Here is a 57371-nt window from a genome sequence, read left to right on the forward strand (position 1 = left end):
GTTGCCCGCGCCCGTACGCATCGACCGCGTCATCAGCCGCAGGATCGGCGAAGCCCGCGAGCGCTCGCCTGGCGAGCACGGTATGCCGAACGGGCCTCAAGGCCCGGAAAGGGCGCGGCGCCGAACAGGGCGCCGCGCGTCGAACAGGAAGCTAGAGAGGGTGCCGGCTCAGTAGCCGAGGCCCTTCTTGGACTCCATCACGGCCTTCGGATTGTCGGCCTGGGTGTAGAGCTTGGATTCGGTCTGGATCCACTTCGGCGGCTCCTTGCCGTCCTTCTTGTAGGCTTCCAGCGCGTCGAAGGCGGGGCCGGCCATGTTGGGCGTCAGTTCCACCGTGGCATTGGCCTCGCCATTGGCCATGGCCTGGAAGATATCCGGCACGGCGTCGATCGAGACGACCATGATGTCCTTGCCGGGCTTCAGGCCGGCTTCCTTGATGGCCTGGATCGCGCCGACGGCCATGTCGTCATTGTGGGCGTAGACCGCGCAGATGTCCTTGCCGCCGTTCTCGGCCTTGATGAAGCTTTCCATGACTTCCTTACCCTTGGTGCGGGTGAAGTCACCGGTCTGCGAGCGGGCGAGCGTGATGTTGCTCTTGCCGGCGATGGCCTCCTCGAAGCCCTTCTTGCGGGAGATGGCGGGGGAGGAGCCGGTCGTGCCCTGGAGTTCCACGACCTTGCAGGGCTTGGCGCCGACTTCCTTCACGAGGTAGTCGCCGGCCACCTTGCCTTCATGCACCTGATCGGAGGTAACGGCGGTGAGGTAGAGGGAGGGGTCCTTGGTGTCGATGTTGCGATCGAGCAGGACGACCGGAATCTTGGCATCCTTGGCCTCTTCCAGCACCTCATCCCAGCCCGTCGCGACAACCGGGGCGAGAAGGATCGCGTCCACGCCCTGCGCCACGAAGGAGCGGATGGCCTTGATCTGGTTTTCCTGCTTCTGCTGCGCGTCGGCGAATTTCAGGTCGATGCCGCGCTTCTGGGCTTCCTGCTTGGTCACGGCGGTCTCGGCCGCGCGCCAGCCCGACTCCGAGCCGACCTGCGAGAAGCCGACCACCATGTCCTTGGCGAGCACCGGGCTCGCCAGCACGGTTGCCATGGCAAAAGCGGCGGCAAGGCTACGTCTGATCGTCATGTCGAATTCCTCCCATAGGGCGGCCGTGCCGCCAAAACCGAACCGGGCTCCCATCCGGCCGAATGCAACGGACCCCCGCGGCCCGCGCCTTCGTCCCGCAACCTGACGGCTGCGAATAACTCATACAAAAGCATCATCAAGCTTTCGTCAATCCGATTCTTGAAACCGCGCGTTGTGCGCTGCAGCAGGGCCGGTACGGCGGGTCGAGATAGGCCGATGGGATGCGCGCCCTAGCTCCATCGCCAGCGACGGGAGGCGGAATGCTCAATCTTTGGTACAAGAACGCGGTGATCTACTGCGTCGATGTCGAGACGTTTCAGGATTCGGACGGCGATGGGATCGGCGACTTCAAGGGGCTGACCGGCCGGCTCGATCATATCGAAGCGCTCGGCGCGACCTGCATCTGGCTTCTGCCCTTCTATCCCAGCCCCAATCGCGACAATGGCTACGACGTCGCGGATTATTACAATGTCGATCCGCGCTACGGCACGCTGGGCGACTTCGTCGAGTTCACCCACGCGGCCCACGAGCGGGGCCTGCGCGTTTTGGTCGACCTCGTGGTCAATCATTCCTCGATCGACCATCCGTGGTTTCAGGCCAGCCGGGCGGGCGATCCGAAATATCGCGACTGGTATGTCTGGCGGAAGGACAAACCCGAGGATGCCGAGAAGGGCGTGATCTTTCCCGGTGTCCAGAAGACTACCTGGACGCGCGACACTAAACGGAAGGAATATTACTTCCACCGCTTCTACGAACATCAGGCCGATCTCAACATCGCCAGCCCGGAGGTGCGCGAGGAGATCGAGCGCATCATGGGCTTCTGGCTGGCGCTCGGCGTCTCGGGCTTCCGGATGGACGCCGTGCCCTTCATGCTGGAGGACCTGTCATCGGCTCACTCGGGCTGGGAGCCGCATCGCTACCTGTCGCAGCTTCAGACCTTCCTGTCCTGGCGGCGGGCGGAGGCGATCCTTCTGGCCGAAGCCAATATCCCGATGGACGAAGCCGGCGATTATTTCGGAACGGGGGACCGGCTGCATGTGATCTTCAACTTCCCGCTGAACCAGCAGATGTTTCTCGCCTTCGCGCGCGGGGAAGCGGGGCCGGTCTCGGACTTCCTCAAGGCGCTGCCAGAGATTCCCGCCATCGCGCAATGGGCGACCTTCCTGCGCAATCACGACGAGATCGATCTCGGCCGGCTGGAGACGCAGGAGAAGGAAGAGGTCTTCGCCGCCTTCGGGCCGGACGAGGACATGCAGCTTTACGACCGGGGCCTGCGCCGCCGGCTCGCCCCGATGCTCGGCGGCGACGAGCGCCGGCTCGCCATGGCCTTCTCTGTCATGCTGGCCCTGCCGGGGACGCCCGTCATCTGGTATGGCGACGAGATCGGCATGGGCGAGGATTTGAGCCTGCCCGAGCGCCATTCCGTGCGCACGCCCATGCAATGGAGCGCGGCCGAGAACGGCGCCTTCTCGTCGGCCAGGGCGAAGGATTGCGTGCGGCCGGTCGTGGCAAAAGGGCCCTTCGCCTTCCCTCATGTGAATGTCGCCCGGCAGAAGCTCGACCCGCTCTCGCTTCTGTCGCAGGTGCGCCGCCTGATCCGCGCCCGGCGCGAAGCGCGCGAGATCGGCTGGGCTCGGCCAGAGGTGCTGAAGGCCGGCGACGGTTCGGTGCTCGCGCTCGTGTCGCGCTGGCGCGGCGGCGGGGTTCTGACGCTGCACAATCTTGCCGACCGGCCGGCGCTGGCGCATCTTCCTGAAGGCCTGCCCTTTGCGGCGATGAGCCCGCTCCTGCGCCAGGGCGTGCATATCGACGCCAAGGAGCGGACGCTGCGTCTCGATGCCTATGGTTTCGAGTGGTTCCGCTTCGAGGATGGTTCGGGGACCCGGGACGAGGACGAGGGGTGATGGCCTGGAACCGGGGACAGAACCCTGCGGCGGAGGACCTGCCGGGTTCTGTCCTCGGTTCTCAGGCCCCGCCGGCCACTTCCACCTCTTCCAGCACCTCGTCTTCCTGCGCCTCCAGTTCGGGCGCTTCGGAAGGCTCCAGGCCGAAGCGGGCGGCGACGTCGGGCGCGTAGCGAAGGAGGTCCGGGCGCAGGCGCAGAAGGGCCAAGTCCTTGGCCTTGGCCTCCAGCATGATGTCGAAGTCGAGCCCGTCCAGCGTGCGCATCAGCGTCGCGAATTCGAACGGATTGACGAAATCGGCGTGTCCCGTGAACACAGGCGCAACATGGACAGTGGTCTTCTTCTTCGTCTTCTTGTCGACGCGCACCTGCTCGCGAAGCTCGGTGCGCGGGCAGGAGAAATGCATCTTCGGCTGCTGTCCCTCGGGCCAGGATGCCAGAATGCGCTCCACCGTCTGGCGCAGATCGGCGCGCTCGGGGTTGAGGCACCAGAAATGCTGGTAGTCGAAGATCAGCCGCACGCCCGTGTGCTCGTGAATCCAGAGAACGTCCCCGGCCGAGAAGCGCAGGTCGTCATGCTCCAGCACCAGCCGCCGCTGCACGGGCTCGGGCAGCGTCTTCCAGGTTTCGACCCAGCGCTGGCGCGAGGCGGGAATGTCGCCATAGGTGCCGCCGACATGAATCACGAGAACGGCCTCGGGCGGCAGGCCCATCAGATCCAGCATCTCGGCCTGGGACACGAGATCGGCGATGCTCTTCTTCACCAGCGCCGGATCGGGGCTGTTGAGGACGATATATTGCGAAGGGTGGAAGGACAGGCGAATGCCGAGGTCCATCGCCTTCCTGCCGATTGCCTCCAACTCGCTGCGGCTTTCCGAAACCATGGCGTGGAACTGCGGCATATCCGGATGCGTCGCATAGGGCGCGAGATCCGACGACATGCGGTACATGCGGATATCGTGCTTCACCAGATGGTCGAGGATCGCGTCGATATAGGTGAGCGAGACCTTCAGATGCGGATTGCTGGCGGCGCGGCGGGCGTCGTTGCTCTTCAGATCGTCGCGCGCCATCACCTTGACGGGAAAGCCGAGCTTGGAAATTCGCGTCTGCATCAGGCGGCCTTCTCAGGGGAAATCTGTGCCTCAAGCCCGAAGCCGAGCGAGGCGATGAACTGGTTCCAGTCGGGAATGGTGAGCGCTCCGCCGGACGCCAAGCGGTGGCCATTGCCATATTGCTCGGTCGCGCCGGGCGGCCGGTGCTCGGCCAGAAAGGCGAGCAGATCGCGATCCGCCGCCGTGCGCGCGGCGAAGTGGACATAGCCGTCGCGATAGCCGGCATTCGCCGCAATCACGATTCGATCCTTGATCCGCCCGCGCCAGGCTTGCGCGACCAGCGGGTGGATTTGCGTCGGCGAAGAAAACAGGACCAGCGCGACCTCGCCTACCACTTTCGGCCCGATCTTGCGCGCTTCGTTTAACTCGCGCTTCACCTCGTCCTTGGCCGCCAGAAGCTGCGCCGTCTCCTCATGCTCGCCCGAGAGAACCGCTTTCGGTCCCTCGGCTTTCAGGAGAAGGTCGAGCGCCGGGCTTGCATCGCCCGAGGCCGTGCGGCGCGGCGCGTTGACCAGCGAGGCGGCCTTGCGCAGCGCGGTGATGCCGAGCCTGCGCGCCTCGTCCATTTCGGGAAAGCCGTCATTTTCCGCCAAATCGCCGATCAGTCCGATCGCCGCCAGCCAGAGAAGCCCGTCCGCCAGACCCGCTGCCCGCGCGCAGCGATAAGCCAGAAGCGAGGAGGTCGGGATCGGGCTGTCGTGGATGCCGCTGACGATCAGCGCGCCCTCCGGCAGCCCGGTCGGCACGTGATGGTCGATCAGGATCGTGGGCAGGTCGGGCCGGGGCAGGGCGGGCGCGACGCCGAGATCGGCGATGATCATCCCCTCGACCTCGCTCCCAGCTATCTCCTGCGCGAACTCGCGGGAGTAGGCGTTCTCACCCTTGCCGATGATCCGAACCTCCGGCTCGCGCCCGCTGCGCCGCAGGGTGTGAAGCAGGATCGCCCCCGCGCTGAGCCCGTCCGCGTCGTTGTGGCAGACGACGAGCGGCTTGCGCCCGAGGGCGCTCAGCCCAGCGGAGAAGGCTTCCGGCGACTGAAGGCCGGTCGGGAAGGCGGCGGGCAGGGGCAAGGGAGGGTCCGGGGCAGGAAAAGGGCGGTCAGCGCGGCTCGGGCGCTTCGTCCTGTGGGGGAATCTTGGCGAGCGCCTCGTTCAACTCGTCCTGCTGCGACTGCTGCGCGGCCTGATCGGCGTCCCGGTCCTGAACGTCCGGCTGGTCCTGCTGGTTGTCGAAACGGTCCTTGGGAATATGGCTCATGGCGCTGTCCTTTCTGTTGAAAGGGCAACGCGGCAAGGCTCCATCGGTTCGATCGTCGCGCCTGTGTCGGGACGGCGCAGGCGCGCACCAGAGCCTCGCGCGGCGGATAACGGGCGCTCAGGTACGTCTCCCCGCGGACGCGTTCGCCAACAACAAAGGCGTTGGGAGGATCGGCGTCAGTTCGCGCCCGCGCCGAGCCCGAGGAGAGCCGCGCCGACGAGCCCGGCCTCCGGGCCGAGTTCGGCGGGCTTCACGATCGGCGCGTCGCTGCGGCGCAGAATGCTCGCGCGAAGGCGTGCGTCGAGCGCGGCGAGGAGATCGACAGCGTTGGACAGGCCGCCGCCGACCGGCACGACGCCGGCCCCCGTCGTGTTCAGAACGAGCGCCAGCGGCCCGGCCAGCGTGTCGAGCCACGTGTCGACGGTGAGGCTCGCCTCTGCCTCGCCCGCGCGCCAGGCGTCCACGATGGCGCGGCTGTCGCGCGCGGCGTGTTCGGGGTGAAGGGCGAGATCGATGCGCTCCAGCCCGCGCGCGCTGCCGCTGGCATCGACACAGCCGGTCTGGCCGCAGCCGCAGGCAAAAGCAGGCACGATGCGCCCCGCGACCATCCGGTCCTTCAGGACAGGCCCGTGGCCCCATTCGCCCGATACGCCGCCCGCGCCCTCCAGAATATGGCCGTTCCAGATGAGCCCGCCGCCGACGCCGGTGCCGAGGATGACGCCGAACACGGTGCGATGGCCCCGCCCGGCCCCGCGCAGCGCCTCGGCCAGCGCGAAACAGTCGGCATCATTGGCCGCTTCCACGGGGCGGCCGAGCGCCTGCGTCAACTCTCGCTTCAGCGAGCGGCCCGTGATGCAGGAAATATTGGCCGCGAGCGATGCGCCCGTGTCCGGGTCGATCGTGCCGGCCACCGACAGGGCCAGGGTCAGCGCGCGGTCGGGGTCGGCGGCGTCGGCGAGGCTGCGCAGGGTTTCCACGAAATCGGGCCAGGAACCCGAGGGATTGGGCAGCGACGCGCGCGCCAGCGGCAGCCCGCTCGCATCCGCGCCGGCGAGCTTGATGAAGCTGCCGCCGATATCGGCGGCCAGAACATGGGCGCCCCCGGTCCGGGCAAGGTCGCGAAGCGGCAGAAGCGGGTCGGTCATCTCGGCTCAGGTCCAGAGGGGCGGGCGATCCATCGAGACGGCCGAACGAAGGGAAAGGCGAGGTTAGCCCATCTTCGGTTCACCCTCGGCCGCGCGCGAACAGGTCGAAGCGCTCTTACGGCCTGCGGTGCGGCTTGACCAGCATGGGGCGCGTCAGGTGAGCTGACTCAGAAAGATCACGTCCGCGATCGGCCGGCGCACCATGCCCCAATGGCCGAAGCTGACCCGCTCGATCGGCTTGCGCTCGATCTGGATGACATCGCAATGGCGCGGGTCCCGGGCGATGGTCTCGAACAGACGCTCGACGTTCTCGACCGGCCCTTCCAGCACCTGCATGATGCGACGGTTCTCGAAGGCGATGCAGCCGGTGATCCCGAGCGACAGATTGCGCTCCCGGAACCTTCCGAGGTCATGCACGAGATCGGCCAGCGACTGACCTTCGGCAAGAGTGCTGATGTAGCTGAGATGCAGAAGGGCCATCGTGGACTGTAGCTGTTCCGGCCTGAGCCTCGAATGCCGGGGCAACAGTGTGTCTCTGGGCTGAGATCGATCCGCCTCTTCGTTGAGGCGAACCGATCCTTCGTTGCACTATTATGGAGAGCGCTCGCTCCTCGACCAGTCCATAACATGGCGGTCGATTAGCTGGCTACGGATCGTGCTACGCGAGCGTCCGATATCAGCGCCGAGCGCCGGACAGATAGTCCTCCATCGCCTGCCGCGTGCCCTTCTCCCAGATCGCACGCAAGTGTCGCGAGAAAATCTCGGCATAGGCTTCGCTATCGGCCACATCGCCGAAGATGCCGCGCTGTTGGAGGAACCGGCGCGGCTCGTCCTTGGCGGCGCGGGCGGCCTCGCGCAGCGCGTCCCAGTTCGGGTCGTTGGGCTCGATCTGCGTTCCATCCTCCAACTCGCCATAGCAATAGCGGCACCAGAGCGCCTGAAGCATCGCGAGGCCCGACACTTCGCGCCCCTCGGCCAGGAACTCGCGCAGGGCGGGAATGACGAATTTCGGCTGACGGTTCGAGCCGTCGAGGCAGAGACGCCGGATCGTGTCGGCGATGGCGGGATTGGCGAAGCGCTCGGTGACCTTGGCGAGATAGCTTTCGCGGCTGACGCCCTCGATTTCCGGCGAGGCGGGCAGGAGGTAGGTCCGCTCGACATCGTCGAAGAAGCGCAGGACGAGATCGTCGCGCATGGCCTCGTGCGCATAGGTGAGGCCGAGCAGCGCCGATGGGTAGGCGATCGTCGCGTGGCCGGCATTCAGGATGCGCAGCTTCATCAGCTCATAGGGCGTGACGTCCTCCACGAAGGTGACGCCGACATGCTCCAGAGCCGGGCGACCGGCCGAGAAACGATCCTCGATCACCCATTGAATGAAGGGCTCGCAGAAAACGGGACGCTTGTCCTCGACGCCTTTTTCTCGGGCGAGCGTGTCGATCTGCGTCTGGTTGGTGGCTGGCGTGATGCGGTCCACCATCGAGTTCGGGAAGGCGATCTCGCGCCGCACGAAATCGGCGAGCTCTCCGTCCACGCGCTCGGCGAGACCCGTCACGATGCCGCGCGTCAGATCGCCATTGTGGGGGAGATTGTCGCAGGAGAGGACCGTGAAAGGCGGCGCGCCGGCTTCGCGCCGGATGCGGATGGCCGACAGGATCAAACCGAACACGGTGCGCGCGGCGGAGAGATCACCCGTATCGGCCACGAGATCGGGGTGCTGGAGGTCGGGCCTGTCGCCCGCGATGTAATAGCCACCTTCCGTCACCGTCAGCGTGACGATGCGGATTTCGGGCGCTGTCAGCGTGGTGAGGATCGCCTCGCGGTCACCCGGCTCCACCAGTTGGACGATCGAGCCGACCGCACGCGGGCGGAACAACCCGTCATCGACCTCGGTAACGGTGAAAAGCCCGTCCTGTGCGCGCATATCGGCAAAAGCCGGCTTGTCTTCCGTGCGGACGCTGAGGCCGACCACGGCGAAATCCTGGTCCCGCCCCGTCGCGAAGAGATCGTCGAGATAGACGCATTGATGGGCGCGATGGAAATTGCCGACGCCGAAATGGGCGATGCCGGGCGAGAGTTTCGCGCGGTCATAGCCGGGCACGGCGATACGCTGGCCGATCTCCGGCAGGTTCTGGTTGGTCAGGCTGGTCATGTGTCTGGGCCTCCTCCCCAGGGGCGAAGCACCGCGAAAGGCGCTCTCACCCTTGTCGGAGGCGGGGTCTAGCGCATCTGCGGCGCGCACGCACGGGTTTTGATCGTGGGATCAGGGCAGGTTCGACGCCTGAAGCGCGTCGCGCACGCGCAGGATCGAGCGACGCAGACGCTCCAGCTCGGCATCCGTCTCGCCGGTGGCGGCGCGAATTTCCGGGGGAACGCTGCGCGCTTCCTCCGCCAGGGCGCGGCCCCTCGGGGTGAGGGCGATGTCCACCACGCGTTCGTCGCGCGTCGAGCGGGTGCGCGTCACGAAGCCGCTCGCCTCCAGACGCTTGAGAAGCGGCGTCAGGGTGGAGGAATCGAGAAGCAACCGCTCCCCCAGGCTACCCACCGTCTGCGGCTCGTCTTGCCAGAGCACCATCATGACGAGATATTGCGGATATGTGATGCCGAGCGCGTCCAGCCGTGGCTTATAAAGCCGGTTGAAGGCATGGGCGGTGGAGTAGACGGCGAAGCAAAGCTGTTCGTCGAGCTGAAGATAGGTGTCCACGGTCATGAGGCCGCTCCCGTCGCAATCGGTCGGCCGCCTTGACGCGGGCCAGCTGCAGGCATCGCATTCGTCATCCTTGGGATGTTTCGCACGATTCCTGGATTCATGTCTAACATATGTCGCTGCGGTGAAAAGAAGCTGAGTTTGGGGGACATGTTTTGGCGCGGATCGCGCGCTTATGGCGAGGCGCAGGCCGGAAGGCTGGCCCCGCGCCCGCACCCTTCGGCCGCCCGAATGCGCACGCGATAGCCCGAAGCGTCGTTCTCGTGCTGGATGTCGGCGCCCAGGCTGCTGGCCATGGCGCGCACGAGCTTGGTGCCCGTGCCCGTACCCTTGGGCGGCGCGCCGGGGGTGAAGCCCTGTCCCTCGTCCTCGACGCGCAGGACGAAGCCGGGCCCGTCCGCGCGCAGATCGACCCGAATTTCACCCGCAACGCCCGGCGGATAAGCATATTTGAAACTGTTGCTCACCAGCTCCGCCACGAGCACGCCCATGGACACCGCCTTATCGGTCGCGAGGCGGATCGGCTCGGCCGACAGGCGCAGGCGATGCGGCGCGAGCGGCGTCGACCATGTGGCCTCCACCTCGGCGAGAAGCGTCGCCAGATAGTCGGACATTTCCACGAGGTCGAGATCGTCGGAATTGTAGAGGCGGCGATGAACCTGCGCGATGGCCGTGATGCGCTGCTGCGTGTCGCGTAGCGCCGAGCGCGCTTCCTCGCTGGTGGCCGCCGAGGCCTGAAGCCGCACGAAAGCCGAGACGATCTGCAACGAGTTGGCGACGCGGTGGTTCGCCTCTTTCAGAAGTGCTTCCACCCGCTCGTAGGAGGCGCGCAACTTGGCCTCGGCTTCGGCCTTTTCCGCTTCGAGCCGGCGACGGTCGAGAACCTGCGCGAAGGTGGATTGGAGAAGGTCGAAGAAGTCGTCGCCGATCGTCTTGACGATGTAGTCGGCCGCCCCCGCCTTGAGGGCGGCGACCGCCACGCGCCCTTCCTCGGAGCCGGTGACATAGACGACGGGAGGCGGATGGGGCAGTCGGGCCATGGCGGCCAGCGTTTCCAGCCCGTCCATGCCCGGCATGTAATGATCCACGGCGACGAGATCGAACGCGCCCTCGCGGAGCCGTTCTAGGCCTTCCGTCCCGCCCGAGGCCGTTTCGATCGTATGGCCACGCCGTTCCATGGCGCGCCGGACCAGACGGCACAGGCCCTCGTCGTCGTCGATATAAAGAACCCGTGCCATGCTGGTCAGATGCTTTCGCTGGTCGCTTCCGGGATCTGGATCACGGACAGGAAAAGGCCGAGCTGCCGGATGGCCTGGGCGAAGCTTTCGTAATTCACGGGCTTGGTGATGTAGACATTGGCGCCCAGATCGTAGCAGCGCTGAATCTCGACCTTATCGTCCGTCGTGGTCAGCACCACCACCGGCGTGCGGCGCAGCGGGCCGGCGGCATTCTCCTTCATGCGCACCAGAATGTCGGTGCCGCTCATGTCGGGCAGGTTGAGGTCCAGAAGCACGAGCGCGGGATGGCCTCCCGAAGGCCCGTCGGCATCTCCCAGCAGGAAGTTCAGGGCGCTGGTTCCATCGGTGAAATGGCGAATCGGATTGTGGACGCCCGCCCGGCGGATGTTCTTTTCGATGAGGCGCGCATGGCCTTCATCGTCCTCGACCATGACGATCGTAACGCTACGCGGCGAGTTCAAGACGCTCTAGCTCCTTCGTCCGAAAGGTCGGCCCGCATGGAAAGGCAAAATGTCGCACCGGCGTCAAGAGTTGATTCGCAAGATATTATGCCTCCCAAACGATAAACCATCGCGCGCACATGAGCCAGCCCGATGCCTTCACCCGGCTGATCCTGCGCGCCGGAGCGGCGAAACAGGTCGAACACCCGGTCATGGTCCTTCGGGTCGATCCCGCGCCCATTGTCGGCCACCTCGAACAGGGCGCGCTCGCCTTCGCGCCGGCCGCGAATCTCGATCACCGGCGGGCGCCCGGGCTTGCGATATTTGATGGCGTTCTCGATGAGATTGGAGAAAATCTGCTCCAGACCCACCCGGTCGCTCACGAGGCTGGGCAGGGGGGACACGCGCACTTCGCCGCCCACATCCTGCAACTTGTGCTGGGAACTGCCCACGATTCCGGCGACCAGGGCGTTCATGTCGATCGGCTCGGGCGCGAGGTTGCGCCGCCCTTCGCGCGACAGGCGCAGGATGGCGTTGATAAGGCGGTCCATCTTCTCGGTGGACGCACGGATGAAGCGGATCGACTCCGGCAGGTCCTCGCGCACGGCGAGCTTGGCGTCCTCCGATACGGGGAAGCCTTCGGTCTCCGCCCGCTCCACGAGCTCGCTCAGGGGGCGGATCGTGGCCTCCATCTCGCTCGTGAAGCCCATCACGTTTACGAGAGGTGAGCGCAAATCGTGGCTGACGATATAGGCGAAGCGCTGGATTTCGTCGTTGGCACGCTGAAGATCGACCGTGCGCGCCTGCACGGCTCCTTCCAGATCGTCGTTCAGCCGGGCCAACTCGCCGCTGGTGCGATGGAGCGCGCGAAGGGTGCTGCGCGTCACCCAGATCGTGCCCGCTGCCACCAGCATGAGAAGAACGGCCGCGAGAGCGATGACGCCATAGGCGATGCGCTGGCTGGCCTGCTGACGCTCGATGCGCTCTTCCAAGAGCTGACGTTCTTCCTCGGTCAGGATGCCGGCGAGTTCGCGAACCTGCTGGATCAACTGGGTCGAGCGGTCCCAGGAGAAGTCGAAACCGCTGGGCGAGGTTTCCTCGCGGCGCTGCGCCATGGATCTGCGGATCAGAATGAGATGCTCGCGACTCGCGGCCGCGAGGCGATCCAACAGATGGCTTTGGTCGGCATTGTCCCTCACCATGGCGCGCAGATCTTCCAACGCGGGGCCCATGTTGCCGGCGATACCCTCGACCGCGCGTGCGAAGCGGGCGTCAGGATCGAGCAGGAAGCCGCGCCGCGCCGTTTCGGCCTGTTCCGACAGGGTGCGAAACTGCGACAGCCCCAGCTCGACCCGCAGCGAATGCGAGACGAGCGCCGTGTTGTCGGCCACGCGCGCAATCAGCCATGTCGTCGCGCCCCCGGCGATCACGAGAAGGGCGAAGCCTGTCGCCACGGCGCCAACGGTGACGCGCGACAGGCGCCTCACAAGCTTTCTCCCGGACGAGCGGAAGGGCGAGTTCGAGAGACGCGGAACGAATTCTCAGACATTTAGACCCTGTAAACGAAAACAGCGGTTCCAACCGAGATGGAAGGTCTATAGGAAAGCGCCAGTCTTTCGGAAGCGCCTGCTTCCAGCCATGGCGGAGAAATACCATGACCATCCAGGGCGAACTCATCATCGGCCACACGCTGGCCAAGGGAACGGCCGGCGAGATCTTCGGCGTCGAAGCGGCCAGCGGCCAGCGCATCGAGCCAGCCTTCGGCGGCGCCACCAAGGACGATCTGGAAAAGGCCTGCCGCCTCGCCGACGAGGCCTTCGACACCTATCGCGAAACCAGCCTCGAGGATCGCGCCCGCTTCCTTGAAGCCATCGCGGACGAGATCCTGGCGCTGGGCGACGAACTGGTCGAGCGCTGCTGCCAGGAAAGCGGCCTGCCGCGCCCCCGCGTCGAAGGCGAGCGCGGCCGCACGATGGGCCAGCTTCGCATGTTCGCGGGTGTGTTGCGCGATGGCGGCTTCCTCGACGCGCGCGTCGATCCGGCTATGCCCGAGCGCCAGCCCCTGCCGCGCCCGGACCTGCGCCTGCGCAACGTGCCGCTTGGGCCCGTCGCCGTGTTCGGCGCGTCCAACTTCCCGCTCGCCTTCTCGGTCGCCGGCGGTGACACGGCCTCGGCGCTCGCCGCCGGCTGCCCCGTCGTGGTGAAGGCGCATTCGGCCCATCCCGGCACGTCGGAACTCGTCGGCCGCGCCGTTCTGGCTGCGGCCCAGCGCTGCAACATGCCCGAGGGCGTGTTCTCGCTTCTGTTCGACGCCAGCCGCCAGATCGGCCAGGGCCTCGTCGCCGACCACCGCATCAAGGCCGTTGGTTTCACCGGCTCGCGCAGTGGCGGCACGGCGCTGATGCAGATCGCGGCCGCCCGCCCCGAGCCGATCCCGGTCTATGCCGAGATGAGCTCGATCAACCCGGTGATCCTCTTCCCCGGCGCGCTGGCCGCGCGGGCCGAGGCGATCGCCAAGGGCTTCGTCGCGTCGCTGACGCTCGGCGCCGGCCAATTCTGCACCAATCCGGGCCTCATCCTCGCCGTGGAAGGCGAGGGGCTGAAGACGTTCGAGGCCGCCGCCGCCAAGGCGCTGGCCGAGACCTCGGCCGCCGTCATGCTGACGCCCGGCATCTGCAAGTCCTATGCGGGCGGCGTCGCCAAGCTCGCCGGCCATGCCAAGGTCGAGACGCTCGGCCGGGGCCAGGAAGGCGGCGAGTTGCGCGGCCAGTCGGCGCTCTTCGCGGTCTCGGCTGAAGATTTCCTCTCCGACGCGCATCTGCAGGAAGAGGTGTTCGGCTCCTCCTCGCTCGTCGTGCGCTGCCGCGACGAGGCGGAACTCGCCAAGGTGATCCAGGGTCTGGAAGGCCAGCTCACCGCCGCGATCCACATCGCCGACTCCGACCACGCGGCGGCGCGCAAGCTCCTGCCGCTTCTGGAAAAGCGCGCGGGCCGCATCCTCGTCAACGGCTTCGGCACGGGCGTCGAGGTCTCTCACGCCATGGTCCATGGCGGGCCTTATCCGTCCACGGCCGATGGCCGCTCGACCTCGGTCGGCTCCAAGGCGATCGAGCGCTTCCTGCGCCCCGTTTCCTATCAGGACCTGCCGGACGCGCTCCTGCCCGACGCGCTCAAGGACGCGAACCCGCTGAAGCTCTGGCGTCGCCAGGACGGCAAGCTCGTCGCGCCGAACAGCTGATACGCATGACCGATCTCCAGCCGGTGCAGCCGTTCCGGCTGGAAACGCTTGGGAGCCATGAGGCTCTCACCCGTGTCGCCCTCCATCGGGGCGGCACGTTCGATGGGGCGGGGGCCGTCGCCATTCTTCCCGCGCGGGACGAGGCGGAGCGGATCGACGCCACCTTGCGCGCGCTGATGGCCGAGCTTGCGCCGGGCGAAGGCGTCGTCCTCGTGGTCAATGGTTCGACCGACGACACGCTGGCGCGCGCGCTGGCCCTGTTCGAAGCCGGCGACGCACCGTTTCTCCTTCTCGACGTGAACTGGCAGCCCGGCCGAGGCTCGGCCCCGCTCGCCCGGCGTCTGGCGCTGGACCTCGCCTTCGAACTGTCGCCACACGCCCATCTCTTCTCGATCGACGCCGATACCGTGGTTCAGCCCGGCTGGCGCGCGGCCTACGAAGCGGAATTCACCGGCGGCGCGGCGCTCGTCTGCGGGGCCATCGGCTTCGACCCGGCGGAAGCCGCGCTCCTGCCGCCGACCGACGAGGCGGCGGAAACGGTGCTGCGCGAATACCGCGCCGCTTCGCGCGAGATCGACGCCCGGCTCGACCCCGATCCGCTCAATCCTTGGCCGCATCACGGCAATATCGGCGGCGCGAATTTCGGCCTGCGCGCGGGTGTCTATGGTGCGGTCGGCGGCCTGCCCGTCACCAGCTTCGGCGAGGACCGCGCGCTCTTGCGCCGCGTGCGCGCGCTCGGGCTGCCCGTGCGGTTCAGCGAGGGACCGCTGGTCTGGACCTCCTGCCGGCTCGACGGCCGGGCGCGGGGCGGCCTGTCGGACGAGCTGAAGCGCTCGCGCAACGAGGCCGACCCATTGGTGGACGAAGCGCTGGAGCCGGCCGACGTGCTGGAGCGCCGCATCCGCGCGCGGCTGGCTTTCTCACGGGCCGGCTCGGCGCAAGCGCGCGGAGACGTTCTGTCGGCGCTCGGCCTGACCGAGGCCGAGATCGAGGCTGTCGAAGTAGAAGCCACGCCCGGCGAAGCCTGGACCCTCGTGGAAGAACTCAGTCCCTTGTTGAAGCGCGAGCGCCTGCGGCGCTCGCAGCTGGCCACTGAGCTGCCCGCTCTTCTCAAGCTTCTCCAGGCGGTGCGCGAAAGCGCAGCAAGTCCAGCCGGTAGCGATCCCGCCTGATCGAGCGCTCCAGCGTCAGCTTTTCGGCCGCGACCATGCGCAGGAAGTCCGCCGCGTCGTCGCCCGACAGCGGCGTGTCGGTGGGGCCGAGATAGTTGACCAGAAGCAGTCCCGCGCCCGGCCGCGACTTGCGGCAGGCGCGAGAGAGCAGCGTCTCGATCTCCGGCTCGGTCAGGAAATAGAGCATTTCCGAGAGGACGAGCAGGTCGAAAGGCAGATCGGGGAAGTCGTCCGGCATTCGCCCGACATGGAACTCCAGCCGTCCCGGCGCGCCATGGCGCGCGTTCGCGCGCGCGACGATGTTGGGGTCGAGGTCGAAGCCGGTGACCGCAGAGAAGCGGGTGGCGAGCGCGGCCGAGAGATGACCCTCGCCGCAGCCGATCTCGATGGCTTGGCCCCGCCAGTCGTCGCCGAGGAAATGGATCACGTCCTCGCGCTTCTCGATCTCGTAGGCGCTGTCGCGCGCGCCCCAGGGGTCGTTGTCGCCGCGATAGAGCGTCTCGAAATGCTCCGCACCCGGCGGCGTACCCGGCCTCATGTGCCAGAACACACATTCGAACGGGCCTTGATGATGCCGCAGGAACCAGTCGGGCAGGGCGAAGCCTTCCGGGGCGTCCGTCACGATGCCCCCCATCTGGGTTTCATGCCGGGCGATGGCGCGCGCCTTTTCCACGATCGGCGTCTCCACGCGGAACGGATGCAACCCCTCGACATCCACCTCCTTGTCCTCGGGGTGACGCAGCGACCAGACGGGATAGGACAGAAGCCGGATATGGGGGCGCAGCCGATGCACGGCCTCCGCCAGGAGCGCGGCGGCTTCATGGTCCGGGTGCGGGTCGAAAAGCACGGTGGAGGCGAGCGCCGTCGCGCCTGTTCGGTCGCAGAGCGCCGCGACCTTTTCCGCCGCGCCCGCGAAATCGTCGTGCCAGCGGGATGCGCCGTCGGGGAGGGCGAGGCGCAGCATCTCGGCGGTTTCGCAGCCCAGTTCCGCCATGGCGAGCGCCTGTTCCTCGCGCCGGCGCGCGGCCAGGCGTTCGGGCGGCCATTCGGCCGAGCCCCGATGCGAGCCCTCGCCATCGGTCAGCGCGACGAGGCCAACCGCGCGTCCCGCCTGCGCGGCGGCCAGAAGCAGGCCGGACGCGCCGAGTGCCTCGTCGTCCGGGTGCGGCGCAATGACCACCAGCCCGCCCGCGCCGATCAGGAGCAGCGGGTCCACGACGGGGGCCACATCGTGGCGGGCGCACCAGTCGCCGTAGCGGCTCATCCGAAAATCTCCGGCAGTCGCGCCGCCAGCCGGCGCGCATGATCCAACAGCGCGGCATCCGGATTGGCCTGCCGCAGATAGGTTGATAGGTCGCGGATCGGGCGCGCCAAGGGATGGTCTTCCGCAAAGGCCGAAAGTCCGAGGCCGCGTTCGGCCAGCGCGATCACGGCCAGCCCCGCCGATTCCACCCGCAGCCGCGCGAAAACCGCGAGCGAGGCGGCAAGCTCGGCCTCCTCTCCGCCCTCCACCGCGCGCGCCGCCGCCTCGACCTGAAGCCGCGCGTCCCGCGCCGCCAGAATGGCTTCGCCGACCCGCGCGCTCTGGAGCGGGTGATCGAGCCGCCCCGTCTCGCGCAGACCATCCGCCAGCCCGCGCACGATCCGCTCGATCGCGCCGAGCTGCACCGCCGCGCAACGCCAGATGCCGCCCATGAAGAAGGGCTCGCGGCGATAGTCGTCCGGCCCGCCGAGACGCGCCGAGACGGGAATCTCTAGGCCGTCGAACCGGAACGTGCCCGAGCGCGAGGCGCGCATTCCGCGCATATTCCAGCTGGAGAAGTCCAGGCGGGAGGGCTCGTCCACATCGATCAGGAGAAGCTGAAGCCGCCCGTCCGCCTCCGTCACCGGAACCAGCGCCAGCGAAACCCAGCCGAGGCCGGAGGCGTAGCGCTTCGCCCCGGTCAGCCGCAGGCGGTCGCCCTCGATAGGCTCGACCGCAAAGGGCGGACTGCCATCCGCACCCCAGACGCCAAGCAGCGCGCCGCGCTCGACCCGTGCCCGCACCATCGCCTTCTGATCCGCCCGGCCGAACAGCGCAACGAGTTGCAGCGCGTTGGCATGGCCCTCGAACAGACGACCGAGGCTGAGATCGACGCTGCCGAGCGCCACGAAGAAGGGCAGCGAGCGCGCGGCCGGGTAGGCATAGGCAAAGCCTGACCCTTCGGGGCGCATGGGCGCGGCGAGGCAACCATGCCGGCGCAGGGCCTCCAGTTCGGCCGTGAGATCGGCCTCGTGCCCGTCCGCCCGCGCGGCGGCGAGAAGCGCGATCTCCGCGAGCGCGCGGAAGGATCCGTCGATGATCTCGCTCGAAAGCTCTTCCATGGCCGTGAACTCATCTGGTTGGCGCTGACGTCGGATGTCGCGCGTCTCGTGATGGACGGGCGAGGTGCCGTCACTGTCTCCGTTTCCCGGAGCCGTGTGCCGGCGCTCGGCGCCCGCGCGGTTGGAGGCGCTGGTCGACACGGAGTTTGGATCGCTCAAGAAACCTTCGGACAGCCACCGCGATGGACAGCGCCTCACCATGAGCTAGATGCCGCACGGCAATCGCATAGGACTCATTTGGATGGCCGGGAAACGACATTCGGAGCACCGGGCGGGCGTTTCGCGCTGTTTCCTGTGCGGCGCACGGCTTTGGGACGCGGCCGGGCGCGATCTGTCCTGGGGCGAGCTGGTGCGTCCTTTCGCGTTCGCCTGCGGGTCCTGCGGGCTCTTGGTGGATGATCCGGCGGCCGGCGCACCAAGCCTCGCGCATCTCGGCCGGGCGCTGAAGCCGGGGCTCATCGCGTGTGAGCCCGACGCGACCTACGGGTTTGATGCCTATACGCTACGCTCGGCTGCCACGCTGCACGGGCTCTGGGCCGAGCCGATGGGCGAAGCGCAGGCCGAGGCGCTGCGCCAACCCCATTCGCCGCTCCCCGGCGCGGCGCATTTGCGCGCGCTCACCGACGGGCCGTCCGCACCGATCAGCCTCGCCATCCTCTGCCGCGCGGCCGAGCGCGAGGCCGCGCTGGGCTTGGCCCAAACCGCCCGCCTCTGGTGCGACGATGTGGTGATCCTGCTCGATGGCGAAGGGGCGGGGGAGGACGGCCCCGGCTTACGCCTGCGCCATCGTCCGCTCGCCGGCCATTTCGCTGCCCAGCGCAACGCCGCGCAGGACATGGCGCGCCATGAGTGGGTGCTGCAACTCGACGCCGACGAGACGCTGGAGGAGGGCGTGGCCGAGGCGCTGCCCTATCTCCTGGGGGCGGCCGGGCCAGATGTGGTCTCGATCGGCCTGCGGCGCGCCAATCGCGTGGACGGCGTCCTGTCCGACCTCTTTCCCGACACGCAATATCGGCTGAACCGGCGCTTCGTGCGCTACGAGAACCCCGTGCACGAGCGTCCGGCACGCCCCTGGCAGCGGAGCCTTCTGTTTCTGGGCGGCGGCATCCGGCATCATCTCGGGCGCGCCCATGTGGAAGCACGCTCCCACCGCTACGAGGCGATGAACCCCGGCGGCGGGCGCTTGTTCGAAGAGAGCGAGCTTCTGCGCCCCTACGAGGCCTGACGGGCCTTGGCGTAGAGCGCCAATGTTTCCCGGCCCAGCGTGTCGCGGTTGAAGCGACCGGCGGCTTTCAGAGCCGCCGCGCGCAGCGACTGGCGGGTCTCGTCGTTGGTCAGGATCGGGCGGATGGCGTCGGCCAGCGCCGCGCCGGTGTCGCTCGCCGCCATCAGGCCCGCGCCCGTATCGCCCACGAACTCGCGCCCACTCGCATCCAGCGCGTTGGCGACCATCGGCCGGCCATAGGCGATGCCCTCCTGATAGACGAGGCCGAAGCTCTCGTAGCGCGAAGGGGCCAGAACCGCGTGCGCCCCGGCATATTCCACCGCCAGCGCCTCTTCCTGCATCCGCCCCAGCGCCTTGACGCGCCGGCGCGCCGGCTCGGGCAGATCGGCCGGGACATCGCCCTCCGGCACGCCGACGAGGCGCACTTCGAAGTCCGGGATCGCGCCGCGATCGACCTCCGCGCCGAGGATCGCGGCCGCTTCCATGATCATGTCGAAGCCCTTGCGATGCTCCGCCCGGCCGACGAAAAGAAGCCGCAGCGGCTCGCCCGACCTGGCCTCGGGATAGGCGGCGGCCTTCGCCCGCGCCAGCGTGCCGGGCGGCAGGCTGAGGCCCACCACCGCATGGGGCTGGAGGCCGGTGAGGCCGTATTCCGCCGTGATGCGGCGGGCATGTTCGCCCGTGTTCGAGATGAGCCCGGCGCTCCCCTTGGCCTGCCGGATTTCCAGCCGGTCGGCCGCCCAGCCGTCGATCCGGTCCCGAGCGCTGGTGGCGGGGTCGCGCGAGAAGGCGGCGGGCGTCGAGTTGCGCGTGACCAGCGCGAAGTCGTGCCGCCCGGTCAGAAGCGCGGCCGGGGCGTACCAGTTGGTCGCCTCCACCACGTCGAAGGGCCGGGCGGCATGTTCGGCGAGAACCGCGCGGCGAAAGGCGAGCGGGGCGGCCAGATGCCCCGCGCCGCCATAGAGCCGCAGACGCCCGAGACCGCTCGCCTTGTCGATGGCGCAGCCGACGATGGACACCCCGCCCGCCGTCTCGCGCCCCGTGCGGTCGAGCGTGAAGAGCGTGACGTCGCAGCCGGCCTGAACGAGGCTTTCGGCGATCTCGCGGGCCGCCGTGGACAGGCCGCTCGGCGAAGGCGGATAGTCCCAGGCGAGGAGGGCGGTTCGCATCATTGGGCGAGAAGCCTTTCATAGAGTTCGACATAGCGCTGGGCCATGTGGCGGCTGGTGAACCGCTCCTCGAAGCGTCGGCGCACGCCCGCCCTGTCGATTGTGCCGATCCGCTTGAGCGCGTCCACCGCTTCCGCTTCGCTCTCCACCACGAATCCCGTGACGCCGTCTTCCACGATCTCGGCGACGCTGCCGCGCTTCCAGGCGATGACGGGCGTGCCGCAGGCCATGGCCTCGATCATCACCAGGCCAAAGGGCTCCGGCCAGTCGATCGGAAAGAGCAGCGCTTCCGCGCCGCCGAGGAGCGTGTTCTTGGCGGCGTCATCCACCGGGCCGACATATTCGGCAGTTGTCGACAGGAGCGGGCGCACCTCGCGCTCGAAGTAAAGCGGGTTGCCGACATCCACCGTGCCCGCGAGCCGGATGGATCGCCCAGCGGCCTTCGCGACGCGGATGGCCGTGTCGGGGCGTTTCTGGTCCGTCATGCGGCCGATAAAGGCGAGATAGCGCCCCGGCGCGGTCTGGGGCGTGTAGCGCGATCCGTCGATCCCGTGATGCACGACGCCGGCGCGGTTCGCCTCCGGGATGCCGCTTTCCTGCGCGGACGAGATGGCGGCGACCGGCAGATCGGGAAAGGCAGCGAAGAACAATTGTCGATCCAGCTCGTCCACCCGCCAGTGAATGGTGGTCAGGCTGTGCTTGCGCCGCTCGCCCAGAAGCGCGGCGTGGAAGAATTCGCCGTGACAATGGACGATGTCGAAGGACCCGAGATGCCGGCGCAGATGCTCCATCTGCACCGCCTCCAGAACCGCCGGAATAGAGGGAGGAACTTGGCCATATTGAGTCTCCAGCGCCTGAAGACTCGGTAGGGAACCGATGATCGGGCCATTCGTCGCACTGTCGGTTGGCGCGAACAGCGTTACCTCGTGACCAAGACTTCGCAACGCGGCGCTTAATTCTTGGATAATTCTTTCGGTGCCGCCGTGATTGATCGGCGGAACCGGGAAAATGTTAGGCGCGACTTGAGCGATGCGGAGCATTTGGGGACCTGAACAAAACTCTTCCTCGGTCATTATGGGCGAGATGAGGGGTTGGAAAGGGAGACGGTCATGTTCTTGCTTCATGTCGCCCTGCAGGGCTGCCTGCGCGCCGAGAATGTCGCTTATGGTCTGACGGCCGATACGGGGGGCCATATCCGCTATCTGCTCGATCTGGTTCGCGCGTCCTCCACGGCAGGTCCCGTGCGCCGCACGGTGATCGCGACGCGGGGGTTCGTGAGCGAACTGGGGGACGAGTACGCGCCAGCGCCGGTGCGCGAGGAATCCGGCATCGAAATTCTGCGCTTGGCGAGCGCGCGGCCCGATTATCTGCCCAAGGAGGATTTGTGGGCCGAGACGGAAAGCTTCGCTGAAGGTTTGATCGCCTGGATCGAGGCGCAGGACGAGCGCCCTGACCTGATCCATGCCCATTATGCCGATGCCGCCAGCGTCGCCGCCATCGTGGAAGATCGGCTCGGCATTCCCTTCGTCTTTACCGCCCATTCGCTCGGCCGGGTGAAGGCCGAGGTGATGGGCGCGCGCGCCGCCGACGTGCCGCATCTGGACAAGCGCATCGAGATCGAGGAAGCGGCCATCGCGCGCGCCTCGTTGGTCATCGCCTCCTCGCGCGACGAGGCGGAGGTGCAATATGCCGGCTACCGCGAGTACGACCCCGGCCGCATCCGCATTCTGCCGCCCGGCAGCGATCTCGAGCGCTTCGGCGCGGCGACCGCCTGCCCCAAGGTCGAAGCCTCCATCAACCGCTTCCTGAACGAGCCGGACAAGCCGGTGTTGCTGGCCCTGGCACGGCCCGTCGCCAAGAAGAACCTCTGCGCCCTCGTGCGTGCCTATGGCGAAAATGCCGAACTGCGCCAGCGCGCCAATCTCGTGATCATGGCCGGCAACCGGCAGGACCTCTCAAGCCTCGACGGCGAAATGTCCGGCGAAATCCGCGAGATCCTGTGCCTCATCGATCGCTACGATCTCTACGGCCATGTTGCCTATCCCAAGACGCACCGGCCCGACGATGTGGCCGCGATCTACGCCTATGCGCGGGATCGGCGCGGCATCTTCGTCAATCCCGCCCTCAACGAGCCCTTCGGCCTGACGCTGCTGGAAGCCTCGGCGGTCGGCCTGCCGCTGGTGGCCACCGACAGCGGCGGCCCGAACGACATCATCGAGATGTGCGGCAATGGCGAGCTGGTGGACCCGCAATCCACGCAGGCCATCGCCGAAGGGGCGCTGCGCATTCTGCGCGACCCCGCATTGTGGGATCGCTATGCGGCGGCGGGCGCCAAGGCTGTCGCGGCCTATGACTGGAGCCGGCACGCCGCGCGCTATCATGAGCTGGTGCAGTCTCTGCTGGCCCGCCGGCAGGCGTCCAGCGCCAGGGTCGAACAGCTACTGATCTGCGATATCGACAACACGCTAGTCGGCTGCGACATCGGCGTGCAGCGTTTCACGCAATGGCGCAGCGAGCAGGACGCCCTGGTTTTCGGGGTCGCCACCGGCCGCTCGTTCCACAGCGCCATGTCGATTCTGGAGCAGCGCAACGCGCCGCGCCCGCAGGTGATGATCACATCGGTCGGCTCGGAAATCTATCATCTCGACAGCAACGGAACGACTTATACCGCCGATCCGGACTGGCGTGACACCGTGCGCCGGGGCTGGAACCGCCAAGCGGTCCATCTCGCCCTGCGCGGGCTGCCGGGCCTCGTGCCGCAGGCCGCGCTGGAACAGCGGGCTTTCAAGCTCTCCTATTTCAGCGATGGCGACCGCGAGATCACGTCTCGCGTGCGCGAGCGACTGGAACTGGCGGGCCTGCGCTGCTCGGTGATCCATAGCCACGGGCGCTATCTCGATATCCTGCCCGTGCGCGCCTCCAAGGGCACGGCGGTGGACTTCGTGCGCCGGCGCTATGGCCTGCCCGAAAACGCGGTCTTCGTCGCCGGGGATTCCGGCAACGACATCGAGATGCTGCGCACGATCCCGCAGGCGATCATCGTCGCCAATTTCTCCGACGATCTGGCGAGCCTGCCGTCGCTGAAGCATTCCTATGTCGCGAGCGCCACTTATGCGCGCGGTGTCATCGAAGGCGTTCTCCACTTCCGCAACAAGGCGCGCGCGGCATGGCCATCATCAGTGCTCTGACGCTGGTTCGCGGCCGCGAGCGCCATCTCGCCAACCTTATGAAGAGCCTCGCGCTTCAAACGCAAAGGCCCGACGAACTCGTCATCGCCTGGATGCAGGCGGAGCCGCACGGCAACCTGCCCGAGATCGGGATGCCCGTGCGCCATGTCTTCGTGCCGGGCGATCCGATGCCGCTCGCGGCCGCGCGCAATCGCGCGGCCGAGGCGGCTCGGGGCGAGGTGCTGGTGTTTCTCGACGTGGACTGCATCGCAGGCCCGGACCTCGTGGCCGCCTATGGCGCGGCGGCCGGGGAGCGAGACGGATTGTTTCTCGGCGAGGTTCTGTATTTGCCGGATGGTGCGGTGGGCGAGGCGATCGACTACGCCGCGCTCGACCGGATCGGACAGGCGCACCCGTCCAAGCCCGCCATGCCCGACACAGGCGTGCGCGAGGAGCCCGACTCGGGCGAACTCTGGGGCCTGTCCTTCGCGCTGCGTCGCGAGCGCTATCTGGCGCTCGGCGGCATGGACGAGAGCTTTCATGGCTATGGCGGCGAAGAGACCGATTTCGCCGCGCGCGCGGGCGCATCCGGCCTTCGGTTCTATTGGACGGCGGGTGCGCGGGCCTATCACCAGCACCATCCCGTCCATGTGCCGCCGCTCCACCAGTTCGACCATATCCTGCGCAACGCCGCGCGCTTTCGCGACAAGCACGGGCGCTGGTGCATGGATTACTGGCTCGGCCAGTTCCGGGATCAGGGCCTGATCGGCTGGAGCGAAAGCGCCGAGCGGATCGAACTGCACCGCCGCCCCGAGCCGCAGGAAATTGCCTCAGCGCTTCAGCCGGGCGAGCGTTTGTTCAGCTGAGGCGCTCTCAACTCGCAGCATCCTGCCCTTTGCGGGCGTCTCGCGGCGGGCCTTCTATCGTTCCGCCGCGAGAATTCGAGTATCTGACAATGCGCGGGATCAGCCGGCGACGACGCTCAGCGCCGGTGCGGCGCTTGTCTTGGCATCTGCCTCCGTAGCCCCGGCCCAAAGCTCGTCGCAGAGCCCTTCCAACCAGCCGGCAGCCTTGCGGGCGGCCTCCGCGTCGTAGAGCGAGGCGATGGCCTGCGTCTCCAACCCGCGCGCGCGCTCCAGCAGCGCCTGCCAGCCGATGAGGTCGCCCGGCCAGGCCGGCGCGCTGACCGCCGCGCCGAGCCGCACCAAGGCTTCGGCCTTGCGGGTCTGCTCGCCGAAATAGCGCCATTCCGGCATCACCACCAAGGGGCGGCCGACCCGCGCGATCTCATGCACCGTGTTGTCGCCCGCCGAGGCGATCACGATATCGGCGGCGGCCAGATAATCGGTGACGCCGCGCACCCAGCCGAGCTCCTGGCAATTGCTGAAATCCGTCTCATGCCCTTCGCGGTGCGTCGGGCCGAGCACCAGCCAGAGCGCGTCCGGCGCGGCGCGGGCGGCGACCGTGAGCGGGGCATAGGGTGTCCCGCTGCCCCCGCCGCCCGTCAGCACCACGACGATCTCGTGGGTCGGATCGAGGCCGAGCTTGGCGCGCGCCTCGGCCTTGCCCGGCACGGCATCCAGCGTCGTGCACAGGCCGCCGGAATAGAAGGTCTTGGCGCGCAGGCGCGCGGGATAGTCGTCCTGCTCCATGCGCTCGTCGAAGGGCGCGAGCATCCCGACGGCCGCCTCGTAGGCGCCGACATGGCCGATATCCCCCCGGTCGCCATGCATTCTGATCTGGATCGAGGGCACGCTCGCCGCGCGCGCCAGGAGGCCGATCTCGCAGGAGACATCCACCACGAAGAGTCCGGTGTCGCGGTCGTCCAGATGGTCGAGGATGGTGCGCATGGTCCGGCGCATTTCCGACACGCCGAGCGGCACGCAATGCATCACGCTCGGCGTCGGCTCGGCATAGAGGCGGGGCGTCGGCACGCCTGCGCCGATCATGTTGGGCAGGGGCACGATCTCGATGTCGCGCCCGAACCCGTCGAACAGATGCGGCCCCGCCGTCAGCACCGAGACCGGCCGGTCCTTCGCAAATTCCGACACGAGCGCCATGGTGCGGTTGGCGTGTCCACGCCCCTGATGATGCACGAAGAAGGAGATGGGTTTCTTCAAGGGGGTGCCGAGCTCCGGGGAGGGGTGCGGATGGCCGCAGGGACGGGGGCATATCGGCCGCATCCGCAAAATGACGAGTCCGGGGATCGGTAGGCGGGACGTGACCGGGCGCGTGCCATCGTCGCGGCGAGGGCAAAAGTGGCGTTTGCCGGGCTGCGACGCGGGGGAGCGTTGCGCGGGCGGATTGTCGCGCGTCACGCCGCCAGCAAGGTTTCGCAACAAAAAGATCCGTTCCGCCACGGCCAAACCGCGCTAACGAGAGCGCGGGACGGCCTCCAAAGCGAAGGCAAGGCGGATGAGCTTGGGCATCAAACTTCTGGTGGTGGACGACGACGCCGAAATCCGGCACCTGCTCGGGCGCTATCTGGAAGATCAGGGCTTCGAGATCCGGCTGGCGGCGGATCGGCGCGATTGCGAAAGCCGGTTGGCCGCCGAGACGTTCGATCTCGTGGTGCTCGACGTCATGCTGCCGGATGGCTCGGGGCTCGATCTCTGCCGCGAGGTGAAGGACCGAACGCCGGACCTTGCCATCATTCTGCTCACCGCGTTGAAGGAAGACATCGACCGCATTATCGGGCTGGAGCTGGGGGCCGACGATTATCTGGTGAAGCCCTTCAACCCGCGCGAACTCGTGGCCCGCATTCGCGCCGTGCTCCGGCGCGGTGGTCGCGTGAGCGAGGCGGTGGCTCCCGCGCCGCGCTACCGTTTCGAGAGCTTCCATCTCGACACCGCGACACGCCGCGTGCGCGACGAGGGTTCGGGGCAGGACATTGATCTGACGGGCGCGGAGTTCGATCTTCTGGTGATCTTTCTGGAGCGACCTGGCCGCGTCCTGTCGCGCGACATGCTGATGGACCTCCTGCATGGGCGCAGCGCCACCGATCCGTTCGATCGCACGATCGACGTCACCATGAGCCGGCTTCGCAAGAAGATCGGCGACAACGGGGTGTTTCGCCTGTTCAAGACGGTGCGCAACGGCGGATACCAGTTCGCGGCCCCGGTCGAGAAGGTCTGAGCCATGGTGTCGCTGCGCAACCGGCTGGCGCTGCTTCTCGTCGGGGCGATCGTCGGCGTCGTGGTTCTGGCGGCGGTTGTGACCTTCCAGATTCTGGACCAAGACGACTCCGCCGATTTCGAAGGCATGTTCGCCGAAAGCGTGTCGCTGGCTCTGCGCGTCGCCGAAGGCTCAGGCGCGAAGGCGCGGGCAGCGGGCATCGAGACCGGCCCGGAGCCACGTGCCAGCGAAGTTCACGAAGAACCGAGCGCCAAACTTATCCAGCGGCTTCGGGCCGAAGGGACGGATATGGACGTGCGTGTCGTCTCCAGCGAGGACGGCCGGCACTTCCGCATCGCCGTGCCGCTCCGCGACGGGACATGGATGTTCCTGCACTATCCCGGCCTGCCGCCATCGCCCATCGGCCCGCTCGTCTCCTATCTCTCGCTTGTGACGCTCGGCGCGATCGCCGTGGCTCTGATGGCCGCGCGGCGGATCACCGGACCCTTGCGCGTTCTGGAACAGGCCGCCGCCTCGGTGCGCCCGGACGGAACGCTGGCCCCGCTCACGCCCAAAGGGCCGGCGGAACTGCGCGCGACGGCCGAGGCGCTGAACCGCCTGTCGGAGCGGGTCCGCTCGGCGACCGAGAGCCGAATGCGCCTCGTGGCCGCCGCCGGCCATGATCTTCGCACGCCGATGACGCGCCTGCGCCTTCGCGCCGAGTTCCTGCCCGAGGCGGAGCGCGAAGCGTGGTTGAGGGATCTGGGCGAACTCGACGCCATCGCCGACAGCGCCATCCGCCTCGTGCGCGAGGAAGTCTCCTCCGACCCGCCCGAGCCCGTGGCGCTGCCGGCGCTGCTGGGCGAAATCGCGGGGGAACTCGGCGCGATCGGGCGCCTGGTGCGGTTCGAGGGCGGCGCGGCGAGCGGGTTCGTGAGGGGGCAGCGCCTCGCGCTCAAACGCGCCTTCAGCAATCTCATCGACAATGCCGCGACGCATGGCGGGGGCGCGGTGCTGCGCCTTGAGGGCACGGGCGAGGCTTGGCGCGTCGTGGTCGAGGATCGCGGGCCGGGCATCCCGGCCGAGCTTCTGGCGCGCGTGTTCGAGCCCTTCTTCCGGGTCGATGCGGGACGGCGCAAGACCCATGGTGGCGCAGGGCTCGGCCTTGCCATCGCGCATGAAATCCTCGAGCGGCACGGCGGCACGATCCGCATCGAGAACCGCGAGGGTGGCGGCCTGCGGCAGGTGGTGAACCTCCCCCGCTTCGAGCCTACCAGTTGACGAGGCGGGCCAAGCTTCCGGCAGCAGCGTGGCCCGTGTCCCACGCGGCGGAAAGCGAGCGGGTGAGAAGGCCAGGCGCGGCTTCGGCCGGCTGCCATGCGGGACGAGCGGGGCCTTGCGTCTCGGCATCGGCCACGATCTCGCGGGCTGACGCTTCGAGATCGGCGAGGCGCGTGCGGGCCGGCGTCGCCGGGCGACGCGCGGCCTTCGCGATGCTGCGATGCAGCAGCGGATCGCGGGACTCGCAGGCCGGCGCGCATTGGTCGAACAGAAGCACACCGTCCTTCCGCGCTGCGTCGAAGCTCGCCAGACGAACCGGCGGGGAGGTGCGCGCGGCGGCGGGCTTGGCTTCGGCCTCAGCCTGCATCTCTGCGACCGGCCCGAACACACGGGCGGGAACCGGCAGCCGCGCCTCGCGCACGGGTTTGCTCACGCTGGCGGTCATTATGGGCGTCGTCTCAGTGTCGCTGGCCCTCATGACTCCGGTGCCAAGCCCCGGCAGCACCATGGCCTCTCGCTGGGGCTCGCTCTGCGCGGCTTCCTCGGCAAAGCCCGGCCATACCGCATCGCCCAGTCCGAGATCGATATGGGACGCGGCATTCAGCGCGATCATGACCGAGCCCGACAGAAGCGCCTGACCGGCAAAGCGCCGGGCAAGACGGGTCAGAGGGTGAAAGCTGCGGGTCGTCGCTGAAGCCATGTCCGATCGTCCTTGTGGGTCGAACGGAATCTGCGCTCTTTGGGAGACACCAGTGGGGCCGCTTCGTTACGTTTTGTGACCGAGATTTCCGAAATGTTGCGGAGCTTGTCGGGGGCGTACCGCCGCCCGGAACCCGGCAAACGTTTGTTCGGGCGCGACTTTCGACGTCAGAAAGCGCGCAGCAGCACCACGGCGCCATAGCCGCAATTGGCGAGAATGAGGCAGAAGACGGCAAACGAGCCGAGATCCTTGGCCTGCTTGGCGAAGTCGGAAATCTCCGGCGACACGCGGTCCACGATCACCTCGATCGCCGTGTTCAGCGCCTCGCCGGCCATGAGCACCAGCATCAGAACGATCTGCACGAGGAAGTCGAGCGGGCTCGCCCCGATCAGCGCGAAGACGCCGAGCAGCGCGCCGCCCGCCATCAGCTCGTGCCGGAAGGCGGTTTCGCCGAGAATGCGGCGGAAGCCGCCGAAGGAATAACGCGCGGCCGCGAAGAGATGGCCCGCGCCGCGCTTCTTTTGAGGCGCCGCCGTCCGGTCGAGCGAAAGATCGAGGCTCATGGGCGAGTTCCGATGGAGGCGAGGGTCTTTCCCGTGCCACGGCACGGGGCGAAGGCATCGAGCTCCCGGCTGTAAACCGAGGTCGAAACGTCCATCAAGCCCAAAATCGTGTGGAACACATTGTCGTGCGAGAGATCTGCGCTAGCGCGAGACTTCAGGCAGGACGTGTCGATCCCGAACGCGGTCTGATAGCTCTGCGAGAACCAGGCGACCTGAGGCACATGGGTCTGCGTCGAGGGCGCGATGAAATAGGGCGCGGCGTGAAGATAGAGCCCGTTTTCGCCCAGCGATTCGCCATGATCGGACACGAAGAACAGCGCGGTCGAAAGCCTGTCCTCGCCCTTCAGCGTATCGATGATTTCGGACAGGACATGGTCGGTGTAGAGGATCGTGTTGTCATAGGCGTTGACGATCTCGGCGCGCTCGCAATCGGCGAACTGCGCCGTCTGACAGGCCGGCTGGAAGCGCTCGAAGTCCTTGGGGTAGCGCTCGAAATAGGCCGGGCCATGGCTGCCCAGCTGATGCAGCACGATCACCGTGTCGGACTGGACGCTCGGCAGCGCGCGCTTCAGCCGATCCACCAGGATCTCGTCATGGCACTCGCCGCCCGAGCAGAAGCGCGGATCGTTCGTGGCGGGCAGGAACTCGTAGGGGATGCGCTCGGCCACGCGCATGGAGCCCGTGTCGTTGTCGTACCATTCGACCTTCACACCGGCATGGGTGAGCACGTCCGTCAGGTTTTCCGTCGAATGCGCCTTGCGCTCGGAATAGTCGCGGCGCGGATAGTTCGAGAACATGCAAGGGACGGACACGGCCGTCGACGTGCCGCAGCTCGATACGTTGGAGAAGTTGAAAACGCCTCGCGCGGCCAATTCCGGCGTGGTGTTCTTCTCGTAGCCGTTCAGCCCGAAATTCTGCGCGCGCGCCGTTTCGCCGACGACGAAGACGGTCAGCACCGGCTTGCCCGCCTTGGCGATGAGCGGCCCCTTGGCGGCGTCCGTGCCCAGCGGGGCGGGCGTCAGGTTGCGGTCCTCCATCTCGCGCGAGGCGAACTGGAACGCGGCGACCACGGGGGCGCTTGGGTTGAGGCTGGCGATCAGATCGCGATGCTGGCGGAAGGTCGAGGCGAAGGCCGAGTAGTTGAGGAATGTCGCGAGCGCCGCGCCGCCCAGAAGGGCGAAGACGGTCAGCGTGTTGTAGAGGAACTTGGCGGGAAACCGGCGATGGCGCACCCGCACGAAGGCGATGGCGAGCGAAGGCAGGACACCGAACAGAACGAGATGCAGGATGAGATTGGGCGTGAAGAGATGCTTGGCCTCGCTCGTTGTTGTCAGCGCGACATTCTGAATCATCTCCCGATCGATCAGGACGCCGAACGTGTTCACATAGTAGGAGGCGGAAGCGGCCACGAGAACGAGCGCGATCAGGACTGGCTTGATGACATATTTCACCGAGACGATGACGAGGATCGCCGACAAGAGGCAGAACAGCCCGAGCCCGAGCCACACCAGCTTGTCGAGATGGCCGGAAAAATATTCGAGCCCCTTGCGCCAGAAGGTTTGGTTCGGCCCTACAAGAAGAAAGGCGGCCGTGAGAAGTGACAGCGAGACGCTGCCGATGACGGGGCGATGAAGGCGCATGGACATCCGGCACAGGGGTAGGGTCGGTCTCGCGGCGAGCGGCGGCGAACCATGCTCGCAAGTCCGCTTCCATATCAGTTTTGTGACGTTGCGCCTTCGCGGCTTCTATACAGTTTCGTATAGAAGCTATGAGCGCCGTCCTCTGTCTTGCCGGTGCGACACCCGCTGCCGCAAAGCCGGGCGGGGAGGTCGTTGGGTGGCACTGCGTTGGGAGGCGACCCGCTTTCGCCTCATGGCGCATCGGAGTCCGGCATGAAGGTTCTTCTGATCGAGGACGATCGCTCTACCGCCGATTATGTCGGCGCGGGCCTGCGCGAGGAAGGGCATGAGATCGACCATGCGCCTGACGGAATGACCGGCTTCGAACTCGCCTGCACGCGCAGCTACGACGCGCTGGTGGTGGACCGGATGCTGCCGCGCCTCGACGGCTTGTCGCTGGTGCGCGCGCTCCGCTCGGCCGGGCGCAATGCGCCCGTCCTCTTCCTCACCTCCGTCGGCGGGGTGGACGACCGGGTGGAAGGTCTGGAAGCGGGGGCGGACGATTATCTCCTGAAGCCCTTCGCCTTTTCCGAGCTGATGGCGCGCCTCAACGCCCTGATGCGCCGCGCGCCGGGGCGGCGGGAAGAGACCACGCTGGAAGTCGGAGACCTCAAGGTCAATCTCCTGTCGCGCTCCGTCTCGCGCGCAGGGACCTCGATCGAGCTTCAGCCGCGAGAATTCCGACTTCTGGAATATATGATGCGCAATCGCGGCCGGGTGCTGACGCGAACCATGCTTCTGGAGCGGGTCTGGGATTTCCACTTCGACCCCAAGACCAATGTCGTGGAAACCCATGTCAGCCGGCTGCGCGCCAAGGTGGACCGGCCCTTCGCCAGCGAGATGATCCGCACCGTGCGCGGCTCGGGCTATCTTCTGGATGCGTGAGCGCGCGCGGGAGCGCGGCTCCGGCTTCTCGGTCCTGCGCACCACGACCTATCGTCTGGCGCTGGCCTATACGCTGATCTTTATTCTGGCGGTCGCGGCCATCATGGGCCTCACCTACGCGGTCGCGACCCACGAAATCCGCGGCATTTCGGTGCGCGAGATCGACCATGACATGGCCGTCTTCGAATCCGCCTTTCGCGAGGGCGGCGAGGCGGAACTGCGCCACAGCGTGCACGAGCGCTCGGAAGGCGCGCCGGGAGACAGTTTCTTTCTGCTTCTGGCCCCGGACGGCAGTTTTCTTGAAGGCAATATCCCGCCCGTGCTCTGGCGCGAGGGCTGGAACCAGCAACTCGTCAATGAAGAGGTGCTGCATCTCAGCCAGGATCTGATGGACGCTGCCGCGACCAATAGCGACGACGAGGTGAGGCTCTTTTCGTTCGGGCGCGAGATCGGGCCCTATCGGCTTCTGGCCGGGCGCAACTCGCATGTGCTGCATGAAATCCAGGAGATCATGCTGGCCTGCCTGCTTCTGGGCTGCGTGGCGATCTCGCTGGTGGCCATGGTCAGCGCCTATGTCTTCAGCCGCGAGCCGGCGCGGCGGCTGAACGAGATCGCCGAGGTCACGCACAAAGTGGTCGCCGGGCGCTTCGAGCTTCGCCTGCCCGTGACGAAGCGGGGCGACGAGATCGACCGCCTGTCGGGTGACGTGAACCGGATGCTGTCGCGCATCGAGACGCTGATGGAGAGCCTGCGGCAGGTCTCCACCGATATCGCGCACGATCTGCGCACGCCGCTCGCCCGGCTGCGCCAGCGGCTGGACACGATGGCCCGCCAAAGACCCGAGCCCGCCCGTTTCGAGCGCGCCATGGAGGAGGCGATCGAGGAAAGCGACACGATCATCGAGACCTTCAACGCGCTCTTGCGCATCGCGCAGGTCGAGGCCGGCGCACGCCGCGCGCGGTTTCGCCCGCTCGACCTTTCGAAGCTCGTGGACAATGTCTGCGACACCTATGGCGAGGTCGCGCTGGACGAGGGGCACAGGCTGGACCCGCGCATCGAGCCCGGTCTCACCATCCAAGGCGACGGCGAACTCCTGACGCAGCTTCTCGCCAATCTGATCGAAAACGCCATCCGCCATGTTCCAGCTCCAGCAAAGATCGAGGTCCGGCTCGGCGCGCAGGGCGGGGCCGTGATCCTGAGCGTGCGCGACGACGGGCCGGGCGTCCCGGCTGAGGAGCGGGAGGCGATCTTCCGCCGCCTTTATCGGCTCGACCGCAGCCGCACGACGCCCGGCACGGGGCTGGGCCTTGCCATGGTCAGCGCCATTGCGGACCTGCACGAGGCGAGGATCGATGTGTCGGACGGCGAACCCGGCCTTTGCGTGGCGCTTCTTTTCCCGCCGCTGACGGAACTCGGGGCGCTGCCTCGCGACGGGGCATGAAAAAAGGCCGGCCCCCGAGGGAGCCGGCCTTTCGTCGGATCGAACGGAGAGGGCCGATCAGCCCTCGAAACGCTCCTTGCGCAGCGTGCCGTCGAAGTTCAGCTCGACCGTCACGTCGCGCCCACTCTTGTCCTTGGCTTCCGCCGCGACATGGCGCGGGCCGGTCTCGTAGTCGCCGACATAGGTGTAGCCGAGCTTCTCGATCGCCGCCTTGGTAGCCGCTTCGTCCAGCGGGGCCACATAGGGCTCGCGCTCGGCGATGGCGTTGTTCTCGTCCACCTTCAGATCCCAGCGCTGGCCGGCGGCGTCCGTCGCGGTGAACTCGGCATGGTGGCGCTTGGCGTCCACCAGCGTCACGTCCTTGTAGCCGGCATCCGCGAGGGACTTTGCGGCGGCGTCCTTGTCCACCGAGCCGAAGTCGAACCAGCGGCCGTCGCGCTCGGCACGCTCGCCCGGAGGCGGAGGCGGCGGGCCGTCATGGCCGGGGCCATGGCGACCCGGACCCCCCGGTCCCTCGCGGCCCGGCCCATCGCGCTCGGGGCCGTCCCGTCCCGGTCCACCCGGACCCGGGCCGCGATCGGGGCGCGGGCGCTCCAGCGCGACACGCTCGCCGCCGCCGACGCTGATCGCATCGGCGCGAACCTCGCCGCCCCGGAAGGCGCCGTCGACGACGACCGTGTCGCCGATCTTCACCAGCGCGCCATTCTCGCCGCGCGGCCCGAGTTCCACCAGCGTGCGGCCGGTCGCGTCTTCCAGAACGAAGCGGTTGCCGAAGACATCAGTGACGCGGCCGTCGAGGCGGATCGTGTTCATGTCGCGCAATTCGTTCACCTTCACCGGGGTGGCTTGCGGCGCGGCCGGGGCCTGCGCATAGGCCAGCCCTGAGCCGGCCAGAACGGGGGCGGCGAGGGCCGCGAGGGCGAGGCGACGCTTGAGGGACAGCTTGTGGGGCATTTCGAAAGTCCTTTCCGTGTGGCGGATGGAGGCTTTTTACGAGACGCCGCGAAACCCCTCCTGAACCACGTGGTTCAGGTTCCGTTCAGCCGCCGGGACTAGCGCGGAGGCTGGTGTGCAGCCGTAGAAAAGGGACGATCCGATGCGCGTGCTTCTTGTCGAGGACGATGCCGCTCTCGCCGGCGAGATCGCGGCGGCGCTGCGGGCCGAGAATTTCGCGGTGGATCATGCCGAGAATGGCGAGGACGGTCTGCATCTCGGCGACACCGAGCTTTACGACGCGGCGGTTCTCGATCTCGGCCTGCCCGATATGAGCGGCATCGAGGTGCTGCGCGGCTGGCGCGAGGCCGCGCGCTCGCTGCCCGTCCTGATCCTGACGGCGCGGGATGGTTGGAGCGACAAGGTGCAGGGCTTCAAGGCCGGCGCCGACGATTATCTGGTGAAGCCCTTTCGCGTCGAGGAACTGGTGATGCGCCTGCGCGCCTTGGTGCGCCGCTCGCGCGGCCATGCCGACGCGCGCATCACCTGCGGGCCGATCAGCTATGACGCGCAGGTCGGCACGTTCGAGAAGGATGGCTTGCCGCTGAAGCTCACCGCGCTGGAATGGCGCGTTCTCTCCTGCCTCATGCTGCGCAAGGAGGTGGTGGTGCCGCGCGCCGACCTGATCGAGCGCGTCTACGAGGGCGATGCGGAGGTGGATTCCAACTCGGTCGAGGTCATCATCGCGCGGCTTCGACGCAAGATCGGCCATGGCATGATCGAGACCTCGCGGGGCCTCGGCTACAGGCTCACCGCCGAAGGGGCCGGGGCGGCATGACGGCCCCGCACCCGCATCCCGAGGCCCGTCCTCCCCTCGCTCCGCCGCCCGCGCATCGCATGCCCACCCGCCCTTTCTCTCGTCGGTTCGCCCGCCTGTTCGGCGGCTCGTTGCGCGCGCGCCTCGTCGCCTCGGCGGTGCTGTTCGTTCTTGTCGCCATTCCGCTCACCGGGCTGGTGCTCGCCCATGTTCTGGAGGGCATCGTGCAGGCGGAGGTGGCGACGCGGCTCGACCTGCAACTCTCGACCCTGCGCGCGGCGCTGACCGAGGGCGAGCGGCCTCCGCCCCGGCCCGGCCGGCCCCGTGGCGACGCGCGGCCTGGGGGCGATCTCAACTTCGATCGGTTCGGCCCCGAACCCCCGCCCTTCGACCGGCCGGGCTCGGGCTGGTATTGGCGCATTCTCGTGGACGGGCGCGACATGGCGTCTTCGCGCTCGCTCGGCCCTCGCTCGCTCGACATGGCCGACCCTGACGAGGAAGACGGCCCACCCCATCGTCTGCGCCCGGCCCAGGACGCGGACGGCCAAGCGCTTCTGGTGCGCTCGCTGCGGTTCGAGCGCGAGGGCGAGAACATCCGCATCGACGTGACCGCCCCGCGCGGCGCGCTGAGCGCGCCCTTACGCGATGCGATCCTCGCCGTGGCGTTGACGCTCGCAGGTCTCGGCCTCCTCTTGATCGGGGCGATCGTGTTTCAGGTGCGCTTCGGCCTTCTGCCGCTGGAGCATCTGCGCGGCGCGCTGAAGGCCGTGCGCGAGGGGCGGCGCGAGCGGATCGAGGGGCCGCAACCGGCCGAGCTGAAGCCGCTGGTGGACGAGCTGAACGCGCTGATCGCGCAGGATGCCGCGCATCTGCGTCAGGCGCGGCTGCATGTCGCCAATCTCGCCCATGGCTTGAAGACGCCGCTCGCCACCTTGAGCGCGGCCGCCGAGCGCCTCGACGCGGGCGAGCGGCAGGCCGAAATGCTGGGCCTCCTCGACCTCATGGACCGGCGCATTCGCCATCACCTGCGCCGCGCCCGCACGGCGGCGCTGGGCGGCACGCGCCGGCAGGCCGATGTGGCGCGCCATGGGCGCGATCTCGCCGCGATGCTCGATAAGTTCCGCGAAAACGAAGCCGTGCGCATCGAGGCGCGCTTGCCGGAAACGCTGCCGGCCGGCGTGGACGGCGAGGATCTCGACGAGATGCTCGGCAATCTTCTCGACAATGCGCGCCGCCATGCGCGCAGCCTCGTGACGTTCGACGCCGGGAGCCAGGGGCGCGAGGTGCTTATCCGCATCGGGGATGACGGGCCGGGCCTGTCGGAGGCCGAGATCGCGACGGTCCGCCAGCCCGGCCGCCGGCTGGACGAAAGCCAGCCCGGCCACGGCTTCGGCATTCCGATCACGGCCGAGATCGCCGAGCTTTACGGTGGCCGGCTGGAGTTCGGCCGAGCAGGCGTGGGCGGGCTGGAAGCGCGGCTCGTGCTGCCGGCCGCGACCGTGGAGTGAGGCCGGCAGAATGACACCGGCGGATGCCGAGACGGCAACCGCGCGCCTCAGTCGCTGTCGGAGGCGCGCGGCTTGTCCGGTGCCGTGTTCGCCGCAGGACGGTGGCTCAGACGGCGGAGCTTGCCGCGCCAGGAGCGCAGCCGGCCATAAAGCGCCCCGTTGCTTTTCAGTCGCGCGCGCAGTTCTTCGGCGCCCTTGTCGGCCAGCGCCATGGCGTGGCCGCGCAAGGAATAGACCTCTTCCAGACGGAAGAAGGGCCGACTCAAAGCCCCCACGCTTTGCTTGTAGCTCTGGCCACCGACCGAGAAGTCGAAATAGGTGACACCCTCGCGGCAGGCCTGTTCGATGGCCAGGCTGATCATGAAGAGGCCGGGCGCGGTGTTGCGTGCGCGCTCGTCATCCATGGCGATCAGAATGCCATGGGCCACGTCCCGATGGACCAGGTTCAGCATCAGCGCCAGGCAATCGCCATCCAGTTTGAGGCCGATAACCTGCGCCGAGCCGCCGGAAAGTCCCTCGTGAGCCGCCTGCCGGTAGAACTGGCCGTAGGCCGGGCTCGACAGAATGTCGAAGCGCCCGAGTTTACGAAACCGTGCGAGCCGCAGATGCAGCAGCTCGTCCATCATGGCGTCCACCTCGGCCGGCGTTCGAGCCGCTTCGAAGCTCAGCGTGCCCAACGCCTCCAGCCGTCGCCGCGTCTTGCCCACCTGCTTGACGAAGGATGGGCGGAAGACCCTGGCCGCCAGCGTGTCGGCGGGGCCGGGTGTTGCCATGCCGGACACCGACAGCGCCGAGTCTTGAATTCCATCGACGAGCGCCAGCGGGTTGGGAATGCCGGGCACGATCTCATGCGGGATCGAATCGAGACGCAGCCGGTCCGCCTTCGGCAATGCGGCACGGACCGCCAGCCAGAGGCGCCGGGCCTCTTCGGCCGTGTAGGCGACGGGCTGGGCAAGGACCGGCGCGGTATAGTCGCATACGCCCGCGCTGAGCGGCACGATCTCCGTCAGGCCTGCCTTGCGCCTGATCGCCAGCGGCAGGAGCAGGATCGGCGCGCCGCTCGCCGCGTCGCGGAGTTCCACGATGAGAGGTTCGGACTTGTCCAGCGCCAGAAGGTGTTCCACCACCAGCGCCATCCAGCCATAGCGCTGATGGGCGTTGCAGGCGCCCTGCGCTTCGCAGGCGAGCCAGAGATCGCGAACCGATGCGAGATCGCGGTGAAGCCATGCGACGGGTGTCACGGCGACTGGCACGCTTGAGGGAAGGGAACGCTCATCCATGCGATCGGCCCGAGAGGAAGCGGAGGGAGAAGGGGCGGCCGGCCTCGCGCGGGGCGAGGCGACGGCTGACGGCGGTCCAGGAGAGAACGGCCACCAGAATCTCGGACGCGGCGGCCCCCGCCAGCACCCAGTCCGGCGGAGCCAGCAGAAGCAGCGCCACGATCAAGGCCATTCCGAAAGTGGCCGCGATGCCGGTCGTCAGCGCGACCGTGCCGAAATCACCCAGTGATTCCAGCGTGATGCGCGGCATGACGTAGAGCATGGTGGTGAAGTAGATCGCCCAGGAAAACAGCCCGATCAGCCAGCCGTCGGCATGGGCGAGAACGTCGGATTTCACGAAGGGCAGAACCGCCAGAACCAGCCCGCCATAGGCAAGGCCGACCAGCCCGAGCCCCAGCGTCCACAAGCCCATCAGCCGCCAGACAGCGGCATCGTCCCGCCCGACGAGACGCGCGATTTCGGGCTGCACCATATTGGCGATGGCACCCGCCACGATGCGCAGCGGCGTGAAGAAGACGAGCACGGCCGCGATCGGCGCATAGGCGGCGGGGCCGGCGAAGCTTGCCACCAAGAGCGCCATGGCTTGGCCTTGAAGCGTCACCGTGGTCGCGCTCAGCGCCGACCAGCGCACGGAGCGCCAGAGGCCGAGCCAGCGCCGGCGCATACTGGCGCGCAGCGTGAAGCGGATCGGCCGGCGCATTCCCAAGAGCATGATGGCGACGCCGAGCGCGTTGGTCACGGCGAGCGCCAGAAAGGTCTCGTGCAGAAGGTCGCCCCCGCGCCAGACCACGAAACCCGTGGCGAGAACGCTGAAAGCCGTGAAGCCGAGATCGCTCAGTGCCACGAGGCCCGGCCGGCCCAGCGCGAAGTTGCTGACGCGCAGATGGCTGCGGAACGACCAGAATAGCACGAAGATGCCGACCGAGCCGATCTCGGTGGCGTCCCAGGCGAGCATCAGGAGAACCGTCACGAGGCTGATCGCGACCGACAGGACGAAAGCCCCCGACGCGAAGCTCACGTCATAGGCATGGGCGCGGTGACGCCCGCTTTCCCGGCCGATCCAGATCGAGGCGGGAACGGCGGTGAGCGAGCGCACATAGGTGATCGCGACGCCGCCCATGACCATGGCGAGCGCGAACAGCCCGTAGCTTTCGGCCGACAGGCGATGCAGGAGGAGGATGTTCAGGGCGAAATGAAAGGCGCTCTGCATCGCCTCGCCGCCGATCATCATCACGAGGCGGCGCGCCAGCGGGAGGAGGCGTCTCATGCCGCGCTCCGCCTGGAAGGGGCCGACGCCTGCCGGCGTGCCAGATTGGCGCTGAGAACGCCTGTCAACGCCTCGGCCGCCGTCGCTTGGGAGAAGAGCCGCTCGAACCGCGTGCGGCCGGCCTCAGCGAAGGCGGGGAGAGGGGAGGGGTCGGCGAGGATCGCCTCGATCCGCGCGGCGAGCGCGGCCGGATCGCCCGGCGGCACGACCCAGCCGGTGCGCCCATCCTCCACGGTTTCGCCGAGGCCGCCAATATCGGAGACGATCGGCGGGCGGCCATAGGCCTGCGCCTCGATCGCCACGCGCCCCAGCGACTCGGGCAAACGCGAAGGAACCGCCACGATGTCGGCCCAGCGGTAATGCTCGGCCGGGTCCGGCACGAAGGGAAGCAGGCGAACGACGGAGTCCAGCCCCGCTGCCGTGATGCGCCGCTCCAGCTCGATCTCGGGCGCGCGCGTCTCGAAGGCGCTGCCGACGATGCGCACCGACAGGCGCGCGCGTAACATCGGCGGCAGGAGGGCGAGCGCGTCGAGCAGGACTTCCTGCCCCTTGATGCGGTTGATGCGCCCCAGCATCAGAAGATGAAGCGGGCCTTCGGCGGTGGCCTTGACCGGCTGCGTGTCGGCCGCCAGCGCCACGCCATTATAGATCACGTGGCTCCGTTGGCCCGCGAGGCCGGGATAGGTGCGCTTTGTCGCCTGCGAGTTGAAGATGATCTCCGCCCCGCTCCAGCGCAGGAGGGCGCGGAGCACCTTCAACGCCCCGCCTTCGGGGATTTCGTGCACATGGATGATCGTCTTGGCCTTGAACAGGCGAGCGACCAGCGTGTGGTCGAAGACCACGGCGGTGTTGATATAGACGAGGTCGGCCGCGCGCAGCCGCTTCAGGGCGCGCCAGAGCGCGCGGGGCAGGTCGATCGCGGCGGTCGCGATCAGCTGTGGCAGCGAATGCCGGCGCAGGACCCAGAGCGGCTCGATCGCAGGCGCGAAGCCTTCCTTGCGCAGCGCCTCGGCGAGCGGCCCTTCGCGCGGGAGCACGATTTCGATCTCGGCATGGGGAAAGGCGGAACGGATCGCGCGCAGGCTCTCGATGAAGCTGCGGTCCGACCCATAGAGCTCGTAGCCTTGATGAATGCAGGAAATGCGCATGGCCCATCGCCCCTGCGCCCGGCGGTCGCCCACCCGGCGCTGGTCCCCCGCCACATGCCCGAAAGGAAGGTCGGAACATGCAGCCGCAGGACAATCATAATCAGAATTTAGCCATTCCGATCTAATCCAAGAGCGGTGCAGATTGTGTGAACGACGTGGGTGGGCAATGGGCGGCTGGGCTCAACTTTCGAATGATGGCGTCGAAGGCCCGTCCCACGCCGAGGATTCGTCGGTTGAACTCGGCGAACTCAAGGGAATTCTGGTCCATCGGCGCGGCCTGATCCTCGGAACGGCGGTGCTTCTGGCCGTGTTGGCGCTCGTCTACGGTCTCGTGACGCCGCCGCTCTACAGCGCCACCGCCGAAATCCTGATCGACCCGCGCGACCGGCAGATCGTCAGCAACGCCATCAACCCGAGCACGCTGTCGCCCGATGGCGGCATCACGCAGGTCGAAAGCCAGGTCGCGGTGGTGCAGTCGAATTCCGTGCTCCTGCGCGCCATCGAAATGGCCAATCTCACCGCCGACCCTCATTTCAACCGGGTGAGTTTCCTGTCCCGCCTCAAGGCCCGGTTGCTGGGACAGCCGCTCGACGCCGAGCGTTCGAAGGACGAGGCGACGGCCCGCACGCTCGACCAGCTGCGCCGCAATCTGTCGGTCAAGCGCGCCGACAAGGTTCTGGTGATCGACGTGACGGTGACGGCGCAAGAGCCGGCAGAGGCCGCACGCCTCGCCAATATCATCGCCGATTCCTATCTCGCCGATCAGAGCGACGCCCGCGCCGACGCCTCCCGCGATGCGGCCGGTGCGCTGACGGCGCGTCTCGCCGAGCAGCGGGCCGCCGTGCAGGCGGCGGAAGACGCGGTGGAAAAATACCGCAACGACAACAATCTGATCAGCGCCGGCGGCGTGCTCGTGTCCGATCAGGCGCTGGCCGATATCAATACGCAGCTGGCCAATGCGCGCAACGTGACCGCCTATCAGAAGGCACGGGTGGACCAGATCCAGTCGATCATCGCCTCGGGCCGCACGCCCGACGCCACGGGCGAAGTGATGCGCTCCACGGTGATCTCCAGCCTGCGCGACCGCGAGGCCGCGCTCGACCAGCGCATTTCCGAAATGACGCTCCAGCTCGGCGCGCGCCACCCGACGCTCCAGGCCGCCCAAGCGCAGAAGGTCGGCATCGAGCGTCAGATCCGCACCGAGCTGGCTCGCATCGCCGCCTCCGCCACCGCCGACTACAATTGGGCCAAGGCGGCCGAGGACGAGTTGAAGACCCGTCAGGCGACATTGGAAAGCCAGACGCGCGCCACCGATCAGGTTCAGGTTCGCCTGCGTGAGCTGGAGAGGGACCGTGATGCCGTGCGCGAGGTCTATGCCAATTACCTCAAGCGCAGCCAGGAGGTGCGCGAGCAGTCCAATATCGACAGCACCAATGCGCGCGTGATCAGCCGGGCCATCGTGCCGATCGACAAGAAGGGGCCGCCGACGCCGCTTCTGGCGGTGGCCGGCTTCTTCGGCGGGCTTGGCCTGGGCGCGGCGCTGGCGCTGCTGGTGGAATACGCCTCGCCGACCGCCCTGTCGGAGCGGCAGGTGCGCCAGGCCGCCGGCGCGCCGGTTCTGGCCGTTCTCCCGGGCTCGATCCTGCGGGGTCGCCAGCCCGCCCGCGCCGGGCGCCGCGCGCGCAATCTGTCCGGCCTTCTGGGGCTGGTGCTGCGGCGGCTTTCCACCAGCCGCCGGGAGCGGCGCTCGCCGGTTTCCGTGGTGCTGCTTTGCTCGGCCGAGGCGGATGCGCGGGCGCGCGGGCGCGTGGCGAGCGAGCTGGCCGCTACGGCCGCCTCGCGCGGGGAGCGGGTGCTGCTGATCGACGCCGATCTGATGCATAGCCGCGCTCAGGGGCCGGCCGGGTTGATCGATGTTCTGTCGGGTGAAAGCCGCCTGTCGAACGCCGTGCAGGATTGCTACGACGATCAGGTCCGCTTCATGGCGATCGGCGGCGACCGGGCCGTTCTGAAGGAGCGGGACGCGCTGCGCTTCACCGAGCGGCTCTGGATGGACGCGGCCGACAGTTTCGACATCGTGGTGGTCGATGCCGGCGATCTCACGACCAATCTGCGCGCCTCCGCGCTGGTCGCCACGGCCGAGGACATTCTGGTGGTCGCCCGCCTGCGCTCGACCCCGCTGGAAGCGATCCGGGCGCAGGCGACGGCTGCCGGCGTCATGGGCCGCGATCTCTCCGGCGCGCTCGTGATCGGCGCGGGGCGCTGACATGTCGTTGCGCGGAGCGCCCTCCGCCGGCCTGCCGCGCGCAGGGCTCGGGGCGCACGCGCGCGAGGCGAGCCCTGCGCGCCTCGACCAACTCTCGCGTTGGGGCATTCTCGCCATCGTCCTGGCGCTGTTCACCCTGTCGGGCGGCGTCCTCTGGTATGCCGGCTATAATTACGACGGGCTGATGGGCAGCGCGCTGACCAAGCTGCACCCCGCCACCTATCTGACGCTCTGTGTGCTCGGCTGGCGCGCCTGCGTCTTCGGCAATCCGTTCGGCTATCTCGCCCATGTCGGGCGGTTGCGGCCCGCGTCGCTGCTTCTGGTGCTGATCTCGCTGGGCGCGCTCGTCTCGGTGATTCTGCGCCAGCGCCCCAACATGGCCGGGCTGGTGGACACGTTCCTCGCCGCCGGCCTCTTGGGCCTGCTTCTGGCGGACATGGACGAGCGGCTGCGCCGACAGATGGAGATGCTGCTTCACGGCGTGATGACCGTGAACGGACTGATGGCGCTGTTCGAATTCGCCACCAAGATCCTGATCTTTCCCTATCGATTCGACGGCGAGACCTTTCCGACCGATCTACGATCCGCCGCCCTTCAAGGTCACCCGCTGGTCAACGCGACGCTGACGGCCTGCTACGTGCTGGCGCTGATGAGCGGCGCGCGGCAGATGTCCACCCCGGTTCGCCTCGGCCTCATCCTTCTGCAACTGGCCGCCATGGTGGCCTTTGGCGGACGCACCGCCATCGTCACGGTTCTGGCGCTCGGCCTCACCTACGGGCTCTGGCATAGCTTCGGGATGGTTCGGCGTCGGCGCATTCATCTGATGGCGGCGGCGCTGATTCTCCTGGGGCTCTGTCTGGTGCCGGTGGCGCTGGCCGTTCTGATCTCGGGCGGCTTCTTCGACGATCTGCTCGGCCGCTTCGTGTCGGACGGCGGCAGCGCCAATGCACGCGTCGAGATGTTCGGCCTGTTCCAGCATTTTTCGCTGCCCGATCTTCTGATCGGCCCCGATGTCGAACTTCTGGAAAGCCTTCGGCGCATTTCGGGCCTTGAATGGGGCATCGAGAATCCGATCATTCGCATGATGCTCTATCAGGGGGCCTTCTTCATGGCTCTGATGTTCGTCGGCTTCGCCCTCTTCATGCGCGAGCTGGCGCGGGGCCGGGCGGGAAGCTGGCTGCCGATGATCGCTTGGCTGATCCTGATCAACGGTTCGGAGAGCTTGGCCTCGAAAACGACGCTCATGTCGAAATTCGCGGTGATACTTCTCTGCCTTTACCGAACAGGAGAGCGGGACCGATCGATGGTTTCCCCTCTTCAGCCCCGTCCCGTCATCAGGCGCTGAGCGAGATCATCGGCGTCTGCGATAGTTGGTGGAATGGCCAAGCCCTTCGATATGCTGGGCTCTCAGAAGCTGATGGCAGAAAGAATACCGCGCATGGGTGATCTTTAACCTGCTTCCGTTAGCGTCACTGATAAATCACAAGAGAGTGAGCGGATCGGAGGCTGATGCCTCGATAGCCGCTTGCTCTCGATGACTTCGAACGGTGAGGAGTGGCGCCGCTTGCGGATCGTCCTGCATGTGAACGAGGCGGACCTTCGCCAGTGGCACGAGTTGCTGCTGGAGCGTCTTGCCGCGCTTCCCGGTTGCTCCGTCGAACTGGCCTTGTCGCACGGGCCATCGCACGTGCCCGCCGGAACCCATGCGCTGTTCCAGCTCGAATCCGTGCTGCACGGCCTGCCGCCTCGGCGCTTGTCCGCGCCGATCGCGCCCTCTTCCTTGGCTGCTATCTCGCGCAAGGGCGCGACACCGGCCGAGCTCGCCATCGACCTGTCGGGTGACGCGCAGCCGGACGCCGCCCGGATCTGGCGTCTGGCCTTCAACGGCGGGGCGGGGGAGGGCGGGCTGCTCGCCGCGATCCTCGCCAACGAGCCGATCCTGGCCGAGGTCGTGGAAGACGGGCGCGCGATTGCGCAAGGCCGGCTCGGGACGGAATATCCGGGTGTCGCGCTCGCCACGTTCGAGGACGTCCTGGCCCGCGCGATCACCCTGATCACCGCCTGCGTCCAAACGGGCGGGCCGGGCGCGCTGCCGGTTCTGCCGGGCGAGGCGCCACGCGCGGCCATCGGCGCCGGGCGGCCGCTGCCTGAGCGCGCCCTGCGCGCGACTGTTGGCGCGGTGCTCCGGCGCATCTATCGCCTGTGCTACCGCACGCCCCATTGGCGCGTCGGCTGGCGGCGCTGCGAAGGGGGCGATCTGTTCGACCTGAAGGCCCATCCGGCCTCGGGCTGGATCGATCTCAAGGACGACGGCAAGCGCTTCTATGCCGACCCCTTTCCGATCGAGGCGGACGGGGCGGTCACGCTCTTCGTCGAGGATTACGTCCATTCTCTTGGCAAGGGGCTGATCTCGGCCGTGCGCTTCGGCCCCGACGGGCCTGTTGGAGCGCCTGTGCCCGTCATGGAACAGGATTGCCACCTGTCCTATCCCTTCGTCTTCGAGCGCGAAGGCGAGATGTGGATGATCCCCGAAACCAACCAACGCGGCACGATAGAGCTGTTCCGCGCGACCGCCTTTCCGGGCGGCTGGGTGCGCGAATCCGTGCTGGTGAGCGGCCTGTCGGCCAGCGACGCGACGCTGGTGGAGAAGGACGGGTTGTTCTGGCTCTTCGCCACGGTGCGCGACGGCGGCGGGGCCTTTTCGGACGCGCTGCATCTCTGGTCCGCGCCCGATTTTCGCGGTCCCTGGACGGCTCATCCCCGCAACCCCGTGCTGATCGACATCGCCTCGGCCCGGCCCGCCGGACGCATGGTCTGGCGCGACGGCGCGCTGTGGCGGCCGGTGCAGGATTGCCGGCGGGGCTATGGCGCGGCCATGGGGCTCGCCAAGGTTCTGCGCCTCGACGCGGACGGCTTCGAGCAGAGCGTGGAAACGCTTCTCACGCCCGGCCCGCTCTGGCCCGGCCGCCGCTTGCATAGCCTGAACCGCGCTGGTTCTTTTGAGTTTATCGACGGGTCCGGGACGGCGCCGCGCTGGTCCTGACCTGGATTGTCCAACGAAGCTTGAAGCCCATGTCGTCTCAGCCCACGCCTTCTTCCCTTGATCGTTCAGGCCCGGATGGGGCGGCCGTGTCGGTGGATGTCGCCATCGTCGGTGCCGGTTTGGCCGGCACGGCCTGCGCGCTGCGCCTCCATGCCTTGGGCTACAAGGTGGCGCTGATCGATGCCCATGCCGAGCATGGCGAGGAATTCCGGGCCGAGAAGATGGGCCTCGTGCATCTGGCGCTGTTCGAGAAGCTGGGTCTCGACCAGATCGCCAAATCCGCGCTGACGCCGATGCTCGACAATCATACCTATCGGCTGGGCCGGCTCTACGCGCGCAAGGACATTCCCGAATACGGCTTTTCCTACGCCACGCTCGTCAACGCGCTGCGCCATGCCGTACCGGACGAACTGCTGCGCATCACCGGCAAGGTGACCGAGATCCAGCGGTTGGATGATGATGTCAGGCAGCTCATTCTGGCCGATGGCACGAGGGTCGATGCGAGACTGGTCGTCATCTCGACCGGGCTCGGCGAGGCCATCCGGCGCATGGCGGGCGTCAAGCGAACCGTCATCTCTCGCGGCCATTCGCTGGCCTTCGGCTTCGATCTGGTCGGGTCGGCGCGTGATTACGGCTTCGGCACGCTGAACTATTACAGCAAGCGCTTCGAGGATCGTTACGCCTATCTGACCTTCTTCCCGATCGGCGACACGATGCGGGCGAACTTCTTCACCTATCGCGAGATGACCGACCCGTTCGTGAAGCGGTTCCGCGCCGAGCCGCAGGCGGTGCTGCGCGAGCTGATGCCGGAAATCGCGCCGGTCTGCGGTGGTTTCGACGTTGCCGGCCCGGTCTCCGTGCGCCCCGTCGATCTCAGCGTCAGCGAGGATTACGAACAGCCGGGGCTGGTTCTGGTGGGCGACGCCTTCTGCACCACCTGCCCCGTGCCAGGCGTCGGCATCAGCCGCGTGATGACGGATGTGGAGCGCCTCTGCAATGTCCATATCCCGGCCTGGCTGGCGACGCCCGGCATGGGGCTGGACAAGATCTCGACCTATTACCGCGATCCGGTGAAGATCAAGACCGATCGGGTGGGGATGCGCGTCAGCTGGTATGCGCGCCGCGTCAGCGTCGGGGAGGGGCTGGTCTGGAAGATGAGGCGCACGCGCAACCGCCTGGTTCGCCGCTCGCTGCTGGCCCTGCGCCATGCGCCCGCGTGATGAGGACGCACAACAGGCCGGGGCTTGCGGTGCGCCGGCCGCACGCGCAGACATGACGCAACGACATGTCGGGCGTGGCCCGCTTCCTTCCGATCCTCGCCGGGGCTCTGGCGAGCCCAGCCCATTCCTGCCTCCAGAAAGCGGACCCATGCCGGACGAGACGAAGCCCATCCTGCGCATTCTGGGCACGCGCGGCGTGCCTGCGGCCCATGGCGGCTTCGAGACCTTCGCCGAGCAATTGTCGCTGTTTCTGGTGGCGAAGGGCTGGCGTGTGGTCGTCTACTGCCAGCACGATGTCGCCGAGGTGACGCGGCCGCTCGGCTTCAGCACATGGCGCGGCGTCGAGCTGGTGCATATTCAGATCGCCTCGTCGGGACCGAAATCCACACTCGAATTCGACTGGAAGTCCGTCCAACATGCCGGCGCCGAGCCGGGGCTCTGCCTCGTGCTCGGCTACAATAGCGGCCTCTTCCTTCCCTGGCTCCGCCTCAAGGGCAAGACAGTGCTCACCAATATGGACGGCATGGAATGGCGTCGGGCCAAATGGGGGCCGGCCATCAAGGCTTGGTTCTGGGTCAATGAATGGATCGCGGCCTGGTCCTCGCATCGCCTGATCGCCGACCATCCCGCCATCGCCGACCATCTCGCGACGCGGCGCCCGCGCCGGCATATTGCCACCATCGCCTATGGCGCGAACGAGGTGCCGCCGCAGCCGGAAGGGCCGGTGCGCGATCTCGGCCTGGAGCCCGGCCACTATCTCGTGTCGATCGCGCGCATCGAGCCCGACAACAACATCCACACGATCGTCGAGGCCTTCTCTCGCCAGCCGCGCGGCGCCACGCTCGTGGTGCTCGGCACCTTGCAGCGCGGCCAGCCCTACCATGATCGCCTGCTGGATGCTGCGGGCCCGGAGGTCGTCTTTCCCGGCGCCATCTATGACGGGGCGGCCGTCGCGGCGCTGCGCTATCACGCGCGGGCCTATGTTCACGGCCACACGGTCGGCGGCACCAACCCTTCGCTGGTGGAATCGCTGGCCGCCGGCAATGCCTGTCTCTGCCATGACAATGCGTTCAACCGCTGGACGGCGGGCGCGGCAGGCACCTATTTCACAGATCTCGATAGCTGCGAAGCCGCGATCGAGCGCGTGCTGTCGGACGACGCCTTGGTCGAGCGCGCCCAGGCCGCCGCCCGCGCGCGGGCCGCGGCCGCGTTTCGTCTGGACGATATCCTGTCCGCCTATGAGCAGGAATTCATCGCCTATACCGGCCATCCCGCCGGCCCTCAGACCGTGGGCGCGATGACGTAACCAAAGGACGCCGAGCGATGAACACGGGGCTGACGCGGCGGTGCTTTCTGGGTGGAGGGCTGGCTGCATCCAGCATCCTGCTGGCGGGCGGCTCGGCGCGCGCGGAGAATGCTGGCGGGTTGGAGGCGATGCCCATCACGCTTGCGCGCGGCGTCAACGCCTTTCCCTGGTTCTCGCTGACGCGTGAATATCCAGCGCCCCGCACCGATTACGGCGAGCCGCCCTTCCAGACCCAGCGTCCGGTGCCGACGCGGGACGATCTTCAGCGTCTGCGGCAGGCGGGGCTGGATTTCATCCGGCTGCCGGTCGACCCAGGCCCCTTTCTGGCTGCCGCGCCGGATCGTCGCCGCGCGCTTCTGGGTACGCTCTCGGAGGCCGTGGCGCTGACGCTGGATTACGATCTGAAGCTTGTCGTCAATCTTCAAGTAAATGGGGCCACCCATTACTGGAACCAGGAGCGGCTGGTGTCGGGACCGGACGCGCCGGGCTTTGCCACGTATGTCGCCTTCGCGGGCGAGGTCGCCGCGTTGCTGGCCGAGTTCAATCAAGCGCGTGTCGCCCTCGAACCGATCAACGAACCGCCCCAAGCCTGCGATGCCATCACGTGGCCGGCGATGCAGCAGCGCCTGTTTGAAACCGCCCGGCAGGCTGCGCCCAATCTCACGCTCGTGGCGACGGGCGCTTGCGGCAGCATGATCCGGGGGCTGGAGGCGCTGGACCCCGCGCCGCTTCTGGGGCAGGGGCCGGTTCTCTTTACCTTCCATTTTTACGAGCCCTATCTGTTCAGCCATCAGGGCGCGCCCTGGATGCGCGAGCCGGTCTATCGCGCGCTCAACGCCGTGCCCTGGCCCGCGCGCGAAGGCACGCTGGACAGGACGCTGCAGGCGGTGCGCGCGCGCATGGCCGAGGATCGCGAGCGCCCGAAAGCGGAAGCGGACGCTGCCTACAAGGAAACGGTTCGGCTGCTCCAGCAGTATTTCGACGCGGATCCGGGCCGATCCTTCATCGATCATTATCTTGATCAGGCCGCCGACTGGGCGCGCCGGCATCGTATCCCCGCCGGCCGCGTGCTGATGGGCGAGTTCGGCGCCCTGCGCACCGACGCCCGCTACACCGCATCCGGTGCGCCGGACCGCGCGCGCTATATCCGGGACGTGCGCGAAAGCGCCGAAGCGCGGGGCTTCCCCTGGGCCTTCTGGAACCTGTTCGACGGCATGGGCGTGATGGACGACACGACACGCCAGCTCGACCCGGCCATCGTTCAGGCGCTCGGCCTCACCCTGTCTCGGTGACCGCTTCCGACACACGCCAAAGGTCTTCCCCAAATTCACCATGCGCAAGCAGTTCGATCGGAAGTAAAGCGTTAAGGCCAATCTGCAGTCGCGACTGAAATCGTTGCGACCTCCTGAGAAGTTAAAGGCCTGTTCGTCTTGATCGTGCATCGTCCCGGACATGCGGCGACATTCCGTCGCTGTTGCAGAAAGACTGGCTGACTCGAATCGTCCGTGCTTCTAGCATGACGTTGTTCTTGCAGCTGTTCTTACTGCGACATTACTAAATCGGTCTTTCCATTCCAAGCTCAGGAGAGATGGGCCGAGTTTGATTAATGTCCTTTGGCCGACCGTATTCGCGTTTTCAACGCGGCGGGTCCGGCGCTCACCCATCCCGTGACGGCGCGACGGCGGCGGCACGATCCTGCGGACCCGCTTTGCGCCGCCACGGCGGCGCTTGGCCGACCCGATCTGCCATTTCGATTTCATGCTTCGACCAAAAGGGGGCGCCGAATGCTCAATATGTCCAACCTTCGCATGAAGGCGAAGATCGCTCTTCTCTTCAGTGTTGTCGCGGCGACCACCATCGCGGCGGTTGGTTTCATCTATGTCGGCAAGAACACCTTGTCCGAGACAATGTATTGGAACGATCATACGCATGATGTCATCACGGAGGTCAGCCATCTCGTGGAAGGGATGGTGGATCGTGAAACCGCGATGCGCGGCTTCCTGATCACCGGCGCGCAGGCCAATCTGGAGCCCTACAATGAGGGCGGGCGCATCTTCTCGGAGGCCATGAACAAAGCCACCGAGCTGACGGCAGACAATCCGTTGCAGCAGTCGCGTCTGGCGCAGGTAAGCCGCTTGGCCGATCGCTGGACACGTGAAGTCGCCGAACCCGCGATCGCCTTCATGGCACGCCCCGAAACGCGTCAGCAGGCCTGGGACCTCGAGATCACCGCCGCCGGCAAGCGGGACATGGACGAGTTGCGCGCCGTCACGGGCCAGATGATCGCCACCGAACAGACCCTCATGGCGGAGCGTCAGGCGCGCGCGGCGGCGGCTGAGCGCATGATCGAATGGGCGATCGGCGGCGGTCTTCTCGGCATGATCCTGGCGCTGGTCGCGGCCGGCATCGTGCTGGTACGGGCCACCAGCGCGCCGTTGCAGCGCGCCGTGGCTCTGGCCGAGGCGATCAGCCAAGGCGATCTCACACAATCGGCCGAGGTGCGCGGACGCGACGAGGTGGCCGATCTCCTGCGTGCGATGAACGCCATGCGCGACACGCTGCGAGCCACGATTCAGGACGTGATCACCTCGGCCCAGCAGGTCGCGGCCGGCGCTCAGCTCTCGGCCACCACGTCCGAGCAACTGAGCCAGGCGGCCAACGAACAATCCGCCTCCACCGAGCAGCTTGGTGAGGGAACGGCGGAACAGGCGACCTCCGCGCAGCAGCTCTCGCGCGGCCTCAACGAACAGGCCACGGCCACCGAACGTCTCAGCCGGGGTGCGGTCGCGCAGGCGGCGGCCACCGAGCAGGCTTCCGCCGCCATGGAGGAAATGTCGGCCAATATTCGCCAGACCGCCGAAAACGCCACCACCACGGAAAAGATCGCGGCCCAGGCCTCGCAGAACACCAAGCGCAGCGGCGAGGCCGTGATCAGTTCCCTCGAAGCGATGCGCACCATCGCCGGCAAGATCCGCATCGTTCAGGAGATCGCGCGCCAGACCGACCTACTGGCCCTCAATGCGGCGATCGAAGCGGCGCGTGCCGGCACCCACGGCAAGGGCTTCGCGGTGGTCGCCTCCGAGGTGCGCAAGCTCGCCGAGCGCAGCCAAGGCGCGGCCTCCGAGATCAGCGAGCTCGCCGCCTCGACCCTCACCATCTCGGAGGAAGCGGGCCGCATGTTGCAGCAGCTCGTCCCCGACATCGAGCGCACAGCCGAGCTGGTGAGCGAGATTTCGGCCGCCTGCCGCGAGCAGAATGCCGGTGCCGAGCAGATCAACCAAGCGATCCAGCAACTCGACCAGGTCACGCAGCAGACCAGCCAGTCCGTGCAGGAACTTGACGAGGTGGCCCAGCAGAATGCCGAGGCGGTGCGTCAGCTCGATGAGATCGCCCAACAAAGCGCTGCTGCCGTTCATCAGCTCGACCAGACCACGCAGCAGAACGCGGCGGCCGCCACCGAAATGTCCGCCACGGCCGAGCAATTGTCGGCCGAGGCCGCGCGGTTGACCGATCGCGTCAGCTTCTTCCAACTGGGCGAACAGGCGGCACCCGCGTCGGCCCCCCGTCCGCAGGCCTTTGCGGCCGCCCCCGCACCCACCGTTCGGGCGTTGCAAGTAAAGGTCGATCAGTTCGCCAAGAGTCGTCCGACCCCTCCTGCTCGCCCCGTCGCGCCGGCGCGCGCCGTGAAGCCGGCTTCCGAGCGCGAGACGCCCGCAGCCCGCCCCAGCCTCGCAAGTGCCCCGCGCGGCGGTGTGGCCATCGATCTCGGCCCGGAAGACGGCACGGTCGGTTTCGAGCGCCTCAGCTCCTGATCGGACAGAGGATCCATCCGGCCATTGGCCCGCCCCGCGCCACACCCGCGCGGGGCAGGCTCTTTTATGAGCGGATTGTCCGTCAGGCGTGCCGGATACCGATCGCTTGGGCTGAGACTTTCACGGCTCCGTTGCGAGGACGATGCTCGCGCGATGGGTTGGGGAGAGAAGAGCCGGCTGCGATGGGGGCCATTGTGCTTCAGCCCCGACCAAGAGGGAGGAGGGGGTGGAGCACAGGCGCCATCTCGTCCCGATCGGCCGGGCCTTGCCTATCGCGGTCACAGCGCGGGCCACCAAGCGTCGTGAGCTGGCAGATCGGAGGTAGGGCCCTTGTGCCGTGACAACAGGCTTGGGGGGGGCGCTGGAGCAAAGTGGTGGACGTATCCCGTCGGGGTTGAAGAGCCTGCGCTCCACACCGATGAGCAGGGACTTATACAAAGCAAAGCCAATGTCATCCGCTTGAGGGAAAGCGGCGAGGGCTCTCGTCGGCGAATCGACACCGACCTGCGCCGATGTCTCGAAGCGGTCGACGGCTTGGTTCGTAGCTGTCTTTTGAAATGGCGCGCCCGAAAGGATTCGAACCTCTGACCCCCAGATTCGTAGTCTGGTGCTCTATCCAGCTGAGCTACGGGCGCCGATGAAGCGGGGGAGGCGTTGGCCTCTACCGTTCGTGAGCGCTTGATACATTCGACGCTGATCGAATGCAAGAAGGAAAAGGCGATTCGGACAAGAGAGCGAGTGCGGCGCCCGTCTTCAATGGAAGTCATCAGACGAACCACGCGGGTTGAGACATACTGGCTTTGAGGCTCCCTGTCTCATGCCGCCTGACCAACCGATGCCGAAGGGGCGAAACGCCGTCGCAAGACCTGCTGCGTCTCCTTGCGGGCACACGGGAACAGGAAGGCAAAGGCGAAGGGTGCGATGTATGGACTACGCCCGACTGGACACGTCTTGCCACGACCCAATGTCGGTCAATCTGATGATGTTATGAAAATGGCGCGCCCGAAAGGATTCGAACCTCTGACCCCCAGATTCGTAGTCTGGTGCTCTATCCAGCTGAGCTACGGGCGCCGATGAAGCGGGGAGGCGTTGGCCTCGGCCGTTCGTGAGCGCTTGGTAGCCCGCACCTCGGCGGATTGCAAGCGCGTTGTCGGAAGAATGCGAAAAATCTCTGCAAGTGTCTGAGAGTATTGAAAGATCGGAATTCGTCAGGCAAAGCTGCGGGGCAGGTCGATCTCGAATCGCGCGCCAGCGGTCGCGTCGTCCGAGAGACGGATCGTGCCCCCATGCGCCTGGACGATCTCGGCCGCGATGGCGAGGCCAAGCCCCGTGCCGCCGGCGCGGGTCGATCCACGAAACGCCTGGAACAGGTTTTCGCGCGCCCGCGCGCTCACCCCCGGCCCCGTGTCCTCGACGACGATGCGATCACCATTGGGAAGGGCCGTGGCTGAGACGGTGACGCGGCGCACCACGGCCTCCGCCTCGTCGCTGTCGATCGACTGGATGGCGTTGCGCGCGAGATTGGACAGAACGCGGAAGAACTGCTCGGGGTCGAGGTCGAGTTCCAGATCGTCGGGCACGCCGTTGACGAGATCCACCGGGCGCTCGGGCGCCGCGCTCTGGCTGTCCAGAACTTCGCCGACCAGCAGACGCAGGTGAACGCGCCGGCGCTTGGGCTGGCTTTCCGAGGCGCGGCCATAGGCCAGAACCGACTGCGTGTAGTCGAGGGCGCGGTCCAACGAGCGGATGAGGGCAGGGGCGAATCGCTGGACCTGCGCGTCGGGCAGGGTCGAGAGGCGATCGGAAATCAGCTGCGCGGAGGCGAGAATATTGCGCAGATCGTGATTGATCTTGGAGACGGCGAGGCCGAGATCGGCGAGATGGCGTTGTTCGCGCAGCGTGCGCGCGAGCGTGGCCTGCATGGCGGCCAGTTCCGTTTCGGCAATGCCGATCTCGTCCTCCCGCGCGCCGGGGCGGATGACGCGCTCTGGGTCTTCCGGCATTCGCCCGAAGCGCTGCATGGCGGCTACCATGCGCCGGATGGGCCGCAACAGCGAATAGTTCAATGCGCCGAACACCAGCGCGCCCACGAAACTCGCGATGGAGAGCGAGAGAAGGAAGATGTTGCGCGAATAAACCAGCATCGCGTGATGCAGCGGGCGCTCGTTGATCACGATTTCGCCGGACATGCTGCCGTCGCCGATCGGGCCGATCAGGCGAATGAGGCGGTTGCCGCCCGACACCAAGGCTTCGAAGCTCATGCCGATCGAGGACGAGGCGTCTTCCTCGCGGAGATCGACCGTGCGGCTGACCGGGCCGAGATCGCTGGCGCGCGCAAGAAGCTTCGTCTCGCCCGGCCGCCTGATCGCGACGAGCCGCGCGTCGAGCGCTTCAAGGAGGTCGGCTTCTTGTTCCGGCGTCAGGAGAAGGCCCGCATCACCGAATTGCGCGACGAGCGAGGCGACCGAGACGGTTTCGAGCTTCGCCTCCAGCCATTCCTGCCGGAAGCGCGCGATGGAGGGCACGAAGATCAGAACTTCCGCCGCCATCACGGCGAGGGCGGTGACAGCGAACAGGCGCACCGACAGGCGATGGCGCCAGCGCGGGCGCTCCAAAGGCGCCATATCCGCTTTATCGACGCGATCGATCATGATCCGCTTGAGCTGCCTTCGTCTTGCGCCATCGCTGACGCTATTCTTACCTTCGGTTTAGAATGGCCGGGCGCGAATGTCACGAAACCGTGCGGAATTGATGATCCCCAGGGATTTCGCGCCGGATCGTCACCGAACTGTCGGCGAGTCTCGCTAACGTTGAACGTTAAAGCGGCGGCGAGAGCCCGGCTGCGGATTGACTTTGCGCCCCATCTGCCGCACAAGGCCGGCCGAAGACCGAATGCTGAGCCGCGAAGGTTTGCCTTTGCCGGCCATCTTGCGCGTTCGACAGATCTTGAACCATTGACGTTGCCAGAGGCCCGCACGGCGCGGGATATTGACGATGAAGCGCACTTACCAACCCTCCAAGCTCGTCCGCAAGCGTCGCCACGGCTTCCGTGCCCGTATGGCGACCGTCGGCGGACGCAATGTGATCGCGGCTCGCCGCGCCCGCGGCCGCAAGCGCCTTTCGGCCTAAGCGGCCGATCAGGCCCGCGAGGGATAGTCCCATCGCCAGCCGTTTGAAGACGCGCGCCGAATTTCTAGCGGTGCGCAAGGGCCGTCGATTGAACGGCCCTTTCTTTTTGATCGAAGCTCTGGACCGGGCCGATGGCGCGCCGCCGCGCTACGGCCTGACCGTGACGCGCAAGGTCGGCAATGCCGTCGAGCGCAACCGGATCCGCCGCCGCCTGCGCGAGGCGATCCGAACCCGTTGCGGGGCTGACATGGCGACGGGCTTCGATTATGTGATCGTCGCCCGCCGCGATCTTCTCTCGCTGCCTTTCGAAACGCTGACCGGCGAATTGTCGCGACGTGTCTCGAAGGTCAAGGCAGCGGAGCGGACGTCGCAAAAGCCCCCTTCGGGAAGTGAATAATGGAAAACAGCCGCAATTTCCTGATCGCCATGGCGCTTTCGATCGCCGTATTGATCGGGTGGCAGTTCTTCGTCATCAGTCCGCGCTCGGAGGCGCAGCGTCAATTGGAGCAGTCGCAGCAGGCGACGCTCCAGACGCCGACGACTCCGGCCGGAACGGCGCAGGACCCTGCCGTCTCACCCGCCGGGCGCGAAAGCGTGGTGCCCACCTCGCAATCGCCCGAGGTGACAGGCCAGACGCGCGACACGGCGCTCGCGGCCAATCCCCGCATTCCGATCGACACGCCCTCCGTTTCGGGCTCGATCAACCTTCAGGGCGCGCGGCTCGATGATCTGCGCCTCAAAGGCTATCACGAGACGGTCAGCGATTCCTCTCCGACCATCGTGCTCCTGTCGCCCGAGACGATCGGCAAGGACGCCTATTTCGCCGAACTCGGCTATACCGGCCAGAACGTCGGCGCCCTTCCGGGGCCGCAGACGCTCTGGACGGCCACGCCCGGCCAGACGCTGACGCCCGCAACGCCGGTCACGCTGACGGCGACCAACGGCCAGGGCCTCACCTTCACGCGCACCATCTCGGTGGACGACAAGTTCATGTTCACCATCGAGGATCGGGTGGCGAACACGAGCGGCGCGCCGGTCGCGGTCTCGTCCTATGGCCGCGTCGTGCGCTTCTCCAAGCCCGAGGTCGCCTCCGCCTATGTCCTGTTCGAAGGGCTGCTTGGCGTCTTCGGCGACGATGGCCTGCACGAGGTGAAGTATCACAACATCGAAGAGGAGAAGGAGGCCAATCCGCCCTCCGCTTCGAACGGCTGGCTCGGCATCACCGACAAATACTGGGCGACGGCGCTGATTCCGCCGCAGAACGACGGCACCTTCCAGCCCCATTTCCGCTATTCGGCCGACGGCCGTTCCTACTACCAGTCCGACTATCTCGAACAGCCGGTGACGATCGAGCCGGGCGCGACGGTCAGCACCTCCTCGCGCGTCTTCGCGGGCGCCAAGGTCGTGGACGTCATCAACGGCTACGAGCACGATCTCGGCATTCGCCAGTTCGGCCAGTTGATCGACTGGGGCTGGTTCTACTTCATCACCAAGCCCATGTTCTGGGCGATCGACCATCTCTACACGCTGACGGGCAATTTCGGCGTCGCGATCCTCCTCATTACCGTCATTCTCAAACTCTTCTTCTTCCCGCTGGCGTCGAAGAGCTACAAGTCGATGGCCAAGATGAAGACCGTGCAGCCCAAGCTCACCGAGCTGCGCGAGAAATATGCCGACGACCGCGCCAAGCAGCAGCAGGAGATGATGCGCATCTACAAGGAGGAGAAGATCAACCCGGCGGCAGGTTGCTGGCCGGTGCTGGTCCAGATCCCCGTGTTCTTCGCGCTCTACAAGGTGCTCTACATCACGATCGAGATGCGGCATGCGCCCTTCTTCGGCTGGATCCACGATCTCGCCGCGCCCGATCCGACGAGCCTGTTCAACCTGTTCGGCCTGATCCCGATCACGCTGCCGCATCTTCTCATGGTCGGCGTCTGGCCGATGCTGATGGGCATCACGATGTTCATCCAGATGCGCCTGAACCCGACGCCGCCGGACCCGGCCCAGCAGATGGTGTTCACCTGGATGCCGGTCATCTTCACCTTCATGATGGCCTCCTTCCCGGCCGGCCTCGTGATCTATTGGACATGGAACAACACGCTCTCGATCACCCAGCAGTCGATCATCATGAAGCGCCACGGCGCGAAGATCGAACTCTGGGACAATCTCTCCGGCATGTTCCGCAAGAAAAAAGCCTAACGAGCACACGAGTGTTCGATTGCTAACGCGAGCCGCCGGTGAGAGCCGGCGGCTTTTCTCTTGAGAGCGCGGGGCCTGATGCATCAGGCCGGATTGGACCCGACGCCCCCGGCCATGATAGGCAGGACCCATGCTGTCCGGTCCCGACCCCCTGGCGATCCATCCCGCGCCCGCGCACCAGCGAATGGTGTTCCTGAAAAACGTGGTTACCGATCCCAAGATCGAGATCGGCGACTACACCTATTACGACGACCCCGAGAACGCGCTGCTCTTTGCCTCGCGCAACGTGCTGCACCATTACGACTTCCTGGGCGACAAGCTGCGCATCGGGCGCTTCTGCGCCATCGCCACCGGCGCGCGCTTCATCATGAACGGCGCGAACCACGCCATGACCGGCTTCTCCACCTATCCGTTCAACATCTTCGGGAATGGATGGGAGGAAGGCTTCGACATCGCCACCATCACCGCCGGCCTGCGCGGCGACACGGTGATCGGCAACGATGTCTGGATCG

Annotated in this window: 48 protein-coding genes and 2 tRNA genes (2 of these 50 only partly in view); 24 read left to right on the forward strand and 26 right to left on the reverse strand. The window is 67.1% G+C overall.

What is annotated here, in order from left to right; all coding sequences use genetic code 11:
- On the forward strand, positions 1 to 175 hold the 3' portion of the coding sequence (locus NS365_RS24075; protein ID WP_153003710.1) for a hypothetical protein. The gene continues 83 nt to the left of window position 1, outside the view; 175 of the gene's 258 nt are visible here — the last part of the coding sequence; the start codon falls outside the window, past its left edge; the stop codon is at positions 173 to 175.
- On the opposite strand, the gene ytfQ is transcribed toward NS365_RS24075, so the two are convergent.
- On the reverse strand, positions 169 to 1134 hold the full coding sequence (ytfQ, locus tag NS365_RS09295) for a galactofuranose ABC transporter, galactofuranose-binding protein YtfQ (protein WP_058600081.1): 966 nt from the start codon (positions 1132 to 1134) through the stop codon (positions 169 to 171). The genes NS365_RS24075 and ytfQ overlap by 7 nt on opposite strands.
- Positions 1135 to 1394: 260 nt before the next feature.
- On the opposite strand from ytfQ, the gene NS365_RS09300 reads away from it, so the two are divergent.
- Positions 1395 to 3038, forward strand: coding sequence for an alpha-amylase family protein (locus tag NS365_RS09300; RefSeq protein ID WP_058600003.1), 1644 nt, complete (start codon positions 1395 to 1397; stop codon positions 3036 to 3038).
- A 61-nt stretch (positions 3039 to 3099) separates the two neighbouring features.
- Here NS365_RS09300 and uvsE read toward each other — a convergent pair whose 3' ends face one another.
- The 10 genes from uvsE to NS365_RS09345 all read right to left on the reverse strand — a co-directional run bounded on the left by uvsE (position 3100) and on the right by NS365_RS09345 (position 12420).
- A complete protein-coding gene (gene uvsE, locus NS365_RS09305) occupies positions 3100 to 4149 on the reverse strand; it encodes a UV DNA damage repair endonuclease UvsE (protein ID WP_058600004.1) in 1050 nt (349 codons plus the stop codon).
- Positions 4149 to 5219, reverse strand: a complete 1071-nt coding sequence (locus tag NS365_RS09310) for a DHH family phosphoesterase (protein ID WP_058600005.1) — start codon at positions 5217 to 5219, stop codon at positions 4149 to 4151. The genes uvsE and NS365_RS09310 overlap by 1 nt, the downstream gene beginning before the upstream one ends.
- Before the next feature lie 28 nt (positions 5220 to 5247).
- Positions 5248 to 5406: a hypothetical protein gene (locus tag NS365_RS24490; RefSeq protein WP_156419904.1), complete on the reverse strand. Its 159-nt coding sequence runs from the start codon at positions 5404 to 5406 to the stop codon at positions 5248 to 5250.
- Positions 5407 to 5582: 176 nt separating this feature from the next.
- Complete coding sequence (locus NS365_RS09315; RefSeq protein ID WP_058600006.1) at positions 5583 to 6551, reverse strand: ROK family protein; 969 nt, start codon at positions 6549 to 6551, stop codon at positions 5583 to 5585.
- A gap of 153 nt (positions 6552 to 6704) precedes the next feature.
- The gene (locus NS365_RS09320; protein ID WP_058600007.1) at positions 6705 to 7031 is read right to left on the reverse strand and encodes a BLUF domain-containing protein; all 327 of its coding nucleotides are present in this window, start codon (positions 7029 to 7031) and stop codon (positions 6705 to 6707) included.
- Between the two features lie 196 nt (positions 7032 to 7227).
- Positions 7228 to 8700: a mannitol dehydrogenase family protein gene (locus NS365_RS09325; protein ID WP_058600008.1), complete on the reverse strand. Its 1473-nt coding sequence runs from the start codon at positions 8698 to 8700 to the stop codon at positions 7228 to 7230.
- A gap of 111 nt (positions 8701 to 8811) precedes the next feature.
- The gene (locus NS365_RS09330; RefSeq protein WP_058600009.1) at positions 8812 to 9258 is read right to left on the reverse strand and encodes a MarR family winged helix-turn-helix transcriptional regulator; all 447 of its coding nucleotides are present in this window, start codon (positions 9256 to 9258) and stop codon (positions 8812 to 8814) included.
- A 170-nt stretch (positions 9259 to 9428) separates the two neighbouring features.
- The gene (locus tag NS365_RS09335; RefSeq protein WP_058600010.1) at positions 9429 to 10493 is read right to left on the reverse strand and encodes a sensor histidine kinase; all 1065 of its coding nucleotides are present in this window, start codon (positions 10491 to 10493) and stop codon (positions 9429 to 9431) included.
- Positions 10494 to 10498: 5 nt separating this feature from the next.
- A complete protein-coding gene (locus tag NS365_RS09340) occupies positions 10499 to 10924 on the reverse strand; it encodes a response regulator (RefSeq protein ID WP_058600011.1) in 426 nt (141 codons plus the stop codon).
- 26 nt (positions 10925 to 10950) lie between these two features.
- Positions 10951 to 12420: a sensor histidine kinase gene (locus NS365_RS09345; RefSeq protein ID WP_058600012.1), complete on the reverse strand. Its 1470-nt coding sequence runs from the start codon at positions 12418 to 12420 to the stop codon at positions 10951 to 10953.
- A 167-nt stretch (positions 12421 to 12587) separates the two neighbouring features.
- Here NS365_RS09345 and NS365_RS09350 point away from each other — a divergent pair, with 167 nt between their 5' ends.
- Together NS365_RS09350 and NS365_RS09355 are read left to right on the forward strand one after the other, a co-directional pair.
- A complete protein-coding gene (locus NS365_RS09350) occupies positions 12588 to 14171 on the forward strand; it encodes an aldehyde dehydrogenase (NADP(+)) (RefSeq protein WP_058600013.1) in 1584 nt (527 codons plus the stop codon).
- A gap of 5 nt (positions 14172 to 14176) precedes the next feature.
- On the forward strand, positions 14177 to 15343 hold the full coding sequence (locus tag NS365_RS09355) for a glycosyltransferase (RefSeq protein WP_058600014.1): 1167 nt from the start codon (positions 14177 to 14179) through the stop codon (positions 15341 to 15343).
- Here NS365_RS09355 and NS365_RS09360 read toward each other — a convergent pair.
- Entirely contained in the window at positions 15282 to 16607 is a 1326-nt protein-coding gene (locus NS365_RS09360) for a PIG-L family deacetylase (RefSeq protein WP_058600015.1), read from the reverse strand. The two genes, NS365_RS09355 and NS365_RS09360, sit on opposite strands and share 62 nt — an antisense overlap.
- The gene (locus NS365_RS09365; RefSeq protein ID WP_058600016.1) at positions 16604 to 17848 is read right to left on the reverse strand and encodes an acyl-CoA dehydrogenase family protein; all 1245 of its coding nucleotides are present in this window, start codon (positions 17846 to 17848) and stop codon (positions 16604 to 16606) included. The genes NS365_RS09360 and NS365_RS09365 overlap by 4 nt, the downstream gene beginning before the upstream one ends.
- A gap of 100 nt (positions 17849 to 17948) precedes the next feature.
- Here NS365_RS09365 and NS365_RS09370 point away from each other — a divergent pair, with 100 nt between their 5' ends.
- Positions 17949 to 18932 (forward strand): hypothetical protein, encoded by a 984-nt coding sequence (locus tag NS365_RS09370; RefSeq protein WP_153003712.1) that lies wholly within the window; start codon positions 17949 to 17951, stop codon positions 18930 to 18932.
- Here the strand turns inward: NS365_RS09370 and NS365_RS09375 are convergent.
- Both NS365_RS09375 and NS365_RS09380 read right to left on the reverse strand, forming a co-directional pair.
- Positions 18920 to 20101, reverse strand: coding sequence for a glycosyltransferase family 4 protein (locus tag NS365_RS09375; protein ID WP_058600082.1), 1182 nt, complete (start codon positions 20099 to 20101; stop codon positions 18920 to 18922). The two genes, NS365_RS09370 and NS365_RS09375, sit on opposite strands and share 13 nt — an antisense overlap.
- On the reverse strand, positions 20101 to 21141 hold the full coding sequence (locus NS365_RS09380) for a glycosyltransferase family 4 protein (protein ID WP_058600018.1): 1041 nt from the start codon (positions 21139 to 21141) through the stop codon (positions 20101 to 20103). The genes NS365_RS09375 and NS365_RS09380 overlap by 1 nt, the downstream gene beginning before the upstream one ends.
- 69 nt (positions 21142 to 21210) lie before the next feature.
- Between NS365_RS09380 and NS365_RS09385 the strand changes: the two genes are divergently transcribed.
- Both NS365_RS09385 and NS365_RS09390 read left to right on the forward strand, forming a co-directional pair.
- Entirely contained in the window at positions 21211 to 23289 is a 2079-nt protein-coding gene (locus tag NS365_RS09385) for an HAD-IIB family hydrolase (protein WP_058600019.1), read from the forward strand.
- Entirely contained in the window at positions 23268 to 24134 is an 867-nt protein-coding gene (locus tag NS365_RS09390) for a glycosyltransferase family 2 protein (RefSeq protein ID WP_058600020.1), read from the forward strand. The genes NS365_RS09385 and NS365_RS09390 overlap by 22 nt, the downstream gene beginning before the upstream one ends.
- 99 nt (positions 24135 to 24233) lie before the next feature.
- Here NS365_RS09390 and NS365_RS09395 read toward each other — a convergent pair whose 3' ends face one another.
- Complete coding sequence (locus NS365_RS09395) at positions 24234 to 25388, reverse strand: glycosyltransferase (RefSeq protein WP_058600021.1); 1155 nt, start codon at positions 25386 to 25388, stop codon at positions 24234 to 24236.
- A gap of 295 nt (positions 25389 to 25683) precedes the next feature.
- Here NS365_RS09395 and NS365_RS09400 point away from each other — a divergent pair, with 295 nt between their 5' ends.
- Positions 25684 to 26403, forward strand: a complete 720-nt coding sequence (locus NS365_RS09400) for a response regulator (protein ID WP_058600022.1) — start codon at positions 25684 to 25686, stop codon at positions 26401 to 26403.
- Positions 26404 to 26406: 3 nt separating this feature from the next.
- Positions 26407 to 27663 (forward strand): ATP-binding protein, encoded by a 1257-nt coding sequence (locus NS365_RS09405; protein ID WP_058600023.1) that lies wholly within the window; start codon positions 26407 to 26409, stop codon positions 27661 to 27663.
- Here NS365_RS09405 and NS365_RS09410 read toward each other — a convergent pair.
- The 3 genes from NS365_RS09410 to NS365_RS09420 all read right to left on the reverse strand — a co-directional run bounded on the left by NS365_RS09410 (position 27653) and on the right by NS365_RS09420 (position 30566).
- The gene (locus NS365_RS09410; RefSeq protein ID WP_058600024.1) at positions 27653 to 28363 is read right to left on the reverse strand and encodes a hypothetical protein; all 711 of its coding nucleotides are present in this window, start codon (positions 28361 to 28363) and stop codon (positions 27653 to 27655) included. The two genes, NS365_RS09405 and NS365_RS09410, sit on opposite strands and share 11 nt — an antisense overlap.
- 167 nt (positions 28364 to 28530) lie before the next feature.
- Positions 28531 to 28926: a diacylglycerol kinase gene (locus tag NS365_RS09415; RefSeq protein WP_058600025.1), complete on the reverse strand. Its 396-nt coding sequence runs from the start codon at positions 28924 to 28926 to the stop codon at positions 28531 to 28533.
- Positions 28923 to 30566 carry a phosphoethanolamine transferase gene (locus NS365_RS09420; RefSeq protein WP_058600083.1) on the reverse strand — a complete coding sequence of 548 codons (1644 nt, stop codon included), beginning with the start codon at positions 30564 to 30566 and terminating at the stop codon, positions 28923 to 28925. Before NS365_RS09420 ends, NS365_RS09415 begins: the two co-directional genes overlap by 4 nt.
- Before the next feature lie 252 nt (positions 30567 to 30818).
- Here NS365_RS09420 and NS365_RS09425 point away from each other — a divergent pair, with 252 nt between their 5' ends.
- Both NS365_RS09425 and NS365_RS09430 read left to right on the forward strand, forming a co-directional pair.
- Positions 30819 to 31490, forward strand: coding sequence for a response regulator transcription factor (locus NS365_RS09425; protein WP_058600026.1), 672 nt, complete (start codon positions 30819 to 30821; stop codon positions 31488 to 31490).
- Positions 31483 to 32931: a sensor histidine kinase gene (locus NS365_RS09430; protein ID WP_058600027.1), complete on the forward strand. Its 1449-nt coding sequence runs from the start codon at positions 31483 to 31485 to the stop codon at positions 32929 to 32931. The genes NS365_RS09425 and NS365_RS09430 overlap by 8 nt, the downstream gene beginning before the upstream one ends.
- Positions 32932 to 32988: 57 nt before the next feature.
- Here NS365_RS09430 and NS365_RS09435 read toward each other — a convergent pair whose 3' ends face one another.
- Entirely contained in the window at positions 32989 to 33885 is an 897-nt protein-coding gene (locus NS365_RS09435; protein ID WP_058600028.1) for a hypothetical protein, read from the reverse strand.
- 142 nt (positions 33886 to 34027) lie between these two features.
- Here NS365_RS09435 and NS365_RS09440 point away from each other — a divergent pair, with 142 nt between their 5' ends.
- Both NS365_RS09440 and NS365_RS09445 read left to right on the forward strand, forming a co-directional pair.
- Positions 34028 to 34702 carry a response regulator transcription factor gene (locus NS365_RS09440; RefSeq protein WP_058600029.1) on the forward strand — a complete coding sequence of 225 codons (675 nt, stop codon included), beginning with the start codon at positions 34028 to 34030 and terminating at the stop codon, positions 34700 to 34702.
- 59 nt (positions 34703 to 34761) lie between these two features.
- Entirely contained in the window at positions 34762 to 36189 is a 1428-nt protein-coding gene (locus NS365_RS09445; RefSeq protein ID WP_058600030.1) for a sensor histidine kinase, read from the forward strand.
- A gap of 47 nt (positions 36190 to 36236) precedes the next feature.
- Here NS365_RS09445 and NS365_RS09450 read toward each other — a convergent pair whose 3' ends face one another.
- Genes NS365_RS09450 through NS365_RS09460 form a run of 3 tightly spaced genes read right to left on the reverse strand, consistent with a single transcriptional unit; the run spans position 36237 to position 39884 of the window.
- Positions 36237 to 37469 (reverse strand): GNAT family N-acetyltransferase, encoded by a 1233-nt coding sequence (locus tag NS365_RS09450; protein ID WP_082684521.1) that lies wholly within the window; start codon positions 37467 to 37469, stop codon positions 36237 to 36239.
- Positions 37462 to 38736, reverse strand: a complete 1275-nt coding sequence (locus NS365_RS09455) for a hypothetical protein (RefSeq protein WP_058600032.1) — start codon at positions 38734 to 38736, stop codon at positions 37462 to 37464. Before NS365_RS09455 ends, NS365_RS09450 begins: the two co-directional genes overlap by 8 nt.
- Complete coding sequence (locus tag NS365_RS09460) at positions 38733 to 39884, reverse strand: glycosyltransferase family 4 protein (RefSeq protein WP_058600033.1); 1152 nt, start codon at positions 39882 to 39884, stop codon at positions 38733 to 38735. The genes NS365_RS09455 and NS365_RS09460 overlap by 4 nt, the downstream gene beginning before the upstream one ends.
- A gap of 166 nt (positions 39885 to 40050) precedes the next feature.
- Here NS365_RS09460 and NS365_RS09465 point away from each other — a divergent pair, with 166 nt between their 5' ends.
- The 7 genes from NS365_RS09465 to NS365_RS09495 all read left to right on the forward strand — a co-directional run bounded on the left by NS365_RS09465 (position 40051) and on the right by NS365_RS09495 (position 51531).
- Entirely contained in the window at positions 40051 to 42150 is a 2100-nt protein-coding gene (locus NS365_RS09465) for a GumC family protein (protein WP_058600034.1), read from the forward strand.
- A 1-nt stretch (position 42151) separates the two neighbouring features.
- A complete protein-coding gene (locus tag NS365_RS09470) occupies positions 42152 to 43495 on the forward strand; it encodes a VpsF family polysaccharide biosynthesis protein (protein WP_058600035.1) in 1344 nt (447 codons plus the stop codon).
- Positions 43496 to 43714: 219 nt separating this feature from the next.
- Positions 43715 to 45193, forward strand: coding sequence for a glucosamine inositolphosphorylceramide transferase family protein (locus NS365_RS09475; RefSeq protein WP_058600084.1), 1479 nt, complete (start codon positions 43715 to 43717; stop codon positions 45191 to 45193).
- Positions 45194 to 45222: 29 nt separating this feature from the next.
- Positions 45223 to 46413, forward strand: coding sequence for an FAD-dependent oxidoreductase (locus NS365_RS09480; protein WP_082684522.1), 1191 nt, complete (start codon positions 45223 to 45225; stop codon positions 46411 to 46413).
- A gap of 148 nt (positions 46414 to 46561) precedes the next feature.
- The gene (locus NS365_RS09485; RefSeq protein ID WP_058600037.1) at positions 46562 to 47719 is read left to right on the forward strand and encodes a DUF1972 domain-containing protein; all 1158 of its coding nucleotides are present in this window, start codon (positions 46562 to 46564) and stop codon (positions 47717 to 47719) included.
- A gap of 17 nt (positions 47720 to 47736) precedes the next feature.
- Positions 47737 to 49011 carry a cellulase family glycosylhydrolase gene (locus tag NS365_RS09490; protein WP_082684523.1) on the forward strand — a complete coding sequence of 425 codons (1275 nt, stop codon included), beginning with the start codon at positions 47737 to 47739 and terminating at the stop codon, positions 49009 to 49011.
- Positions 49012 to 49503: 492 nt separating this feature from the next.
- Positions 49504 to 51531 (forward strand): methyl-accepting chemotaxis protein, encoded by a 2028-nt coding sequence (locus NS365_RS09495; protein ID WP_058600038.1) that lies wholly within the window; start codon positions 49504 to 49506, stop codon positions 51529 to 51531.
- Between the two features lie 558 nt (positions 51532 to 52089).
- Here NS365_RS09495 and NS365_RS09500 read toward each other — a convergent pair.
- The 3 genes from NS365_RS09500 to NS365_RS09510 form a co-directional block, all read right to left on the reverse strand.
- Positions 52090 to 52166, reverse strand: a tRNA-Arg gene (locus tag NS365_RS09500).
- A gap of 359 nt (positions 52167 to 52525) precedes the next feature.
- Positions 52526 to 52602 (reverse strand) — tRNA-Arg (locus NS365_RS09505).
- A 137-nt stretch (positions 52603 to 52739) separates the two neighbouring features.
- Positions 52740 to 54182: a sensor histidine kinase gene (locus NS365_RS09510; protein WP_058600039.1), complete on the reverse strand. Its 1443-nt coding sequence runs from the start codon at positions 54180 to 54182 to the stop codon at positions 52740 to 52742.
- A gap of 343 nt (positions 54183 to 54525) precedes the next feature.
- On the opposite strand from NS365_RS09510, the gene rpmH reads away from it, so the two are divergent.
- The 4 genes from rpmH to NS365_RS09535 form a co-directional block, all read left to right on the forward strand.
- On the forward strand, positions 54526 to 54660 hold the full coding sequence (gene rpmH / locus NS365_RS09520; RefSeq protein ID WP_058600041.1) for a 50S ribosomal protein L34: 135 nt from the start codon (positions 54526 to 54528) through the stop codon (positions 54658 to 54660).
- Positions 54661 to 54703: 43 nt separating this feature from the next.
- Complete coding sequence (rnpA, locus tag NS365_RS09525) at positions 54704 to 55057, forward strand: ribonuclease P protein component (RefSeq protein WP_153003714.1); 354 nt, start codon at positions 54704 to 54706, stop codon at positions 55055 to 55057.
- Entirely contained in the window at positions 55057 to 56859 is a 1803-nt protein-coding gene (gene yidC, locus NS365_RS09530) for a membrane protein insertase YidC (protein WP_058600043.1), read from the forward strand. Before rnpA ends, yidC begins: the two co-directional genes overlap by 1 nt.
- Positions 56860 to 56989: 130 nt before the next feature.
- Positions 56990 to 57371, forward strand: partial view of a CatB-related O-acetyltransferase gene (locus tag NS365_RS09535; RefSeq protein WP_153003715.1) — the 5' portion only. It continues 260 nt past the right edge of the window; only the first 382 of its 642 coding nucleotides appear in the window; its start codon is at positions 56990 to 56992; its stop codon lies off the right edge, out of view.

Origin of the sequence: Aureimonas ureilytica, assembly GCF_001475935.1 — a bacterium.
Classification (GTDB): Bacteria; Pseudomonadota; Alphaproteobacteria; order Rhizobiales; family Rhizobiaceae; genus Aureimonas; species Aureimonas ureilytica_A.

Coding starts and splice junctions, on each gene's coding strand:
- NS365_RS09495 (WP_058600038.1), top strand. CDS start 49,504: ATGCTCAATATGTCCAACCTTCGCATGAAGGCGAAGATCGCTCTTCTC.
- NS365_RS09455 (WP_058600032.1), bottom strand. CDS start 38,736: ATGAGACGCCTCCTCCCGCTGGCGCGCCGCCTCGTGATGATGATCGGC.
- NS365_RS09425 (WP_058600026.1), top strand. CDS start 30,819: ATGAAGGTTCTTCTGATCGAGGACGATCGCTCTACCGCCGATTATGTC.
- NS365_RS09340 (WP_058600011.1), bottom strand. CDS start 10,924: ATGGTCGAGGACGATGAAGGCCATGCGCGCCTCATCGAAAAGAACATC.
- NS365_RS09385 (WP_058600019.1), top strand. CDS start 21,211: ATGTTCTTGCTTCATGTCGCCCTGCAGGGCTGCCTGCGCGCCGAGAAT.
- NS365_RS09300 (WP_058600003.1), top strand. CDS start 1,395: ATGCTCAATCTTTGGTACAAGAACGCGGTGATCTACTGCGTCGATGTC.
- NS365_RS09445 (WP_058600030.1), top strand. CDS start 34,762: ATGCCCACCCGCCCTTTCTCTCGTCGGTTCGCCCGCCTGTTCGGCGGC.
- NS365_RS09380 (WP_058600018.1), bottom strand. CDS start 21,141: ATGCTCCGCATCGCTCAAGTCGCGCCTAACATTTTCCCGGTTCCGCCG.
- uvsE (WP_058600004.1), bottom strand. CDS start 4,149: ATGCAGACGCGAATTTCCAAGCTCGGCTTTCCCGTCAAGGTGATGGCG.
- yidC (WP_058600043.1), top strand. CDS start 55,057: ATGGAAAACAGCCGCAATTTCCTGATCGCCATGGCGCTTTCGATCGCC.
- NS365_RS09440 (WP_058600029.1), top strand. CDS start 34,028: ATGCGCGTGCTTCTTGTCGAGGACGATGCCGCTCTCGCCGGCGAGATC.
- NS365_RS09485 (WP_058600037.1), top strand. CDS start 46,562: ATGCCGGACGAGACGAAGCCCATCCTGCGCATTCTGGGCACGCGCGGC.
- NS365_RS09410 (WP_058600024.1), bottom strand. CDS start 28,363: ATGGCTTCAGCGACGACCCGCAGCTTTCACCCTCTGACCCGTCTTGCC.
- NS365_RS09360 (WP_058600015.1), bottom strand. CDS start 16,607: ATGAGCCGCTACGGCGACTGGTGCGCCCGCCACGATGTGGCCCCCGTC.
- NS365_RS09390 (WP_058600020.1), top strand. CDS start 23,268: ATGGCCATCATCAGTGCTCTGACGCTGGTTCGCGGCCGCGAGCGCCAT.
- NS365_RS09480 (WP_082684522.1), top strand. CDS start 45,223: ATGTCGTCTCAGCCCACGCCTTCTTCCCTTGATCGTTCAGGCCCGGAT.
- NS365_RS24490 (WP_156419904.1), bottom strand. CDS start 5,406: ATGAGCCATATTCCCAAGGACCGTTTCGACAACCAGCAGGACCAGCCG.
- NS365_RS09435 (WP_058600028.1), bottom strand. CDS start 33,885: ATGCCCCACAAGCTGTCCCTCAAGCGTCGCCTCGCCCTCGCGGCCCTC.
- NS365_RS09470 (WP_058600035.1), top strand. CDS start 42,152: ATGTCGTTGCGCGGAGCGCCCTCCGCCGGCCTGCCGCGCGCAGGGCTC.
- NS365_RS09330 (WP_058600009.1), bottom strand. CDS start 9,258: ATGACCGTGGACACCTATCTTCAGCTCGACGAACAGCTTTGCTTCGCC.
- NS365_RS09460 (WP_058600033.1), bottom strand. CDS start 39,884: ATGCGCATTTCCTGCATTCATCAAGGCTACGAGCTCTATGGGTCGGAC.
- NS365_RS09375 (WP_058600082.1), bottom strand. CDS start 20,101: ATGCGAACCGCCCTCCTCGCCTGGGACTATCCGCCTTCGCCGAGCGGC.
- ytfQ (WP_058600081.1), bottom strand. CDS start 1,134: ATGACGATCAGACGTAGCCTTGCCGCCGCTTTTGCCATGGCAACCGTG.
- NS365_RS09355 (WP_058600014.1), top strand. CDS start 14,177: ATGACCGATCTCCAGCCGGTGCAGCCGTTCCGGCTGGAAACGCTTGGG.
- NS365_RS09490 (WP_082684523.1), top strand. CDS start 47,737: ATGAACACGGGGCTGACGCGGCGGTGCTTTCTGGGTGGAGGGCTGGCT.
- NS365_RS09420 (WP_058600083.1), bottom strand. CDS start 30,566: ATGCGCCTTCATCGCCCCGTCATCGGCAGCGTCTCGCTGTCACTTCTC.
- NS365_RS09405 (WP_058600023.1), top strand. CDS start 26,407: ATGGTGTCGCTGCGCAACCGGCTGGCGCTGCTTCTCGTCGGGGCGATC.
- NS365_RS09415 (WP_058600025.1), bottom strand. CDS start 28,926: ATGAGCCTCGATCTTTCGCTCGACCGGACGGCGGCGCCTCAAAAGAAG.
- NS365_RS09510 (WP_058600039.1), bottom strand. CDS start 54,182: ATGATCGATCGCGTCGATAAAGCGGATATGGCGCCTTTGGAGCGCCCG.
- NS365_RS09315 (WP_058600006.1), bottom strand. CDS start 6,551: ATGACCGACCCGCTTCTGCCGCTTCGCGACCTTGCCCGGACCGGGGGC.
- NS365_RS09335 (WP_058600010.1), bottom strand. CDS start 10,493: ATGGCACGGGTTCTTTATATCGACGACGACGAGGGCCTGTGCCGTCTG.
- NS365_RS09400 (WP_058600022.1), top strand. CDS start 25,684: ATGAGCTTGGGCATCAAACTTCTGGTGGTGGACGACGACGCCGAAATC.
- NS365_RS09325 (WP_058600008.1), bottom strand. CDS start 8,700: ATGACCAGCCTGACCAACCAGAACCTGCCGGAGATCGGCCAGCGTATC.
- NS365_RS09465 (WP_058600034.1), top strand. CDS start 40,051: ATGGGCGGCTGGGCTCAACTTTCGAATGATGGCGTCGAAGGCCCGTCC.
- NS365_RS09350 (WP_058600013.1), top strand. CDS start 12,588: ATGACCATCCAGGGCGAACTCATCATCGGCCACACGCTGGCCAAGGGA.
- NS365_RS09320 (WP_058600007.1), bottom strand. CDS start 7,031: ATGGCCCTTCTGCATCTCAGCTACATCAGCACTCTTGCCGAAGGTCAG.
- NS365_RS09370 (WP_153003712.1), top strand. CDS start 17,949: ATGGCCGGGAAACGACATTCGGAGCACCGGGCGGGCGTTTCGCGCTGT.
- NS365_RS09450 (WP_082684521.1), bottom strand. CDS start 37,469: ATGGATGAGCGTTCCCTTCCCTCAAGCGTGCCAGTCGCCGTGACACCC.
- NS365_RS09430 (WP_058600027.1), top strand. CDS start 31,483: ATGCGTGAGCGCGCGCGGGAGCGCGGCTCCGGCTTCTCGGTCCTGCGC.
- rpmH (WP_058600041.1), top strand. CDS start 54,526: ATGAAGCGCACTTACCAACCCTCCAAGCTCGTCCGCAAGCGTCGCCAC.